The organism is Tropicibacter alexandrii (genome assembly GCF_003667315.2).
Lineage (GTDB): Bacteria > Pseudomonadota > Alphaproteobacteria > Rhodobacterales > Rhodobacteraceae > Tropicibacter > Tropicibacter alexandrii.
Window position 1 is genome coordinate 1 of sequence record NZ_RCTZ02000027.1, and the last position, 55,659, is coordinate 55,659.

Annotated in this window: 54 protein-coding genes and 1 pseudogene (1 of these 55 only partly in view); 33 read left to right on the forward strand and 22 right to left on the reverse strand. The window is 65.1% G+C overall.

What is annotated here, in order from left to right; translation table 11 throughout:
• Nucleotides 1-162, forward strand: a pseudogene (locus D8Z78_RS25130) (aldehyde dehydrogenase (NADP(+))); the annotation flags it as partial.
• A 181-nt stretch (nt 163-343) separates the two neighbouring features.
• On the forward strand, nt 344-1,588 hold the full coding sequence (locus D8Z78_RS21875) for a hypothetical protein (protein WP_128910889.1): 1,245 nt from the start codon (nt 344-346) through the stop codon (nt 1,586-1,588).
• Here the strand turns inward: D8Z78_RS21875 and D8Z78_RS21880 are convergent.
• On the reverse strand, nt 1,585-3,162 hold the full coding sequence (locus D8Z78_RS21880; protein ID WP_164933059.1) for a lipid II flippase MurJ: 1,578 nt from the start codon (nt 3,160-3,162) through the stop codon (nt 1,585-1,587). The two genes, D8Z78_RS21875 and D8Z78_RS21880, sit on opposite strands and share 4 nt — an antisense overlap.
• Before the next feature lie 153 nt (nt 3,163-3,315).
• Between D8Z78_RS21880 and D8Z78_RS21885 the strand changes: the two genes are divergently transcribed.
• The 6 genes from D8Z78_RS21885 to D8Z78_RS21910 all read left to right on the forward strand — a co-directional run bounded on the left by D8Z78_RS21885 (nt 3,316) and on the right by D8Z78_RS21910 (nt 11,210).
• Nucleotides 3,316-4,686 carry a hypothetical protein gene (locus D8Z78_RS21885; protein WP_121630440.1) on the forward strand — a complete coding sequence of 457 codons (1,371 nt, stop codon included), beginning with the start codon at nt 3,316-3,318 and terminating at the stop codon, nt 4,684-4,686.
• Complete coding sequence (locus D8Z78_RS21890; protein ID WP_121630441.1) at nt 4,683-6,305, forward strand: GumC family protein; 1,623 nt, start codon at nt 4,683-4,685, stop codon at nt 6,303-6,305. The genes D8Z78_RS21885 and D8Z78_RS21890 overlap by 4 nt, the downstream gene beginning before the upstream one ends.
• A gap of 3 nt (nt 6,306-6,308) precedes the next feature.
• Complete coding sequence (locus D8Z78_RS21895) at nt 6,309-7,448, forward strand: polysaccharide deacetylase family protein (RefSeq protein WP_121630442.1); 1,140 nt, start codon at nt 6,309-6,311, stop codon at nt 7,446-7,448.
• A complete protein-coding gene (locus D8Z78_RS21900; RefSeq protein ID WP_121630443.1) occupies nt 7,445-8,842 on the forward strand; it encodes an O-antigen ligase family protein in 1,398 nt (465 codons plus the stop codon). Before D8Z78_RS21895 ends, D8Z78_RS21900 begins: the two co-directional genes overlap by 4 nt.
• Before the next feature lie 205 nt (nt 8,843-9,047).
• Complete coding sequence (locus D8Z78_RS21905) at nt 9,048-10,115, forward strand: sugar transferase (RefSeq protein ID WP_164933060.1); 1,068 nt, start codon at nt 9,048-9,050, stop codon at nt 10,113-10,115.
• A 3-nt stretch (nt 10,116-10,118) separates the two neighbouring features.
• The gene (locus D8Z78_RS21910; RefSeq protein ID WP_121630445.1) at nt 10,119-11,210 is read left to right on the forward strand and encodes a glycosyltransferase; all 1,092 of its coding nucleotides are present in this window, start codon (nt 10,119-10,121) and stop codon (nt 11,208-11,210) included.
• On the opposite strand, the gene D8Z78_RS21915 is transcribed toward D8Z78_RS21910, so the two are convergent.
• From D8Z78_RS21915 to D8Z78_RS21930, 4 genes are all read right to left on the reverse strand, one after another.
• Nucleotides 11,202-12,119 carry a sulfotransferase family protein gene (locus D8Z78_RS21915; RefSeq protein WP_121630446.1) on the reverse strand — a complete coding sequence of 306 codons (918 nt, stop codon included), beginning with the start codon at nt 12,117-12,119 and terminating at the stop codon, nt 11,202-11,204. The genes D8Z78_RS21910 and D8Z78_RS21915 overlap by 9 nt on opposite strands.
• 1 nt (nt 12,120) lies before the next feature.
• Nucleotides 12,121-13,263 (reverse strand): glycosyltransferase family 2 protein, encoded by a 1,143-nt coding sequence (locus tag D8Z78_RS21920; RefSeq protein WP_121630447.1) that lies wholly within the window; start codon nt 13,261-13,263, stop codon nt 12,121-12,123.
• On the reverse strand, nt 13,263-14,456 hold the full coding sequence (locus D8Z78_RS21925; RefSeq protein ID WP_164933061.1) for a glycosyltransferase family 4 protein: 1,194 nt from the start codon (nt 14,454-14,456) through the stop codon (nt 13,263-13,265). Before D8Z78_RS21925 ends, D8Z78_RS21920 begins: the two co-directional genes overlap by 1 nt.
• A 165-nt stretch (nt 14,457-14,621) precedes the next feature.
• Nucleotides 14,622-15,251, reverse strand: coding sequence for an OmpA family protein (locus D8Z78_RS21930; RefSeq protein WP_121630449.1), 630 nt, complete (start codon nt 15,249-15,251; stop codon nt 14,622-14,624).
• A gap of 153 nt (nt 15,252-15,404) precedes the next feature.
• Between D8Z78_RS21930 and D8Z78_RS21935 the strand changes: the two genes are divergently transcribed.
• On the forward strand, nt 15,405-16,610 hold the full coding sequence (locus tag D8Z78_RS21935; protein WP_206169724.1) for a trypsin-like serine peptidase: 1,206 nt from the start codon (nt 15,405-15,407) through the stop codon (nt 16,608-16,610).
• On the opposite strand, the gene D8Z78_RS21940 is transcribed toward D8Z78_RS21935, so the two are convergent.
• On the reverse strand, nt 16,607-17,338 hold the full coding sequence (locus D8Z78_RS21940; protein ID WP_121630451.1) for a FadR/GntR family transcriptional regulator: 732 nt from the start codon (nt 17,336-17,338) through the stop codon (nt 16,607-16,609). The genes D8Z78_RS21935 and D8Z78_RS21940 overlap by 4 nt on opposite strands.
• 72 nt (nt 17,339-17,410) lie before the next feature.
• Here D8Z78_RS21940 and D8Z78_RS21945 point away from each other — a divergent pair, with 72 nt between their 5' ends.
• Genes D8Z78_RS21945 through D8Z78_RS21960 form a run of 4 tightly spaced genes read left to right on the forward strand, consistent with a single transcriptional unit; the run spans nt 17,411 to nt 20,913 of the window.
• Nucleotides 17,411-18,139, forward strand: coding sequence for a DUF2182 domain-containing protein (locus D8Z78_RS21945; protein WP_420824335.1), 729 nt, complete (start codon nt 17,411-17,413; stop codon nt 18,137-18,139).
• A 12-nt stretch (nt 18,140-18,151) separates the two neighbouring features.
• Nucleotides 18,152-18,781 (forward strand): DUF1326 domain-containing protein, encoded by a 630-nt coding sequence (locus D8Z78_RS21950; protein ID WP_121630453.1) that lies wholly within the window; start codon nt 18,152-18,154, stop codon nt 18,779-18,781.
• A 31-nt stretch (nt 18,782-18,812) separates the two neighbouring features.
• Nucleotides 18,813-19,916 (forward strand): dimethylsulfoniopropionate demethylase, encoded by a 1,104-nt coding sequence (locus D8Z78_RS21955; RefSeq protein WP_121630454.1) that lies wholly within the window; start codon nt 18,813-18,815, stop codon nt 19,914-19,916.
• 10 nt (nt 19,917-19,926) lie between these two features.
• Entirely contained in the window at nt 19,927-20,913 is a 987-nt protein-coding gene (locus D8Z78_RS21960) for an MDR family oxidoreductase (RefSeq protein WP_121630455.1), read from the forward strand.
• Nucleotides 20,914-21,053: 140 nt separating this feature from the next.
• Here the strand turns inward: D8Z78_RS21960 and D8Z78_RS21965 are convergent, their stop codons facing one another.
• Nucleotides 21,054-25,274, reverse strand: a complete 4,221-nt coding sequence (locus D8Z78_RS21965) for a translocation/assembly module TamB domain-containing protein (protein ID WP_121630456.1) — start codon at nt 25,272-25,274, stop codon at nt 21,054-21,056.
• A complete protein-coding gene (locus tag D8Z78_RS21970) occupies nt 25,274-27,070 on the reverse strand; it encodes an autotransporter assembly complex protein TamA (RefSeq protein WP_121630457.1) in 1,797 nt (598 codons plus the stop codon). The genes D8Z78_RS21965 and D8Z78_RS21970 overlap by 1 nt, the downstream gene beginning before the upstream one ends.
• 115 nt (nt 27,071-27,185) lie before the next feature.
• Here D8Z78_RS21970 and D8Z78_RS21975 point away from each other — a divergent pair, with 115 nt between their 5' ends.
• Nucleotides 27,186-28,268: an NAD(P)/FAD-dependent oxidoreductase gene (locus tag D8Z78_RS21975; protein WP_121630458.1), complete on the forward strand. Its 1,083-nt coding sequence runs from the start codon at nt 27,186-27,188 to the stop codon at nt 28,266-28,268.
• Here D8Z78_RS21975 and D8Z78_RS21980 read toward each other — a convergent pair.
• Entirely contained in the window at nt 28,265-28,780 is a 516-nt protein-coding gene (locus D8Z78_RS21980) for an acyloxyacyl hydrolase (RefSeq protein WP_121630459.1), read from the reverse strand. The genes D8Z78_RS21975 and D8Z78_RS21980 overlap by 4 nt on opposite strands.
• Nucleotides 28,781-28,783: 3 nt before the next feature.
• A complete protein-coding gene (locus tag D8Z78_RS21985; RefSeq protein WP_121630460.1) occupies nt 28,784-29,593 on the reverse strand; it encodes an ABC transporter permease in 810 nt (269 codons plus the stop codon).
• 118 nt (nt 29,594-29,711) lie between these two features.
• Here D8Z78_RS21985 and D8Z78_RS21990 point away from each other — a divergent pair, with 118 nt between their 5' ends.
• Nucleotides 29,712-30,308, forward strand: a complete 597-nt coding sequence (locus tag D8Z78_RS21990) for a GcrA family cell cycle regulator (RefSeq protein ID WP_121630461.1) — start codon at nt 29,712-29,714, stop codon at nt 30,306-30,308.
• A gap of 188 nt (nt 30,309-30,496) precedes the next feature.
• Here D8Z78_RS21990 and D8Z78_RS21995 read toward each other — a convergent pair whose 3' ends face one another.
• Complete coding sequence (locus D8Z78_RS21995; RefSeq protein WP_128910891.1) at nt 30,497-31,588, reverse strand: Kelch repeat-containing protein; 1,092 nt, start codon at nt 31,586-31,588, stop codon at nt 30,497-30,499.
• A gap of 259 nt (nt 31,589-31,847) precedes the next feature.
• Here D8Z78_RS21995 and rimO point away from each other — a divergent pair, with 259 nt between their 5' ends.
• Complete coding sequence (gene rimO / locus D8Z78_RS22000; protein ID WP_420824336.1) at nt 31,848-33,206, forward strand: 30S ribosomal protein S12 methylthiotransferase RimO; 1,359 nt, start codon at nt 31,848-31,850, stop codon at nt 33,204-33,206.
• Nucleotides 33,207-33,386: 180 nt separating this feature from the next.
• On the opposite strand, the gene D8Z78_RS22005 is transcribed toward rimO, so the two are convergent.
• On the reverse strand, nt 33,387-33,845 hold the full coding sequence (locus tag D8Z78_RS22005) for a hypothetical protein (RefSeq protein WP_121630464.1): 459 nt from the start codon (nt 33,843-33,845) through the stop codon (nt 33,387-33,389).
• 230 nt (nt 33,846-34,075) lie between these two features.
• On the opposite strand from D8Z78_RS22005, the gene D8Z78_RS22010 reads away from it, so the two are divergent.
• Both D8Z78_RS22010 and D8Z78_RS22015 read left to right on the forward strand, forming a co-directional pair.
• Nucleotides 34,076-34,654, forward strand: a complete 579-nt coding sequence (locus D8Z78_RS22010) for a thymidine kinase (RefSeq protein WP_121630465.1) — start codon at nt 34,076-34,078, stop codon at nt 34,652-34,654.
• The gene (locus D8Z78_RS22015; RefSeq protein ID WP_121630466.1) at nt 34,655-35,815 is read left to right on the forward strand and encodes a benzoate/H(+) symporter BenE family transporter; all 1,161 of its coding nucleotides are present in this window, start codon (nt 34,655-34,657) and stop codon (nt 35,813-35,815) included.
• Nucleotides 35,816-35,848: 33 nt separating this feature from the next.
• Here D8Z78_RS22015 and D8Z78_RS22020 read toward each other — a convergent pair whose 3' ends face one another.
• Nucleotides 35,849-36,967 carry a beta-ketoacyl-ACP synthase III gene (locus tag D8Z78_RS22020; RefSeq protein ID WP_121630467.1) on the reverse strand — a complete coding sequence of 373 codons (1,119 nt, stop codon included), beginning with the start codon at nt 36,965-36,967 and terminating at the stop codon, nt 35,849-35,851.
• Nucleotides 36,968-37,080: 113 nt separating this feature from the next.
• Between D8Z78_RS22020 and D8Z78_RS24765 the strand changes: the two genes are divergently transcribed.
• Both D8Z78_RS24765 and D8Z78_RS22025 read left to right on the forward strand, forming a co-directional pair.
• On the forward strand, nt 37,081-37,239 hold the full coding sequence (locus D8Z78_RS24765) for a hypothetical protein (RefSeq protein WP_164933063.1): 159 nt from the start codon (nt 37,081-37,083) through the stop codon (nt 37,237-37,239).
• A 48-nt stretch (nt 37,240-37,287) separates the two neighbouring features.
• Nucleotides 37,288-37,533: a hypothetical protein gene (locus tag D8Z78_RS22025; protein WP_121630468.1), complete on the forward strand. Its 246-nt coding sequence runs from the start codon at nt 37,288-37,290 to the stop codon at nt 37,531-37,533.
• Between the two features lie 19 nt (nt 37,534-37,552).
• Here the strand turns inward: D8Z78_RS22025 and D8Z78_RS22030 are convergent, their stop codons facing one another.
• From D8Z78_RS22030 to pcaQ, 4 genes are all read right to left on the reverse strand, one after another.
• A complete protein-coding gene (locus D8Z78_RS22030) occupies nt 37,553-37,891 on the reverse strand; it encodes a tRNA-binding protein (RefSeq protein ID WP_121630469.1) in 339 nt (112 codons plus the stop codon).
• Entirely contained in the window at nt 37,884-38,696 is an 813-nt protein-coding gene (gene proC, locus D8Z78_RS22035) for a pyrroline-5-carboxylate reductase (RefSeq protein WP_121630470.1), read from the reverse strand. Before proC ends, D8Z78_RS22030 begins: the two co-directional genes overlap by 8 nt.
• A gap of 73 nt (nt 38,697-38,769) precedes the next feature.
• Nucleotides 38,770-39,270, reverse strand: a complete 501-nt coding sequence (locus D8Z78_RS22040) for a type III secretion system chaperone family protein (RefSeq protein WP_121630471.1) — start codon at nt 39,268-39,270, stop codon at nt 38,770-38,772.
• A 184-nt stretch (nt 39,271-39,454) separates the two neighbouring features.
• The gene (gene pcaQ, locus D8Z78_RS22045; RefSeq protein ID WP_240672217.1) at nt 39,455-40,363 is read right to left on the reverse strand and encodes a pca operon transcription factor PcaQ; all 909 of its coding nucleotides are present in this window, start codon (nt 40,361-40,363) and stop codon (nt 39,455-39,457) included.
• Between the two features lie 90 nt (nt 40,364-40,453).
• On the opposite strand from pcaQ, the gene pobA reads away from it, so the two are divergent.
• The 5 genes from pobA to D8Z78_RS22070 all read left to right on the forward strand — a co-directional run bounded on the left by pobA (nt 40,454) and on the right by D8Z78_RS22070 (nt 44,395).
• Complete coding sequence (gene pobA / locus D8Z78_RS22050) at nt 40,454-41,623, forward strand: 4-hydroxybenzoate 3-monooxygenase (RefSeq protein ID WP_121630473.1); 1,170 nt, start codon at nt 40,454-40,456, stop codon at nt 41,621-41,623.
• Between the two features lie 10 nt (nt 41,624-41,633).
• Nucleotides 41,634-42,011, forward strand: coding sequence for a 4-carboxymuconolactone decarboxylase (gene pcaC, locus D8Z78_RS22055; protein ID WP_121630474.1), 378 nt, complete (start codon nt 41,634-41,636; stop codon nt 42,009-42,011).
• Between the two features lie 33 nt (nt 42,012-42,044).
• Nucleotides 42,045-42,773 (forward strand): protocatechuate 3,4-dioxygenase subunit beta, encoded by a 729-nt coding sequence (gene pcaH / locus D8Z78_RS22060; protein WP_121630475.1) that lies wholly within the window; start codon nt 42,045-42,047, stop codon nt 42,771-42,773.
• 104 nt (nt 42,774-42,877) lie between these two features.
• The gene (pcaG, locus tag D8Z78_RS22065) at nt 42,878-43,492 is read left to right on the forward strand and encodes a protocatechuate 3,4-dioxygenase subunit alpha (RefSeq protein ID WP_121630500.1); all 615 of its coding nucleotides are present in this window, start codon (nt 42,878-42,880) and stop codon (nt 43,490-43,492) included.
• Nucleotides 43,493-43,564: 72 nt separating this feature from the next.
• Nucleotides 43,565-44,395: a 3-oxoadipate:acetyl-CoA acetyltransferase gene (locus D8Z78_RS22070; protein ID WP_121630476.1), complete on the forward strand. Its 831-nt coding sequence runs from the start codon at nt 43,565-43,567 to the stop codon at nt 44,393-44,395.
• A gap of 38 nt (nt 44,396-44,433) precedes the next feature.
• Here D8Z78_RS22070 and D8Z78_RS22075 read toward each other — a convergent pair whose 3' ends face one another.
• A complete protein-coding gene (locus D8Z78_RS22075; RefSeq protein ID WP_121630477.1) occupies nt 44,434-44,961 on the reverse strand; it encodes a DUF3859 domain-containing protein in 528 nt (175 codons plus the stop codon).
• Between the two features lie 129 nt (nt 44,962-45,090).
• Entirely contained in the window at nt 45,091-46,689 is a 1,599-nt protein-coding gene (locus D8Z78_RS22080; RefSeq protein ID WP_121630478.1) for a phosphoenolpyruvate carboxykinase, read from the reverse strand.
• A gap of 362 nt (nt 46,690-47,051) precedes the next feature.
• Between D8Z78_RS22080 and D8Z78_RS22085 the strand changes: the two genes are divergently transcribed.
• From D8Z78_RS22085 to D8Z78_RS22115, 7 genes are read left to right on the forward strand one after another with little or no spacing between them, the layout of a single operon-like run.
• Entirely contained in the window at nt 47,052-47,753 is a 702-nt protein-coding gene (locus D8Z78_RS22085; RefSeq protein WP_121630479.1) for a response regulator transcription factor, read from the forward strand.
• A 3-nt stretch (nt 47,754-47,756) separates the two neighbouring features.
• Nucleotides 47,757-49,478, forward strand: coding sequence for a sensor histidine kinase (locus D8Z78_RS22090; protein ID WP_206169725.1), 1,722 nt, complete (start codon nt 47,757-47,759; stop codon nt 49,476-49,478).
• Nucleotides 49,479-49,481: 3 nt separating this feature from the next.
• On the forward strand, nt 49,482-49,898 hold the full coding sequence (locus tag D8Z78_RS22095) for an HPr kinase/phosphorylase (RefSeq protein ID WP_240672218.1): 417 nt from the start codon (nt 49,482-49,484) through the stop codon (nt 49,896-49,898).
• Nucleotides 49,898-50,809, forward strand: a complete 912-nt coding sequence (gene rapZ, locus D8Z78_RS22100) for an RNase adapter RapZ (protein WP_121630480.1) — start codon at nt 49,898-49,900, stop codon at nt 50,807-50,809. The genes D8Z78_RS22095 and rapZ overlap by 1 nt, the downstream gene beginning before the upstream one ends.
• On the forward strand, nt 50,810-51,208 hold the full coding sequence (locus D8Z78_RS22105) for a PTS sugar transporter subunit IIA (protein WP_121630481.1): 399 nt from the start codon (nt 50,810-50,812) through the stop codon (nt 51,206-51,208).
• Between the two features lie 40 nt (nt 51,209-51,248).
• Complete coding sequence (locus tag D8Z78_RS22110; RefSeq protein ID WP_121630482.1) at nt 51,249-51,527, forward strand: HPr family phosphocarrier protein; 279 nt, start codon at nt 51,249-51,251, stop codon at nt 51,525-51,527.
• 30 nt (nt 51,528-51,557) lie between these two features.
• Complete coding sequence (locus D8Z78_RS22115; protein ID WP_121630483.1) at nt 51,558-52,439, forward strand: lysophospholipid acyltransferase family protein; 882 nt, start codon at nt 51,558-51,560, stop codon at nt 52,437-52,439.
• Between the two features lie 48 nt (nt 52,440-52,487).
• Here the strand turns inward: D8Z78_RS22115 and D8Z78_RS22120 are convergent, their stop codons facing one another.
• On the reverse strand, nt 52,488-53,363 hold the full coding sequence (locus D8Z78_RS22120) for a 3-hydroxybutyryl-CoA dehydrogenase (RefSeq protein ID WP_121630484.1): 876 nt from the start codon (nt 53,361-53,363) through the stop codon (nt 52,488-52,490).
• Nucleotides 53,364-53,518: 155 nt separating this feature from the next.
• Here D8Z78_RS22120 and D8Z78_RS22125 point away from each other — a divergent pair, with 155 nt between their 5' ends.
• Nucleotides 53,519-54,346: a DUF6473 family protein gene (locus tag D8Z78_RS22125; protein WP_164933064.1), complete on the forward strand. Its 828-nt coding sequence runs from the start codon at nt 53,519-53,521 to the stop codon at nt 54,344-54,346.
• Between the two features lie 81 nt (nt 54,347-54,427).
• Here D8Z78_RS22125 and D8Z78_RS22130 read toward each other — a convergent pair whose 3' ends face one another.
• On the reverse strand, nt 54,428-55,351 hold the full coding sequence (locus D8Z78_RS22130; RefSeq protein ID WP_121630485.1) for an electron transfer flavoprotein subunit alpha/FixB family protein: 924 nt from the start codon (nt 55,349-55,351) through the stop codon (nt 54,428-54,430).
• Nucleotides 55,351-55,659 carry the end of an electron transfer flavoprotein subunit beta/FixA family protein gene (locus D8Z78_RS22135; protein WP_121630486.1) on the reverse strand. It continues 450 nt past the right edge of the window, so the window shows 309 of its 759 coding nt (coding positions 451-759); its start codon lies off the right edge, out of view — the gene reads right to left on this strand; its stop codon occupies nt 55,351-55,353. The genes D8Z78_RS22130 and D8Z78_RS22135 overlap by 1 nt, the downstream gene beginning before the upstream one ends.

Sequence of the window (55,659 nt, forward strand, 5' to 3'; positions counted from 1 at the left end):
ACGGGGGTCGAGGTGGCGGATGCGATGGTGCATGGCGGGCCGTACCCGGCGAGCACGAATTTCGGCGCGACGAGCGTCGGCACGCTTGCGATCCGCCGCTTCCTGCGCCCGGTCTGCTACCAGAACCTCCCCGACGCGCTGCTGCCCGTCGACTGGGCCTGACCCAAAGCGCCACATGGCGCAGGGCGGGGGAAACCTCGCCCCCCTTCAAGGAACCTGTATCACGCAACGTTTTCTCGCACTTTCCCTGCTCGCGGTCGCCGCATTCGAAATCGCCGCGCGAGCCACCCGCTCCGACAGCCTCCAGCATCTTGCCTGGGGGGCGGTCTGCCTCACCATTCTCTTGGCTCTGCGCCGTCTTACCCTGCGCGAGGTCTATCTGATCGCGCTCAGTATCGCGCTGACCGTCGCCGCCTTGCTGCGCTCTGGCGATCCGTGGACCGAGCTGTCCGGAGCACTCGATTCGGCCAGTTTCCTGATGGCCTTCATCCTGCTGCTGGGCCTGCTGAACGCGGCGGCGGCCCGTTCGCCGTCGGTCGCCGTGCTGGGCGAGTACCTGACGCGACAGCCGCCCGGCCGGCGCTACTACGTGCTGAACGTGGGGACGGGCTTTTTGGCCCTGCTGTTCAATATCGGCATCGTCAGCCTGATCGTCCCCCTGATCCAGAAGGGCATCGCGCGTCTCGGCCCCGATGACCCGTTGAACCCGATCCGGGAACGGCGGCAGGTCAGCGCCTTGATGCGCGGCTTCGCTTGGTCGGTGACGTGGTCGCCCACCGCAATCGCGCCGCTGGCCGTGATGGCCGTTCTGCCGGGCGTCGATCGCGCGGCGTGGGTTGGCTACGGCCTTCTGGTGTCGGCCCTTGTGCTGGTGCTTGGCGGCATCGAGGACAAGCTGCGCTGGCGCAGTGCCCGCGCCCCCGGAAAGCGGCCCACGATGGCGCTGCCCGGCGAAGCGGCGCGCAACTTCGGCATCACCGTCCTGTGCTTTTTCGCGCTGGTCGCCGGGTTTGCTTGGCTGAGCGGAGAAACCGTCGTCCTTGGGCTGCTTCTGTCCTGCCCGATCATGGTCGTCGGCTGGGTGATGGCGCAAGCCCCGCGACAGGCTCTCGGGCGATTGCGCACCATCGCGCTCGACGAATTGCCACGTTCGGTCAACGTGGCGATCACGCTGGCCTGTTCCGGGTTCATCGGGCGCATGGCGGCGGGGCAGGTTCCCGCGGCGGACCTTGCCCGTATCCTTGGGCTGGAGACGATGCCCGACTGGTTGCTGCTGGCGATGCTGCCGCCGGCGCTGTCGATCTTCAGCCTGCTGGCGCTGTCGCCGACCATGATGGCGGTGTTCTTCGGATCGCTCTTTGCGGCGCTGCCAAGCCTGCCGGCGGACGTCACGCTGATCGCCTTTTCGATCTCTTGCGGCTGGGCATTGTCGATGACCTTCTCGCCCTTTGCCACGGTGGTGCTGGTGATCGAGCGCGCCTCGGGCATCCCGGGCCGCAGGCTGACATTCGGCTGGAATCTCGGCTTTACCTTGCTGTGTACGGTGCTGCTGTTCCCGGTGTTCTGGGTGCTGACCGGCGGAACCTAGCGGGACAACTTGCGGCGCAGGGCGTCGCCGAGCCAACCCGCTTCGGGCACGCCGACCCGTGCCGCGACCGCGACATAGGCGGCAAAACTCGCGGCGCTGGCACCGACAAGAGCCAGCGCTAGAACGCCGCGCGGCGCATCGCCCAGCAGGCTCACCAGCCCGCCCGCAAGCGCGGCGGCGGCCATGCCCAGACCAAGCACGACCGCGATCCGGCGCAGGTCGGCGGCGGCAAGGCGCAGCCCCTCGATCCGCAGCCAGATCATCCCGAGGGCCAATTTGACCGCCGTGCTGGCAATGGCCGACCAGACCACCGCCAGCAGACCCAGCGACGGCAGCAGCGTCAACGCCACGCCGATCCGGGCGGCCAGGCCGAGGACGATGGACAGCGTGGCAAAGGGGATGTGCCGCGCCGACATGTCCGACAGGACGGCATTTTCGATCACCGCCACCGGGCTGCGCAGCACGGTCGCGATGGCGACAAGCGCCACGACCTGCGCGGTCAAGGCCAGCGCCGCATCGTCGAAGGCCCCGAAATCCAGCAGGACGCGGCACAGCGGCTCGGCCAGTGCGAACAGGTAGAAGCCGAGCGGAGCCAGGAAAAACAGGCCTGACCGCATCGCTGTCGTGACCTCGCGGGCAAAGGCGAGACGGTTCCCTTCGGCTGCGTATTCGGCGAAGTTGGTGTAGTAGACAGCCAGCAGCGAGCGGTTCAGCTCGCTGGCGCCGACATTCGAGATACGCTGCCCGATGGTCAGCACCGCCAGCGCCCCGACCCCGGCCAGCGAGGCGAAATAGGTGTCGAGAGTGGTCTCGATCAACGTGCCGATGGCAAAGATGATGATCGCCACGCCGTGGCCCGCCGACAGGCCGATGCGACGCTTGCCTTCGGGGATCGGCGCGGCTGGCGCTTGCGACAGGGCGCGCTCGGCCAGTCGGAAGAAGATCAGCAGCATCAGGGCGTTGCCGATGACAAAGGCCACTACGGCCCAGCTCAGGTCGACCCCCAGCGGCACCAGCAGCAGCACCGCCACCAGCGCCAGTCGCGGCAGCAGCCGTGCCATTGCGGGCCGCGAGAAGTGCCGCAGGGCCAGCAGGGTCGCGCTTTTGATCGCGGCGATCAGGGTGATCGGGATGGTGATCAGCAGGATCGCGAAATACAGCATTGCGGGGCCGCGCGATTCCGGGGCGAGGCCCGGCGCCAGCGTATCGACGACCGGCCCGGCGGCCAGCGCCAGAACGGTGCAGATCACCGCCGCGACCGCGAATGTGACCCATTCCAGCCGCCGCGACAGTCCGCGCAGCGACGCGGCGCCATCCTTGCGGGCATGGGCGACAAGGCTGGGCACCATCAGCGTCTCGATCAGCACATCCGAGATCGACTGCACCGATCCGATGGTCCGCCGGGCAAAGAAATAGGCGTCGACGATGGCCGATGCACCAAGGAACACCGCCAGAAGGAAGGCCGAAGCGATTCCCAGAACGACACCGATTCCGCGCAAGGCCAGCACGCGCAGCACCGAAATCAGCGAATTTCGTTCCCGAGGAGACATGTAATCGCCCGCCATCTCAGCCATTGTTTTCTTAAGCGACACAATGACTTGTTTACGCTTCGCGCCAGCGCCGGGGCACCGTATAACGCCCCTATTCATCGCGCAATCACCTGATCTGTAAGGGGGCGGAATGCGGCTGTTTTCCCCGCGTCTCAAACGCGGGCAGGTTCATTAACCATGCTTGGGGGGCTGATCCGGGTCTTGGTTCTGTCACTTCTCCCGCTGGCGGCCGCCGGCGGGGTGCTGGAGGATGTCTGGCAGCAGGCGCCCCGCCAGACTGACCGGCTTGGGCTCGCCTTTCCCACGGACGATGCGCAAGCCTACCCGGCCCTCTCGGCGATGGGTATGGGCGTGGTCCGCGTGCCCGCCTCTTGGGGGCGGATCGAGGCGGGTGGCCATGATTTCTCGGGGCTGGACTATCGCATCCGGGCATTGGGCGCGCAGGGGATCGCGCCGTTCATCACCCTCGATTCCAACCATCGCCGCCTTGCCCGTTTCACCGGGCAGGTCCGCAACGGGGAACCAAAAGACCTGAAGCGGTGGCAGGGCTTCGTCCAAGCCGTGGTCGAACGGTATGACGGCGATGGCGAGGCCGATATGCCCGGCCTGATCCGCCCCGCACTGTATGTTCAGACCGCAAACGAATTCCTCGGCCCGAAGAACCGCTCCGGCGGCTGGGCCGGGACGGACGCCGCCTTGGTCGATTTCCTGCGCGCCACCTATGACGCGGTCAAGCGCGCCGATGCGGACATGCCGGTCGTGCTGGGCGGCATCGCGGCCTTCAACATGGACATTGCGCTGCTGGCCGACGGCCTTGCGGATTTCGAGATCCGGCAAGAGTGGTCCGAGACCGCGCGCACGGTGGTCACCCGGGCCGAGCTTGACGCGCCGCGCTGGCGCGCGATGGTGGCGCGGCTGAACACGGTACTGGACGCGGCGCCCTTCGATATTGCCGATGCGCACCTTTACGGCCCGGAAACCCGCGACGCGCTGCGGCTGGCGTGGCTGGCGGAGCGCACCGGCAAGCCCGTGCTGTCCTCGGAATGCGGTGGGCCGACCACCGATTACGGGACGGCCTATAGCGGCCACCGCCACTTTGCCGCGGTGCTGGAGCGTAACCTCGGCGTGCTGGCGGCGGGGGGGCAGGTCTGCCTGTGGTTCGGCCTGAATGACCGGCTGAAGACAAGCTATTCCAACCGCAACACACCGCTCCATCACGCCGACATGTCGGAAAAACCCGGCGTGGTCGGCTACCGTCTGCTGGGTTCGTTGCTGTCCGACGGGGGGCCGGTCGTCCGGCTTGGCCCGCGCCAGTTCGCCATAGACACGCGCGACGGCACGATTTGCGCAGCCTTCGGGCAGCCTGCAAAGGTCCTGCCGACGGACACCTGCCATACCTCACCTTTTGCCGTCTGCATTCTTGACGCAGCGACAAGAACCGCGCAGCTTGCGCCGGTGGCGACCCTTTCGGATACGTGTCCGGACGAGGCTATTGCGCTGACCGGTTCGGGGTTGTCGCCACTATTGAAAAGGAACCGCCAACCATGATTGGCCATTACCGCGAATTGCTTTCCCTGTACCGGTGGCGCATCCTGATCGGGATGCTGGTGGCCGGACTGGCGGCATTTGCCCTGTCGACGCTGATCCTGCAGAAAAGCCCGTCCTACAAGGCAACCGTGGTGATGAACATGCAGCCCTCAGAAGAGGCGCTGTCCTTCAACCGGGAATTCCTCGGGCGGAGCCAGTTCAACCCGGCCACGATCATCGCGCAGACCCATGTGGAACGCTTGCTGTCGCCGCCGATCGCGCAGGCCACGCTGGACAAGCTGGCCGCCGAAACCGGCGAGGTTGCCGCACCGGCGGCTCCCAGCGCCGTCAGCCGATTTCGCCTATGGCTGTGGAAGACCTGGACCCGCTTGAACTATGGCGAATACCGTCCGGTGTCCGATGAGCGCAACGCGCTGAATGCCCTCATCGAGTCGCTTGAGATCGACGTGGTCGAGGGGTCGTACATCCTGCGCCTGACGGTCACACAAGAGGATCCGAACCTCGCCGCGCAGATCGCCAACGTCCATTCGGAATCCTATATCGACATCGCCAGCACCGAGTTTCAGTCCGAAACCTCGCGGGCGGCGGACCTCGTGCGTGAACGCATCGCCCAACGCGAGGCGGACCTGCAGGACCTATTCGACCAACGGGATGCCCTGCGCAGCCAGTATGACATTTCCGACCTGCGCCGGCAGTCGGAGCTTTTGATGCTGACCCTGCGCGAGACTGAATTGCAGTTGAACGACAACCGCATGCAGCGCCGCATCCAAGAGGCGAAGCTGGATGAGTTGGTGGGCCAGAGCGGCAGCCGCGACCGTGGCCCGGCGCGCAACATCGCAGAGGAACTCGACAGTCTCGAACAGCAGATCACCTTCCGCACGGAACAGATCGCTGAGCTGTCCGAACGCCTGTCGGCCCTGTCCAGCCGCGAGGCCGCGTTCGACAACCTCGCCTCGGACCTCGAAGCGGTGCAGGTGGACCTGACCAGCCTGCGCGAGCAGTTGTTGACCTTCGAACTGGGCGAAGAGGTGCGGGCCAATCAGGTGCAGATCGTCTCGCCCGCCTCGGTGCCGGTCTACCCATCCTCGCCCAAGGTCTTCGTCAACACGGTGATGGCGACGATTGCAGGCGGGCTGTTCGTGTTCCTGATCGCCGTGCTTCAGGACATCTTTGGTGCGCGCATCCGCACCACCAACGATCTGGTCAACGTCGCGGGCGAACGCGCGCTGCCGCACGCCGACAGCGTCCTGACCAAGGGCGGGCGCGCTCGCAAGATGAAACGCTTTACCGAGGTGTTCGGCCAGCGGATGAGCGTCGACAAGGCGTGGTCCAGCGGGCAGATCCTCGTGACCGGCTATGTCGATCAGGACGAATTGATGAAGGTCCGCAATTTCCTTGGCGAGGTGGCCAAACGGTCGGTGGCTTGGGGCTTCAACGATCAACCGCTGCGGATCACCGCCGCCGGTCCGATCTATGCGATCAAGGATTGGGACGACCTGCCCGACGGCGCGGTGGTCGTGGTGATGCGCCCCAACGAGCAGGACGACGTGGACGTGTCCACGCTGCTCAGCGTCGGGCGCGAACACCCGCGCCGCCCGCTCTTCATGTTGTGGGATTAGGCCATGGCGCTCGACCGAAAGCATATCCGCTACGCCCGCGTCGTCGCGGGCGTTGTGGTGCTTTCGGGGGCAGTGCTGTTGATCCTGCGCGGTCATTGGGCCGTTGGCGCGGTTCTGGGGGCGGGGACGCTCTGGGCGTTGTCGCGCCGCCGCAGCGTGCCGGTGATCGTCTATCACGCGGTCACGCCCGATGCGTCGTGGCTGCCTTGGGGCGCGAATGTCGCGGTCCGCCCCGAGGTCTTTCGGGCCCAGATGGAAACGCTGGCCCGCACCGGCTGGGAAGTCGTGCCGGATGACCGCCTGTTCGGCGGCCAGCTGGACCCGCGCAAGCGGCAACTGGCGCTGCATTTCGACGATGCCTATCACAATGTCTTCGTGCATGCGCGGCCCTGCCTCGAGCGACTGGGCTTTCCGGCGACGGTGTTCGCCTCGACCGATTTCATCGACCCGTCGCAGGGGGTGCGCGGCGCGGACACCACCCGAGGCTACATGAATGCCGAGGAACTGCGCGCCATGGACGGTGATGGTCTGTTCAAGATCGGATGCCATGGCAAGGATCACGTTCTGGGTCCGGTTCCCGGCCCGATGATGGCGCGCGATCCGGCGACATGGGGCCCTGAAACCGCGCATCTGTGGTACTACATGCCGGGCAACAAGGCGCGCTGGTTCGAACAGGCGCCCCCCGGCATCACCCCGATCCCGGACTCTCAGTCGGTCCTCGTGGCCCGCCTGTTGACGCCGCAGGGGCAGGAAACCGAGGCGCAGCGCAGTGCCCGTGTGCGGGCCGACCTGTCCGCCGCGCGCAGCCTCATGTCCCGTTTGCTTGGGCGCGAGGTCGTCGATTTCTGCTGGCCTTTCGATCGCGTGTCCGACGCGGCGCTGGCCGATGCCCGTGCCGTGGGCTTTGCCCATTTCACTGGCGGGCGGCAGGACAATCCGGGCAATCGCCCGGTCGAGACCGTCTCTCGCACCCATGTCCACGATCATGCCGCGGGCTTTGCGCCGCTTTGGGTCGAACTGCTGGTGTTTCGCGCACGGGTCGAAATCGCGGCGGGCAACCTGTTGTGGTCTCCGATCAGCTGGGCGGCCAGCGCGCGACGCCGCCTGTCCGGCCAGTTTCCGCGCTTCGGGAGACGGATTTGACCGGGGCCTCGCCCTTGGGTCCCGTTGCGCTGGGCCTTTTGGCGGCGCTGGTCACGCTGCTCTCGGCGATGGCCGGAGAGCCGCTGGTCGCCGTGGCCCTGCCAGTCGCGATCGCGCTGGCCGCCGCCGTGGTCATCCGCCCCGAAGCGGGGATGATGGTGCTGATCCTGATGTCCTATCTCGACGGTCTGTCGGACATGATCTTTCGCGCCAGCCCGGTTTCGGGGTTCAAGATATTCACCGCGCTGACCTTCCTGTCGATCATTCTGAACGCGCATCGAATGCAAGGCCATCTGCGCGACGCGGTCCGATCGCCGATCGCGCAGTTGACGTTGGTCTTCCTGATGGTCTGGTCGCTGGCAATCCTGTTCGCCGACAGCCGATCCGTGGCCATCGACTGGGGAGGGCGCCTGTTCACGATCGCGCTCTTGGTCTTTCTCGTCCTGATGACGTTGCGCACCGAGCGGCAGATCACTTGGGCGATCTGGGCGCTGGCGCTGGCCTCGGCGGTGTCGGGGCTGGTGCTGATCCTCGACGTGATGCTGAACACCACGCTGGTCTCGACGACCGAGGCCGCAACGACCGCGCGGACATCGGGCGGGTTCGACCGATCCTCGGGCGCGTCGCAGGCCAATCCGACCACGGCGGCGACCATGCTGCTGACCGGGACGATCATCGCGCTGGTCCATGCGCTTGAAAGCCCGCGTCATCGCAAGTGGTTCATGCTGGCTGCCGGGATCGGCACGCTGGCGGTGATCCTGTCCTTTGCCCGCTCCGCCGCGCTGGTCTACGGCATCGTCGGCTGTGCGCTGGCCGTGCGTCACGGGCGGTCGCGCTATTTCGGTCCGGCCTTCGTGCTGGCGGTCATCGGCTTCGTCGCCATGCTGCCCTTCATCCCGGACCAATACTGGGCGCGATTGGGCACCATGTTCGGCGGTGGCGGAGACTGGACGCTGGGCCGACGCCTGACCTACAACGTGATCGGGATGGAACTGCTGTGGCAGAACCCGATCCTCGGCATCGGGCCGGGCAATTTCTTCGAGGATTTCACCGATCCGGAATACCGCTACCTGCCGGGACGGACGCTGTCGGGGCGGCAGTTGCACAACATGTACCTGTCGGTCGCGGTGGAATACGGGTTGCTTGGTTTCGGCATCTTCGCCGCGCTGATCCTGTCGGCCTTCCGGCTGTGCCGTGCGGTGTCGTCCGCCCCTGCATCGCTCGACATGGCCGCCTTGGCGGTGGCGATGCGCTACGGAATGGCCGCCTACTTCCTGACCTGTCTGTTCCTGCCGAACGAGTACAACAAGTACACGTGGCTTCTGCCCGCCCTGTCCGGAGCCCTGTTCATCGTCAACGCCCGCGTCAAGGACGTGCCCGATTTGCAGGCATGACGCTCTGTTTCCAAAAGCGAAACAAACGCCCCAAATGGGCAAAATTGCTGAAACAAAAGGGTTTAATATTGCCAGCTTGAGTCGGGTTATTCCGCGAAGCCCTTGTCAAATCTGGCGAAATTATGGCAACTTCTGGGCAGTCTTGGGCGAGATAACGATTCTTATGAAACATATTGTTCAATCTTACTCTGCCGAAAATCATTCCGTGTCCCGCTTTGCGACCAATCCGGTGCAAGGTGCCTCTCTGCGCCAACCCGTCGTGCTGTCCTGTTCCTCTGGCTTCCTGCCGCGCAGCGAGCGCCTGCATCGCGCCTACAACCTTGTCATGGGGCTGATCCTGCTGGCGCTGACCATCCAGTTTTTCGTGGTGATCGGCCTTGCGCTGTTGCTGACCCAAGGCCCCGGCATCTTTTATGCCGGTGAACGGCTGGGGCGTGACCGAAAGCCCTTCAAGATCCTCAAGTTCCGCACGCTCGACAGCCGCAAGGCCGCGCTTCTGACCCGCAACCAAGTCCTGCCCGAGGGCAGCAATTTGGAAACGCCGCTGGGCAAATACCTGCGCGCATCGCGTCTGGACGAGCTGCCGCAGATCCTCAACATCATTCGTGGCGACATGAACGTCATCGGACCGCGCCCCGTACGCCCCGCGATGGCCGCCTTGCAGGAGGCGGACAACCCCAACTACGCGGTGCGCTACGCGGTGCGGCCCGGCCTGATCGGCCATACGCAGGCCTATATGTGCCACGGTTCGGCCAAGCGCCTGCGGTCAAAGCTGAACTACATGCTGTGCCGCAGCCACGTGAACTATCGCAACGAGTTGGGCATCATCGTGCGCGTCGGCTTCGAGGTGCTGGTGAAATCGGCGCGGCTTATCGCGTGGCGTGTCATGCCCACGCTGGAACGGCGTCACAACGCCGCCCTCGCGACGAACTGGGCGCTGGAACTGGTTGGCCCCGAGCAACGCGCCCATGACGTGGTGTCGTTCGATGGCAGCCACCTTGTGCTGGCCGAAGGCTATCTGAACGGCGCAGCCACGCTGGTGATTACGACCCGCGATGGTGGCAAGCGCAAGGCTCGGGTCGATGTCACCGCCGAAGGCAACAACACCCATCGCATCGTCCCCGCCAATGACGTCGCGCGTCACTACATCTCGCGCTACCTGCTGGGCGATCCGGTCGTGCCGCCGCGGCCCGTGCGCCGTCAGGCCCGCCTAAGCGATGCGCGGCCCGAACAGGCGGATGGCGTTTACGGCATCAGCGGCCCCGCCGAATAGACTGTGACACAAGACCTGACCGTCGGGTTCTGCCTTGCCCATCTGGACACCGGCGGGGTCGAGCGCAACACCGTGCGCCTGCTGGCGCCCTTGCGGGCGCGGGGCATTCGCACCGTCCTCTTTTTGCAACATCTCAAGGGTGACCTGTTGCGCGCTTTGCCCGAAGGGCAGGCGGTTGTCGATCTGGGTGGCCGGGGCATGCTGGGCACGTCGCGCGCGCTGGCCAAGGCATGGCGGCGGCACCCGGTCGATGTGATATACACCGCCACCAACGCGCTGAACATCGCGGCCCTGCTGGCCGCGCGGCAAAGCCTGCGCGCGCCGCGTATCGTGGTGGGGGAGCATATCCCGCTCGGCCCGTTCCTTGACAGCCGCAAGCGGCCCGGTCAGCGCCGCGCGCTGATGCGGGCGCTCTATGGCCGGGCGGCGGCGGTGGTGGCCCCGACCCAGCCGATCCTCGACGAACATCGTGCGCTTTTGGGCCATCGCTGTCCGCCCTGCCATGTGCTGCCCAACCCGGCGATCGACGCGCTGGCCGCGCCGCGCCCGCAACCTGCGCAAGCTCGGCGCTTCGTGTCGCTGGGGCGGTTGTCGCCGGACAAGGATTTTGCCCTCGCGCTGCGGGCCTTTGCCGTCCATCTGCGCAGTGACCCAGCGGCCCATCTGACCTTGTGGGGGCAAGGGGAGGAACGCGACGCTCTGATGGCATTGGCGCGAGAGTTGCAAATCACCCGCAATCTCTCGATGCCGGGGGTGACGCGGGACGTGCCAAGGGCGCTGGCACAGGCCGACCTGTTCCTGTGCAGTTCGCAGGTCGAGGGTTTCGGCAATGCCATCGTCGAGGCGCAGGCGGCGGGTGTTCCCGTGCTGTCGGTCGATTGTCCGTTTGGACCGCGCCTTCTGTTGCAGGGCGGTCAGGCCGGGCGGCTGATCGACTCCCGCGACCCCGAGACACTGGGCCGGGCCCTGTCGGACTTCGCCGCCGATCCGGACGCCCGGACCCAAGCGGCGGACAAGGCCCGGGACGCCGCCGCGGCCTACACCGTCGAGGCCTCTGCCGAGGCCCACGCCGCGCTGTTTCGCGCCCTAGTCTAGAATGATCCGCGGCGCGCCGGCTTCGGCGCTGCGCGGGTCGAAACCGGTCTGTGCCCATGCCCAATGCGGCCAGTCGATGCCCCGCTTTTCATCCCGCTTCTCGCGCATCCGGCGCAAGACGGCCATGGGCAGCAGCGCGCCCACCCCCGCTGCCACCGCCAGCACCGTCCGCGACACCGGCCCCAGAGCCTTGCGCGCGCCGGAGAAGCTGCTGTTCGCATCGTAGTGGCTGACCATGTCGTCGGGATAAGCGTCGAGCCCGAGGAAATCGATGATCGCCTCGCGCACCATCAGGTCATCGTCGTTGACCAGTTCCTCGTAGCGGACAACCATGGCCTGCGGATTGTTCTCGGCAAAGGCCATCATCTCGCGTTCGGCGTGTTTTGCGGCCAATGCGCCCCGGGCCACGTCGAGCCAGCGCATCGGCGGCCAGCGCAGGCTGCGCTTGAACCCGTACAGGCGCGAGCGCACGAGATCGGGAATGCTGCGCTGCACGATCAGGAACAGCGCATCGGGCGCGGCCTCGGCGATCTCGTGGGCGAAAAAGGTGTGATGCGGCGATTTCTCGACCCAGGCATCGGCGCCGTTGACCTCGGCATAGAGGTCCATCATCGCGAGAAACACCTCTTCGTGGCTGGACTTGGTGTCGGAAAACTCATCCAGCAGTTCCGGCTCCAGTTCGCTGAGCTGGAAGTAGTCCGACTGCCGGAAGGCTTCGAGAAAGCGGTGCCGCGCGGGCAGGTCGTGCCAGTCACCGAAGGCGCGCGCGAAATGCGAGAAGAAGATGCTTTCATGCACGCCGCGATGCTCTTCGGCCTGAATGGCGGCGACATCGGGCAGCGCTGCCAGCATGTTCGCCAGCCAAGTCGTGCCGGAGCGTTGCAGGCCAAGGACAAAAATTCGTTTCATGTCATGCCCTCACAGGTGTCCAGACCGAGCTTTTGCGCCCGCGCAGGTAGGCGACCAGCCCAAGTGCCATTCCGAGGTTTCCCAGCACGAAGAACAGCACCTTCCCCACGCCCGGCAACCGGCGCAGGGGCGGCACGGCCCATGCAAGGGCGGCCAGCACGTAGAACGCGATCTGCCCCAGCCCCAAAACGGTCAGCGCCCAATTCTGACCGATCAGGAACAGATTCGCCACAAACGCCAGCGTGAGGAAGAGCGGCACGAGCCGCCGCAAGCCCTTGTGCGACAACAATTGCCAGCCATAAAGGCCAGTCGCCAACGGGTTCATCAGATGCCGCATCATCATCAAGCCACGCCAGCCCATTTCGGTGGACCGGATACGCCGGGCCATCTCGTCACCGGCGCGTTCGGTGACGGCCTCGCGCGTGGTGGCGCGGGGCTCGAACGCCAGCCGGTAGCCCTGATCCACGACCCGCACCGACATCAGGAAATCATCCGCAACGCCGGGCGGGATCGGCCCGGTCAGCTGTCGGCGAATGGCGTAGATCGACCCTTGGGCCGAGACGGTGCCGCCCAGATCGCTTTCGGCGCGTTTCAGCGCCTGATCGTAGCGCCAATAGGCGCCGTCGGCCTTGGCAATCGCGCCATCCTCATCCTCGTCGATGGTGATCTGGCCACAGACGCCGCCCACCTTCGGGTCGGCGAAATGGCGGCTCAGCGCATCCAGCGTGCTGTGCGACAGCAGGGCGTTGGCATCGGAGAAGACGACGACATCGCCGGTCAGACGCTCCAGCGCCATGTTCAAGGCACCCAGCTTGCCCAGCCGCCCCGGCGTCTCGGTCACCGTCAGGCGCGGGTCGTCGATGCTGCGCGCGATCTCGACCGTGGCATCGTTCGACCCGTCCGAGACGACGGTCACGCGCAGGTCATGGCCAAAACTGTTGCTCAACGCGAAACAGTTTTCGATCTTCGCCTTGATTATCGCCGCTTCGTTATGGGCGGGGATCAGGAAATCGACCTGCATCGGCGCCACGCTGTCCGGCACCGCGCGCCGCCCCTTAAGCCGCCACAGCGCCAAGAGCAGCAGCGGGTAACCCGCGATGACGTAGACGACCAAGGCCAGCGACAGGATCAACACCCAGACCATCACGCCCCCTCCGCCGTGATCCGGTCCAGAAGCGCGGCGGCGTTCTTCTGGATGTCATAGTGTTCGACCACGCGCGTGCGACCACGTGCGGCCATGGCGACCGTTTCGGGCCAATCTTCCAGCGCGTCGCGGATCGCCCCGGCGAGGCTGGCCACATTGCCGGGCTTGCACAGCCGCCCGGTGACGCCGTGCTCGACCAGTTCGGGGATGCCGGACAGGTGGCTGGCAATGACGGGGCGGCCTTCGGACATGGCCTCCATCAGCACGACCGGAATACCCTCGGAGCGCCCGCCCGCGCCCTCTTTCGAGGGCACGACCACCATATGGGCGGAGCGCATCTTTTGCCGGACCTTTGCCGTGGGCTGGGCGCCGTGGAAGGTGGCCCTGATCCCAAGGGCCTCGGCCTGTGCCCGCAGGTCGGGATCAAGCCGCCCGGTCCCGATGACGTCCAGATCGATCGGCCAGTCGCCCACCAGCGGCAAAGCGTTCAGCAGGTCGTCCACGCCCTTTCGGGGCAAGAGCGCGCCGACGAACAGCATCCGGCACGGGCGCGCAGGCGGCGGGACCTCGGTCGCTTCGGGCAGGGTCACCCCGCAGCGCAGAACCTCGATCTTGTCTGCCGGAAAGCCGGGGATCGCTGCAAGGTAGCGGCGGTTGAACTCGGAGATCGCGCGCACGAAGCGTGCCGCGCGCGCCTTTTCCGCAAGCAGCGACCGCGTGAGAAAGATGTCATGCGCATGTGCCGAAAAGCTGAAGGGCAGGTCGGTCAGTTGCGCCACGATCCAGCCCGCAGTGGCCGGATAGCCCGCGAATTCCGCATGCAGATGCCCGGTGCCGTCGCCTGCCGCCTGCCGCGCCAGCGCGCAGGATTTCGGCACGATCGCCAGCGAGGCCGCCAGCCGTTTGGGTTCGCGCCAGAATGCGCCTGTCAGCCGCCCCAGAACCCGGGCAAACCGGCCCGGTCGCCCCAGCGCCCAAGCCAACCCGCACAGGCTGGCGCCGTCCAGCCAGCCAAAGGTGAAACCGCGCTCGACGACCGAACGGGCATGGTCGTGTACCACTTCGCCGTGGCGGAAGGGTTTGAGGTGGAACACCGACACGTCATGTCCGGCCTCCAGGTAATGCAGGGCATTGGCCAGCACGAAGGTTTCGGTCACCTTCGGAAAATCGCTGACAATGATCGTGATCCGCATGATGCCCCTTGCCCCCAGCCGCATGTATTTGTGGCGGCAATATGGCAAGAGTCGACTCTTTTCGCTTTTGCCGCGCTGGCTGTTTCGTCCATCTGGCGAAAGCTGTCCATGTCGTAAAATTGTCCAGTCAGGGGAAACGCGGGATGCTCGGGAAAGGTTTGGTTTTCAGCGGTCCACCAGCACCAGTTGTACGCGCCGATTGGCGGCGCTTTCGGGATAGGCGGGGGTCTTGAGCCGGCTGAAACCCATGCCGCGCGCCTCGATCCGGCCATAGGGCAGGTTCAGCACGTTGCGCACATAAGAGGCCACGGCCCGCGCGCGCCGTTCCGACAGGGCCTGATTGTAGGCGGCCGATCCGACCCCGTCGGTATGGCCAAGGAACAGCAGGGTCGCATCGCCGAAACGCGGGTCGCGCAGCACCTGCGCCAGCTGGGCAAGTTTACCCTGCGCCTCCGGGCTCAGTTGGTCGCTGTCATAGGCGAACAGGATTTCCAGATCGATCGAGGGCAGCGGCTCGGTCTGGGCCTGCTGTGGCTTGTCCTTGACCGCAGAGCGGTCGACGACGCCCAGATTGACCACATCATCCAGACTGATCGCCGCGCCGCCGCCGAATTCCTTGCTGTCGCAGGCGGCGGGATCGACGATGCAATTGCGCATGGCGTCGGCCTCCGTCGCCGGTTCGGCAGCGGGCTCGGGGGCATTCAGGTCAAAGGAATCTAGCGAAATCGTCGCTTGCGCATGGGCTGCGCCGGACAGGGCGACCAGCAGGGCGGCGAAAAGGGCGCGATGGGTCATCGGATATCTCCCGTGCAATTTTCCCCATGCTAGCCCATCCTGCGCGGTCGATCCACTTTCGCAAAGACGGTTTTCTTGGCATCAAGGGGCAGGGATACCCGACTTGCCGCGGGTTTCGCCGTCGCGACAATGCCGCGTGGAAAGGATCGAGTCATGATGCGCCAAATGATCGCCGCCTGTAGTCTGGCGGCCTTGCTGACCGGGCAAGCCCTCGCGCAGGAGGGGCCCGCCGCCTATTGGCCGGATACGGAGGACGAGGTGCAGATCGACGCCTATGCCAACGAGCCGATCAACACCTATTCCCCCTCCGCCGACTTTCGCAAGCTGGGGCGGGCCGTGGGCAAGCTGAACATCCTGACCGATGCGGGCAATGCGCCCTGTACCGCGTGGATCGTCTCGGAACGCTATATCGTCACCAACCATCACTGCGTGCCGGGCGTGCTGGATCACCCCAAGATGAACGCCACGCGCATCGTCTCGGTGGATTTTCTGGCGGGCTTCGTGACACCGGGTCTGGACGAAGAGGCGGAGAGCTTTGCGGTCAACCCGGAACCGGTCGAGACCGACAAGGAGCTCGACTATACCGTGCTGGAGGTGCAGGGAAACCCGTCTGCCAAGTACGGCATGTTGCCGATCACCGATGCGCCGGTCGAGGCCGGGATGCCGTTCTGGATCATCGGCCATCCGCAGGGCAAGTCGCAGCATATCAGCCGCGAGGGCTGTCGTGCCGATGCGGCCACGCCACTGGAGGGCAATCGCCTGCGCCATACCTGCGACACGCTGGGGGGGAACTCGGGCTCGCCCATCATCGACAGTTCAGCGCGGCAGGTGATCGGGTTGCACAACTCTGGCAACAAGCGCGTCGGCATCAATTTTGGCATACCGATGTCGATGATTCTCGAACGGTCGCAGGTGCTGAAGGCGGCGGTGCCCGACGCGGAGGGCGGGGCACAGCCCGCGCCCTACACCTTCTCGCATTTCCCGGAGATGCTGGCCGTCGGTGACGAACTGTCGCTGGTGGCGGACATGCCTGCGACCTGCACGCCGACCTTCCTGAACCTGTCGCCGACGCAACAGGTGGCGCCGCTGCCGCTGGACATCTTTCAGAAGATGGAGATCGGCGCGGGGCAGGTGCGGTATCAGATCTCTGCCGGGGGGCAGTACGGACTGGTCGTCCTTCCCGAGGATGAAAAGGGCACGCATCGCATCGGCTATCTGTGCCCGCAGCGCCCCTTTGCCGACCAGACCGCGCTGAAGGACGCGCTGCGCCGTGTCGTGGGCGAGCTGGACGCGGGCCGGATGTCCGGTGCCCTGTCCTCCGGGGTGGAATACCGGTTCGGCAGCTACACGATTCGCTAGGCGCTTTGACCGCTGCGGGCGGCGTGCCGGCTGAGGATCAGGCCCTCTCCGACGCCGGTCGTGTAGGTTTCCAGCCGGGTCAGGGCGGCCTCGGCGGCGGCGGCGTCGCGGGCTTCGACCGCGTGCAGCAGATCGCCGTGGATGCGCAGGATTTCATCCCGCGACCGGGCCGTGTAGGTGATCATGTTCATCAAAGGTTGCAGCGCCTCGATCGCCCCCGCCAGCTGGTAAGACAGGATCGGATTGGCGGTGGCATCGACAAAGGCCCGGTGAAAGGTCACGTCCGAGGCGCAGAACGCCTCGTCGGAGAGGCCGGGCCGGGCCTGAATCGAAAGCTCGGCGCGCATCCGGTCGAGATGCGCGGCCTCGCGGTTTTGGCAGGCGGTGGCGGCACAGGCCCGTTCCAGCGCGAACCGCGCGTGGCAGGCGGTGGCGAAATCCACCTCGTTCATCGAAATCAGCAGCGTCGACATGGTGGCGTGCTGCGCCTGCGCCTCGGCCCAGTCCAGCCGCGCGACGAAGGCACCACCAAAGGCGCCGCGCTGCGTGCGGATCAGGTTCTGCGCGGCCAGCCGCTTCAACGCCTCGCGGATCGTCGCGCGCGAGGCGCCGTATTGCTCGGCCAGATCGGCCTCGGATGGCAGGCGGTCATCGGCGACAAGCCGCCCCGCGACGATATCCTCGCGCAGGGTGCGGGCAATTTCCGTGGACAGATCGGGTTTGGACATTTTCAATTGTCAGACATTTAATTGTCTGACATTTGTAGCAGGGAAGTGAGTCTCGGGCAAGGGAGAGGACGCGTGCTGGCACGGCGGATCAGGGCGATGCGAGGGCCGCATTGGCTGGCGCTGTTCGGTGCGGTGCTGCTGGCCTGGGCGGCGCTCATCGCCATGGCCGTTCCCGCCGGTGACAGCTATGCCCGCGCGCTGGTCGAGACTCTGTGCGCGCCGTCGGGTGGGTTCTGGTCGACGCTGACCATGTGGGCGCTGATGAGCGGCGCGATGATGGCCCCCACGGCGCTGCCCGCCTTTGCCACCTACGAGGACCTCGGATCGCAGACGGCGACGCGCTTTGGCCACCTCGTCGCGGGTTACCTGCTGATCTGGCTGGGCTTTGCCGTTCTGGCCGCGTTGGGCCAGACCGTCCTGACCCGCGCCGGGCTGCTGGATACGCTGGGCACCAGCCGGGTGCCGCTGTTCAGCGCGGCGCTGCTGGTGGGCGCGGGGCTTTACCAATTCTCGACCCTCAAGGAGGCCTGCCTGTCGCGCTGCCGCGCGCCGCTGACCTTCTTCATGCAGCACTGGGACGAGGGCCCGTTCCGCAACGGGCTGCGACTGGGAATGGACTGCCTCGGCTGCTGCTGGGCGCTGATGGCGCTGGCTTGGGTCGGCGGCGTGATGAATCTGGGCTTCATGGCGTTGGCCATGGTGCTGATGTTGTTGGAGAAGCTGCCGGACCTGGGCCGCAGGATCACCAAGCCGCTGGGCGTGGTGCTGATCGCGTCGGGCGCAATCACGGCATTCATGTAAGGGAGGAACCACATGGCTTTCGACACACCGGGCGAGACCCCTTGGGCGATCAAGGGCGAACTGATCCTGAACTGCAACTGCACGGTCTTCTGCCCCTGCGTCGTCTCGCTGGGCCAGCACCCGCCGACCGAGGGCTATTGTCAGGCTTGGTCCGGCGTGCGGATCGACGAAGGCCATTATGGCGATACCGATCTGTCCGGGCTCAATGTTGGCCTGATGCTGGAAATCCCCGGCCTGATGGCGCGCGGCAACTGGAAAGCGGCGGCCTATATCGACGAGCGCGCCAGCGAAGACGCCTACGAGGCGCTGGTCGCCATCTTCTCGGGCAAGGCGCGGGGCACGACGGGTCTGTTCTCGGTGCTGGTATCGGAATTCCTCGGGGCCGAGCGCGCGCCCGTGGTCTTCGAGACCGAGGGCAATGCCCGCCGCCTGATGGTCGGCAAGAAGATTCAGGGTGAGATCGTGCCCGTACCGGGGGCTGACGGGAACGACATCGTCGTGACCAACACGAAATACTGGATGGGGCCGGACATCACAGTGGCCACGGCGACCAAAGGCCGCGTGCGGGCCTTTGGACGGGTCTGGGACTTCGACGGGCGCTCGGCCGAGATCTGCCAGATCGACTGGCACGGGCCGCGCTGACCACATCAACCCATTGTTCAGGAGAGCCGCGATGGCCCTGATTTCCCCGTCGCGCCGCCTGCGGCGCACCCCCTTTTCCGACGGCGTCGAGGCCGCCGGGGTAAAGGCCTATACCGTCTACAACCACATGCTGCTGCCGACCGTCTTCCGGTCGGTCGAGGAGGATTACCACCACCTCAAGCAGGCGGTGCAGGTCTGGGACGTGGCCTGCGAGCGTCAGGTCGAACTGCGCGGTCCCGATGCCGGGCGGCTTGTGCAACTGCTGACGCCGCGCGACCTGCGGCCGATGCTGCCCGGGCAGTGCTACTACGTCCCCATCGTCGACGAGACCGGGGGCATGCTGAACGACCCGGTGGCGGTGAAACTGGCGGAAGACCGCTGGTGGATTTCCATCGCCGACAGCGACCTGCTCTATTGGATCAAGGGGCTGGCCTATGGCTATCGCCTTGACGTGCTGGTGGACGAACCGGACGTTTCGCCGCTGGCGGTGCAGGGCCCGCGGGCCGATGACCTGATGGCGGCGGTGTTCGGTGACGCGGTGCGCGACATCCGGTTCTTCCGGTTTGCGCATCTCGATTTTCAGGGCCACGACGTGGTGGTCGCCCGGTCGGGTTACTCGAAACAGGGCGGTTTCGAAATATATGTCGAAGGCAGCGACTTGGGTATGCCGCTGTGGAATGCCCTGATGGAGGCGGGAAAGACGATGGATGTGCACGCGGGCTGCCCCAACCTGATCGAGCGCATCGAAAGCGGGCTGTTGTCCTACGGGAACGATATGACCGACGACAACACGCCGCATGAATGCGGGCTGGGCAAGTTCTGCAACACGCAGACGGCCATCGGATGTATCGGACGGGACGCGCTTTTGCGGGTCGCGAAGGAAGGCCCGGTCAAGCAGATCCGGGCCATTGCCATCGACGGCCCGCCGGTGCCGCTATGGGATCGCTGGTGGCCGCTCTTGGCCGGGACGACACCCGTGGGCCGCGTGTCCTCGGCGGCGTGGTCGCCGGATTTCGGAACCAACGTGGCCATCGGCATGGTCCGCATGACCCATTGGGACGACGGCACGGAACTGACGGTGCAGGCCCCCGACGGGTTACGCCATGCCACCGTCAAGGAAACTTTCTGGAACTGAGGAGAACATCATGTTCAAGGCTTTGCTGGTCGAAAAAGACGATGAAGGCAAGACAAGCGCAAGCGTGCAAGAGATCAGTGTCGATCGACTGCCCGACGGCGAGGTTCTGGTGGCGGTCGATTATTCGACCGTGAACTACAAGGACGGGCTGTGCATCGGGCCGGGCGGCGGCTTGGTTCGCAACTACCCGCACGTGCCGGGGATCGACTTTGCCGGAACGGTCGAGGAGTCCTCGGACGACCGCTACAAGCCCGGCGACAAGGTCGTGCTGACCGGCTGGCGCGTCGGTGAAAACCGCTGGGGCGGCTATGCGCAAAAGGCGCGGGTCAAGGCCGATATGCTGGTGCCGCTGCTCGACGGTCTGACGACACGTCAGGCGATGGCTGTCGGCACGGCGGGCTTCACGGCGATGCTGGCGGTCATGGCGCTGGAGGATCAGGGCATCAAGGATGGCCCGGTTCTGGTGACCGGGGCTGCGGGCGGCGTCGGCTCGGTCGCAACCGCGATCCTCGCCAAGCTCGGCCACGAGGTGGCGGCCGTGACGGGTCGCCCGGAACAGGAGGCCTACCTGCGCGACCTCGGCGCCACGCAGATCGTCGCCCGCGACGAGCTGACCGAAGTCACCCGCAAGCCGCTTGAGGCCGAGACCTGGGGCGGATGCGTCGATGCGGTCGCCGGTGCGATGCTGGGCCGCGTGCTGAAACAGATGCACTATGGCGCATCCGTGGCGGCCATCGGTCTGGCTGGCGGTGCCGCGATCGAGGGCGCGCTGATCACGCCCTTCATCCTGCGCGGGGTCAACTTGCTGGGCATCGACAGCGTCATGCAGCCCTATGACAACCGCGTGCGCGCTTGGTCCCGCATCGCGCAGGACCTGCCGATGGACAAGCTCGACGCGATGGTGCAGCCCGCGACCCTGTCCGACCTGCCCGCCTTGGGCAAGGACATCCTGAAAGGGCAGGTCAAGGGGCGCGTCGTCGTCGACGTCAACGCCTGATCCAAAGCCGGGGCGGGGATCGACCCCGCCCTGCCCGCCCCTGCGCCCAGTGGTTTCTTCTGGCCGGAAATACCGCGGGGGGCCGACCCGAAGGGCGGCGGGGGCAGAGCCCCCTCGACGCCGTCAGCCCTGCGCCCGCGTCAGTAATCCCTTTCGAAAAAGATCCCGATCCCGGTATCGCCGTCGCTGCCGACGCGCCCGCGCACGGTCACATTGTCCGTCAGGTCGAGGTTCAGGTTGATCTCGGTATCGCCGCCCGAGGTGACCGTCACGTCCGTATAGACGTTGTCCGAGATATACTTCCCGACACGCGCCTGCGCCTGCCCGTCCGCATCCGTCCCGATATCCAGATCATCGACGCCAAGGCCCGCGCGCAATTCGCCGGTGATGCCCAGACCGCCTTGCCCCGTCAGCGTCCGGATCGCCGCGGCCAGTTGCACGGCCTGCAGCGCCGAGATGCTGGTGACATCCTTGCCGAACAGGAACAGCGACAGCGCCTCTTCCTGCGGCAGCGACGGCGATGACGTCACGGTCAACTCCGGCTCGGAGGCCAGGCCCTCGATCCGCAGGGTGATCGTCGCGTCCTCGACCGTCGTCGACGCCGAGAAGTCGATCACCGGGTCAAAGCTGCCCCGCAGACGCACCGAGCCTTCGGTCAGCGTCAGCCGACGTCCCAGCAGGTCCAGCCGGCCCCGGATCAGGTCGAACTGCCCCTGAGGGATGAGGTCGTCGGTGGTTCCCGTCAGCCGCAGCGATCCTCCCAGTTCCGCATCCAGCCCGCGCCCCCGCACGAAGATGCGGTTCGGCGCGTTCACCACGAGGTCGATGGGATAGCTCGGTGCCGCGCCGCCGGATTGCGCGGGCTGGTCGAGCCCGGCATAGCGCAGGGTCTGCCGCACCGCGGGCGATGCGCCGACATGGGTCAGCCCGTCCAGCGCCGAATACGACGGCCCGATCGTCGGCAGGCGCATTTCGACCGTTTGCACATCCACCGCGCCGCCGATCCGGGCGCCACCCGCAAGCGGTCCCTGCACGGTGACGGTGCCCCCCAGTTGCGCCTCGAAGAGGCTGGCATCGCGCAGGGTCACGTCGATCAGTTGCGCTTCGATCCCGGCAACGAAAGGCGCGCTCAGAGCCACCGGGCCGGTGACGCGCAGTCGTCCGCCGCTGGACGCGTCGCTGGTCAGGGCCAGCGTGGCGCGTCCGCCCGACAGGTCGATTCCGCCGCGAATGTCGTTCAGGGCGATGCCCTGCGCGGGCACCGACAGCCGGGCATTCTCCAGCGTCACACGCCCCGACACGGCGCTCAGCGCGGGCGGACCGTTCACCGACAGGTCGAACCGCGCCACGCCGGTCACCGCTTGCCCGTTCAGATAGGCGTTGGCCAGCGCCAGCGGCGCAGAGCCGTCGAGCGAGAGGTTCAGGCGCGGCCCATCGGCGTTGACCGTGCCGGTCACGCGCGCCGTCAGCCCGCCCGGTCCGGTGCCGCTGGCGTCGATGCGATAGGTCTGGCCGTTCAGTTGCGCGGTGCCGTCGATGGTGGCCGGGCCACTGAAATCGGGCACGATGCGGCCCAGTTGCGGCACCGAGACGCTGTAAGTCAGCCGCCCGGTTCCGCCGCCATAATCCCCCGACACGCGCGCGTCGATGCCGGTTGCGTCCAGCACCACGGACCGGATCTGCAAGTTCCCATCCGCCCCGCGCGCCACATTGGCCGAGAAGCTGGCCGGGCCGGTCAGCAGCGGATCGACCGACGTATTGCCGATCCCGAAGGAGGTGGCAGAGCCCTCGGCCTGCACGTCGAAGCTGCCCGCGTTCAGATCGGCCTGACCGACCGCCTCGACACGGATCGCGCCCGACAGCGGCAGGCCCGCAACCGCGCGCCATGCGGCAAGCCGCCCGACATTGGCGGTGACACGCCCCTGCGCCTGCATGTCCTCCGACACGGTGGCGTTGACAGAGGCGGTGGCGTCGCCGGGCAAGGCGGCCAGCGCCTCGACGGTCCATGTGCCGTCGCTGCGCACAGCCGTGCCGTTGACGCTGCCCGCGCCAGCCAGTTGCGGCGAGACGCGGCCCAGCTCTGGTGCGGTGATATCAAAGCGGATATCGCCCGACTGCGCGTCGAACTGCCCCTGCACCGTGCCGCGCAGGCCGGGGCCATCCAGCCGCAGGGTCCCGACCGCGATCAGCCCGGCGCGGTCGCGCGTGGCGGCGAGGTTGAACTGCGTCGTGCCCTCCAGCAGCGCCTCGGCCTGCGGCACGCCAAAACGCGGGTCGGTGGTCTGCCCCGAGGCGGTCACGTCAAAGCTGCCAAGGGTCAGGTCGGCGGTGCCCTGCGCCGCGACCTGCGCGGACCCGGCAAGGTCGCGGCCCGCCAGTTGCGCATAGGTTTCCAGACGTCCAATGGCGGCGCGGGCGGTGCCCGACAGGGTCAGCCGCTCGCCTGTGCCGATCACGCCCGAGACGCGCGCAGTGGTCTGGCCGGGCAGGCTGGCATCGGCGTCGATGCGCCAGTTGGTGTCGGCTTGGGTGAACTCCGCCTCGATCCGGGCGGGGCCTTGCACGCCATCCAAGGCGCGGCCCAGATCGGTGACGGCGATGGTAACCTGACCGGTGGCGGCGGCGGTTTTCAGATCGACCTGCGCGGTGATCTCGGCATGGTCGGTGCGGATGTCGACGGGGTCGACGCGCAGGCCTGCCTCGTCCCGGGTGACGTCGATGGACAGCCGCCCCGCGCCCGCCAGCAGCGGGTCGAGATGGGCGATGCCGGTGCCGATATCGTCGGTCGTGCCGCGCAGGGCGAGGTCAACGAGCCCGGTCAGCGGCGCAACGCGCCCGGTGACGGCCAGCTCGGCCACGCCGGACAGGTCCAGCCCGGCCAGCGCACCAAAGCGCGACAGGTCGCGCGCGGCCAGCGTGACATCGGGCAGGATGGCCAGTGCCTCGGGGTCGGTCAGGCCATTGACGGTGATGTCACCGGTCAGGCCGTAATCGCTGCCCGACAGGTCCAGTCCGCTCAGCACCAAGGGCGCGCCCTGCGTCCACTCGAAGCCAAACCGGCCCTGCACGTCGCGCCCGACGGCCTGATCCAACGCGTCGGTCGGGAAGTCCATCCCGCGCCCGTCCAGCGCGAGGTCGCCGGTCACCTGTCCGCTGTCGCGGTCGATCCGTCCGGTCCCGTCAAAGCCCAGCGTCTCGGCGGCAAAGCCGTCGCGGGCAACATCCGAGGCGCGGCCCACGATCTGCCACGTATCGCCCTGACTGGCGTCGAATTGCGCGCGCAGGTTCACCCCGGCGACGGTAAGCGCCGGGCCGGGCAGCGGCAATTGCACGGTTTCGCCCGAGACCGGCGTGATGTCGCCTTGCAGGTCCAGCATCTCGGGCCAGCCATCGGCGGCGATGCGGGCCGTGCCCTCCAGCGTCAGGGCGGCGGCGCTGAGCGACAGCCGATCCAGCGCCAGCGCGCCGGAGGCCGCGCGCGATCCGGCCGCCTGAAGGGCGATCTGATCGCCAAGGAAATCGCGGTAGCGCGGGGCAAAGACCGGCGCGACGTCGCCGCTGACATCCAGCGCAAAGCTGTTGCCATCGTCGTCGCTGGTCAGGGTGACGGTGCCTTGCAGCCGGTCCTGCCCGTCTGTGGACAGGTCCACCGTGGCGGTGAAATCCGACAGCGGGTCGTCGCCCTGCGCCTGCAACCGGACCGAGGGCCTGCCGGGCAGGTCCAGCAGCGTCGCGGCGATGCCGTCTTCGGGTTCGTCCAGCAGCAGGTCCAGCCGCAACTGGCGCGAGGCATTGTCGAACGCGGCGTCCAGCGTGATTTCCCCGCCCCGGTCGAGGCGTTGGATATCGAGCGCGGCATTGCCCTCGCCCCCGGACAGCGCGGCATTGCCGGTCAGCGACAGCGCCACCTCCAGACCAAAGACCGGCGCGCCGATCTCGGCCCGGTCGATGCGCAGCTCGGCGAGATTGACCGAGACGGGCAGCTCCGGCAGGGAAAACGTGCCGCTGGCCTCTGGCGCGGGCATCTCGCCCTCGGCGGGCAGGGGCAGACGGGGCAGCGACAGGCGTGCGGCGCTGATCTCGTCGATCTCGATCCGGCCCGCCAGCAGCGCGGCGCGGTTCCATTGCAGGGCCACATCGTCGATGGTCAGCCAGACGCCGTCGGGGTCGGTGACGGTGATGCGGTCGATGGTGGCGCGCGAACTGAGCGCGCCCTGAAAGCCCTGAAGCTGGACGCTGCGGCCCTCGGCGGACAGCGCGTCCTCCAGCAGGCCCTGAATATAGCCCCGGTCCGAGTCCTGCGTCTGGGCGAACAGCGACAGCGGCGTGAGCAGGCAGAGAAGAACGGCAAGCAGACGCATCAGAACGCCTGCCCGATGCCGATGTAAAGCTGCACGCCATCGCCGGTATCGCCGCCGACCGGTCCGGCCACATCGAAGCGGATCGGGCCGACCGGGGTCTTGTAGCGCAGGCCAAGGCCCGCGCCCGCATGCCAGTCGGACCCGCCGCCAAAGCTTTCGCTGCCCACGACACCGTAATCGGCAAAGGCCACGACGCCGATAGTGTCGGTCACACCGATCCGCGCCTCTGCCGAAAGGACGGCCAGCGAACGGCCCCCAAGGCTGACCCCGCCGTAATCGGCGTCAAGGGACTGGTAGGGCTGGCCGCGCACGGTGCCGCCGCCGCCGGAATAGAACAGCATGTCCGGCGGCGCGTTGACCGCGTCGGTGCCGCCATAGCTGCCCAGTTGCAGCCGCCCGGCCAGAACCGCGCGGTCCCCCACGGCGCGATAGGCACGCCCGTCCAGCGCAAAGCGCGCACCGTATTCGCCGCGTGTCTGGTTGTAGAAGGGTTCGAGCTCGGCCATCAGGTAATAGCCGTCCCTGGCGTCCAGCGGATCGTCGCGGGTGTCCCATGTCAGCGCGGCGGGCAGGCTGAACAGCAGCATCTCGCGCGTCTGGTTGGGGGCGTTGGTAAAGCGGTCGGTGATCTCGGCATAGCTGATCGCGACACCCAGATCGCCAGTCAGGGTCGGCGAGAACTCACGCGAGACACCCAGCGTCAGCTCGGCCCGGTCGGTCAGAAAGTCCGGCTCGTCGGCGCGCGACAGGCCTGCCTCGGCGTAGAACATGGTATCTGCGCCATAGACCGCGGGTTTTTCGATCCGCACCGACAGGGAATAGTCGATGCCTTGCCCGGCGCCGCCGATCTGGGCGATCTCGCCGTCGATGCGCAGCCGTTCCGCCCCGCCAAAGAAATTGCGGTGCAGCCAGTAGCCCGACAGGGTCAGACCGTCGAGCGAGGACAGCTCGATCCCGCCGCCGATCCGGCGCGGCTTGCGGTCGACCACGGCGATGTCCATGTCGAGCGTGCCATCGGCGCGCGGCGTCTCGCCCTCGGTGATCTGGACCGAGGCAAAGGTGCCGGTGCGGCGCAGCCGGTTGGCGGCGGTCTCGACCTCGGAGGGCATGAAGACCTCGCCGCGCGGCAATCCGGCGATCTGGCGGATGCGGGCCTCGCGCACGGCGCTTTCACCGCTGACGGTGACCTCGCCAAAGCGCAGGCGCGGGCCGGGGTCGATGGCGACATCCACGTCAAGTTGCGCCGCCTCGTGGCGGGCTGTGATCGACTGGTCGGCGATGCGGGCCTTGGCATGTCCGGTGTCGCGCCAATCGGCAACCGCCCCCTGCGCCGCGTCGCGCACCACGGTGGCCAAGGCAGGCTCGCCGGGGGCGAGCGCCGGTTGCGGCTTGGCCAGCGGCGCGATCCGGGCGGTGCCGAAGGTGAAGCGCGGACCGGGATTGACGATGACCTGCGCGCGCTGAAAGGCGTCGGGCACGCCGAACGGGTCGATCTCGGCGGCTTCGCGCCCGTCCAGCAAGATGCTGATCCGGCCGGAGTAATAGCCGTTGGCATAAAGCGCTTCGAGCAGGGTGGTGTAATCGCTCTGCGCGGCGGCGATCACGTCACGGGCCGTGGTATCCTCGCCCTCGGTCAGGTTGGACAGGGTTGACGCTGCGATCAACGTGTCCTGCAACGGGTCATCGTTGCCGATCGACAGGTCCAGCTTGAAGGTCTCCAGCGCGTCGGCTGCCGGGACAAGGAAGATCGAGGCCAGCGCCGCGCCAGCCCCCAGAATACACCGCTTGACGGACATTTTACCCCCGCTCTTTCACTCGAGTCTAGGGCAAGGGGTGCCCCGCTTCCATGGCGAACTTGAGCTTCGGGCGCGTTTCTGCTGAACCTTTCGTGAGGCAAAACAGGGGGAGCACATGCAGACGGCAGACATTCTGATCATCGGTGGCGGCATGGCGGGGATCAGCGCCGGGGCGATGATGGCGGCAGAGGCAAAGGTGCATGTGTTGGAGGCAGAGCCGATGACCGGCTACCATTCCACTGGGCGCTCGGCGGCGATCTTCATCCGCAATTACGGCAACGCAACCTTGCGGGCGCTGAACGCCCTGTCGGTCGATTTCTTCGAGACGCCAGAGGGCGTGTCGGACAGGTCCCTGTTGACCCCGCGTGGCGAGTTGCTGCTGGCGCGCGAGGACGAGTTGGACGTGCTGCGCGACTATGCCGACGGGGCCGAGGGGCTGGAGCATCTGACGCCATCCGAGGCAGCGGACCTCGTGCCGATCCTGCGGGACGGTGTGTTCGCGGCGGCGATCCTTGAGCGCGACGCGCAGGATATCGACGTGGACCGGATGTTGCAGGGCTATACGCGCCTCTTGAAGGCGCGCGGCGGTGTCGTGACCTGCGGTGCCCGGGTCGAAACCATGCGGCGCGCGGGCGGCGTTTGGGTGGTCGAAACCCCCGCCGGTGCCTTTCAGGCGCCGGTGGTGGTCAACGCGGCGGGGGCTTGGGCCGGGGCAGTGGCCGCGCTTGCCGGGGCGCAGGCGATCCCGGTGACGCCGTGCAGGCGATCGGCGGCGCTGCTGCCTGCACCTGCCGAGGGGGTCATGGACTGGCCGTTGTTCGGATCGGTCTCCGAGACATGGTACGCGAAACCCGATGCCGGGCGGCTGATGGTCAGCCCCGCCGATGCCGACCCGGTGGAACCGCACGACGCATGGCCCGACGACATGGTCCTGGCCGAGGGGCTGGACCGCTACGAACGCTCGGTCACTTTGCCGGTGACACGGGTGGAGCGGTCATGGGCGGGGTTGCGCAGCTTTGCCCCGGACAAGACGCCGGTGGTCGGTTTCGACCGGCAGGCCGAGGGGCTTCTCTGGCTGGCGGGGCAGGGCGGCTATGGCATCCAGACCGCCCCCGCGCTGGCGCAGATCGCCTGCGCGCTGGTCACGGGGCAAGAGGCCGGAGAGGTGGCGCAGGCGCTCAGCCCGACGCGGTTCTAATCCGCCGGAAAGCCGACCTTGATCTGGACGGTTTCCTTGCCCGGATTGTCCTCGAAGATCCCGCCGTTGGAGCGGTGGTCATAGGCCAGCCCCAGCCGCCAGCCCGCCCACGGCTCGATGCCGATCTCCAGACCCGAGCGGAATTCGAGCCAGCCGCCCATGTCGAAACCGCCATTGTCCAGATAGAGCCCCGGCATCAGGTGCAACTCGGCATAGAAAGGCCCCCAGCCACGGGTATAGGTCACGCCGTAGCCGGTCCACAGCTCGCCATCCTCGCCCACGGACAGGCCCATGGCCTGCCCGAACGGGCCAAGATTGCTGCCGAAATCGTAGCGTGTGTAGCTTTCCATCGCCGGGTCGGCGCGGCGGTGGATGACCTCCCCCGCCGAGATATTGACCCGCGCCTGAGCGTCGCTGCGCCCCCAGCAGCCGTCTGCCGTGCCGCAATGCTCCGCGCTCATGTCGGACCACCCCAGCAGGACCAGCAGAACGGCAAAGGTTCCGTCGGCCATGGATCAGGACTTCAACCGGTAGCCGGTGCGGAACATCCACCACGCCACCGCGCAGACGGCCAGCGTTGCCGCCAGCGCAAAGCCAAAGCCGAACAGCGGCGCGCTGTCCGACACGCCCAACATGCCATATCGCACTCCGTCGATCAGGTAGAAGACCGGGTTGACATGGGTGACTTGGTACAGGCCCGGCGGCAGCGCCTCGACCGAGTAGAAGGTGCCCGACAGGAAGGCCAGAGGCGTGATGATGAAATTGGTGATCGCCGCCATCTGGTCGAACTTGTTGGCAAAAACGCCCGCGATGATCCCCAGCGCCGACAGGAACGCCGCGCCGAGGATGACGAAGGCGAGCATGGTGAGCGGGTGCGCGGGGAACAGCCCCATCGTCACCCAGACCGCCAGCGTGATGGCACAGGCCACGACCAGCCCGCGTGCCACGCCGCCCGCCAGATAACCCACCAGCAGTTCTCCGCCGGACAGCGGGGGCATCAGCGTGTCGACGATGTTGCCCTGCACCTTGGAAATCACGATGGACGAGGATGTATTGGCGAATGCGTTCTGGATCACCGTCATCATCAGGATGCCGGGTGCGATGAAATGCGCGAACGGCACCCCCATCACGTCGCCCCGTCGCGGCCCGATCGCGATGGTGAAGATCACCATGAACAGCCCCGCGGTCACCAGTGGCGCCAGCAGGGTTTGTGTCCAGACATTGGCGAACCGCAGGATCTCGCGTTTGGCGAGGGTTTGTACGCCCAGCCAGTTCACCCGTCCAAAGCGGCGGGTTCCGGGGGCAAAGCTTTCGGTCTGCGACATGGGGCCTCCTGATCTTGCGCGACCTTGTAACTTGATCGGTAATGATTAGAATAGGGTGCAAGTCAGATAAAACAGGCGGCCGCGCAACCCGAGGCCGCTTTTTTCCGTGGAGGGACCCATGTCCTGGACCGATGAACGCGTGGAACTGCTGAAGAAGATGTGGGGCGAGGGGCAGTCCGCCAGCCAGATCGCCAAGGAACTGGGCGGCGTGACGCGCAATGCGGTCATCGGCAAGGTGCATCGTCTGGGCCTGTCCAACCGTGCAGGTGCCGCGCCTGCGCCGGAGGCGAAGCCTGCCCCCGCCGCCGCGCCGAAGCCCAAGGCCGAGCCCAAGCCGAAGCCCGCCACAGCCGAGCGTCCCGCGCCCAAGCCCGAGCCCGTGCCGGAACCCAAGCCGGAACCTGTGACCAACAACGTCACGCCCTTGCCCGCGCGCAAGCAGATCATCCCGGCGGGCCAGCCCCTGCCGCCGCAGCCCTCGACCAACGAAATCTCGCCCGAGGCGCTGGCCAAGGTCTCCGAGGTGGAAAAGAAGGCGAAGAAGCTGACCCTGATGGAGCTGACCGAGCGGACCTGCAAATGGCCCGTGGGCGACCCAGCGACCGAGGATTTCTGGTTCTGCGGTCTGCCGACCCAGCAGGGCAAACCCTATTGCGAGGCGCATGTGGGCGTTGCCTTCCAACCCATGAGCTCGCGCCGCGACCGCCGTCGGTAACGGTGCGTTTCAGCAATTCCGGGGCCTCCGCAGTGCGGGGGCCTTTGTTGTTTTGGCAGTGTTTCGTAGTCCCGAATAGCGCCTGTTGTGCAGCTGTGGATGGAACGGCGGGTGTGCGGACGAAGCTGTCCTTGCCTCAAGGTTATCCGAAGTCGGTTTCAGCCAAGAACTCTAAACAGAAGCCTCGGCTACAGATGCATTGATTTGTACGGCACACCTTCAAGAGCGCGATAGGTTTCCAGACCGTGACGTTCCAGCGCCTTCAACAGATCCGAACTGAGTTGCCCCTCTACGGTTACGACAATCTGGTGCATGTCTTCCTCGATCCGGACGATCACGTCGTCCACGAGGATTCTGTGCGAGCGAAGCCCCTTGCTGTCCGGATCAGGTTCAGTCGGGCGATGTGGAATGGGCGGGGCGAACCGAGCATCGAACAACTCAGCGTCGACAATGTGCCCCCGTTCTTCAAACTTGGCTTGATAGCGCGTCGCCAACTTGCTTTCGCGCGTTGAGCGGCTTGAACGAACGACTTGCTCTATGCCCCACAGATCGTTGTACCCTTCGTCTTCACGAACCAGAAGCCACCTCTGAAATGGCTTGGTTTCCAAGGCAGACCATGAGTTCGACACCAGATCGAATTCCCATGTTGTAAGGTTCTCGACGGCTCTCTCAGTGGGCTGATGTGCTACCTGTCCTCCCGAGCAGAGGATCTTCTTGCCTTGAGGGTCCAGCTCAGGTTGGTGTCCGTATAGCCATGGTGGCGCTTCGCCCTGAGTCACCACGCGATGCATGGAAAAATCGGAAAGCCATAGGCGGAAAACAAGTGTTTCGCGGGGGTCACGATCGCCAGGATGTCGCAGTCCGCCAATGATGAGTATCTCATCTTCCAGCAACGTGGCGCTATGGAAGTCCGTTGGAGGGAATATGTCGGTCGGGTAGCCAAGTATTGCAATAGAGCCATCAGGCCCGACGACAACTACATCGTTGTATATGTAGAAGTCCGGGTCATAGTGATCTTCGTGTTCCCCTCCGATGTAAACGACTGTTCCATCGGGGAGTTTCGTTTCAGATCGCCCGAAGCGACTAAAACTCCAACCCGGTGATCTTTTTTCGCCGGATCCCGCTGCTTTGTGAGCCGCGTGTGGCCAAGCTTGTGTCTGAATAAGCCAAGACCATACAGCGTTTGTTTGGTTTTCAGGGTTTGCATTGCCTCTTGTGGGCAATTGCCAGTGACCAAACTGGGCCACCACCTCAGGGGGCGCTTGAAGCTTCTTTGTCATGAATTTGATCGGCTGATCCGATCGCAAGTTGCAATGAACAAGTCATATATACGCGACTCCGTCGCGAAGCCAATCAACTACCCAAAGCGATGCGGACATTCATGCTATGCGCAGCATTCGTCAAAAGGGCTTCAAGCAGGCGATCTCTGTGTCCGTCATTTGGCGTCGTGATGCCTAAATCTTCGATCTGTCGCTGTCGGGGTCGGTATCGCGCGAACGGCTCTTCCCGCGCATCGTGTGAGGCGATATACGCGCGGGCATGCAGAATCCTCCTGATCTTCGCCCCGACCTGTCCCGCGCCCGCATTCAGGACTCCCGCCGTGAGGGCCAGCCGACCATTGGCATGGTCTCGCTTGGCTGCCCCAAGGCGCTGGTGGACAGCGAGCGCATCCTGACGCGCCTGCGGGCCGAAGGGTACGGCATCAGCGCCGACTATGCCGGGGCCGATGCGGTGATCGTGAACACCTGCGGGTTTCTGGACTCGGCCAAGGCGGAAAGCCTCGAGGCCATCGGTGAGGCGCTGGCCGAGAATGGCAAGGTGATCGTCACCGGCTGTCTGGGGGCCGAGCCGGACTATATCACCGGCGTTCACCCAAAGGTTTTGGCCGTCACCGGTCCGCATCAATACGAAGAGGTGCTCGATGCGGTGCATGGCGCGGTGCCGCCTGCGCCCGATCCGTTTATCGACTTGCTGCCCGCCAGCGGTGTCAGCCTGACGCCCCGCCATTACAGCTATCTCAAGATCGCCGAGGGCTGTAACCACAAGTGCAAGTTCTGCATCATCCCCGACATGCGCGGACGTCTTGTCAGCCGCCCGGCCAAGGCCGTGCTGCGCGAGGCGGAAAAGCTGGTGGAAGCCGGGGTGAAGGAACTGCTGGTCATCTCTCAGGACACCTCTGCCTATGGCACCGACTGGAAGGACCGCGAGACGAAATTCCCCTTCCTCGATCTGGCGAAGGATCTGGGGAGCCTCGGCGCTTGGGTGCGGCTGCATTACGTCTACCCCTATCCGCATGTGCGCGAGGTCGTGCCGCTGATGGCCGAGGGCAAGATCCTGCCTTACCTGGACATTCCCTTTCAGCACGCCCACCCCGATACCTTGAGGCGCATGGCGCGCCCCGCTGCCGCCGAGCGCACCTTGGATGAGATCGCCGCGTGGCGCGGGATTTGCCCGGACATCACCCTGCGTTCGACCTTCATCGTCGGCTATCCCGGCGAGACCGAGGATGAATTCCAGACCCTGCTCGACTGGATGGACGAGGCGCAACTGGATCGCGTCGGCTGTTTTCAGTACGAAAACGTCGCCGGGGCGCGGTCGAACGATCTGCCGGATCACGTACCGGAAGAGGTCAAGCAAGAGCGTTGGGACCGCTTCATGGAAAAGGCGCAGGCCATTTCCGAAGCCAAGCTGGCGGCCAAGGTCGGGCAAGTCATGGACGTGATCGTCGATGACGTGGACGAGGACGGCATTGCCACCTGCCGGACCAAGGCCGACGCGCCCGAGATCGACGGCAACCTGTTCATCGACGAGGACGCAGGCGACCTGCAACCGGGCCAGATCGTGCGCGTCGAGGTGGACGAGGCGGGCGAATACGACCTGTGGGGCCGGTTGGCCTGAGGTGGAGGTCCCGGATCTCACGCCCGGGACGGGTGTCACACCATGCCGGGGTCGGGGTCGTTGGTGATCGCTCGCTGCGGGCCTGCAAAGACCGTTTGGCAGCCCATGCCGCAGCCCCCGAAACTGCCCTAGTGCGAAGCGGTCGTCAAGGACGTTGCCCCGGCAGGGCCGTCACGCAGGTCAGTGGCTGCCCTCTTCGAGATGCAGCTTGATGTCGATCAGCACCTTCTGGATGGCCAGTGTTTCGTTCAGCAGGCGCTTGGCCTCGTTGGCGGAAATCACACCATCCTCGATCGATTGGTGATACTCGGCCATCAGCATCGCAAATCGCTGTGACAGCACGATCACGTCGGAATTGACGCCACCTTCGGACCGGGAGTTGCGGCGGTCGTTGTCGAATTGCAGCGTGATGCCCTTCAGTTCGGCCAGCGCAGCGGTGACGTGCGGGTAGCTGGCCGCCTCTTCGAGCGCGGCGACGGCATCGACAGGCATGTAGCGGTCGGCATGTTCGGGATAGTCCGAGTAGTAGCGACCCAGCGTGGCCTTGCTCTTTCCGGTCAGCTTGCAGGCGGCTTCGATGCCCACATCCTTGACCAGCGCCTCGGTGTGCTTCTTCAGGTAACGTCCCACTTTCGACATGTCATTCCTCTTACGCCCCCGGCAGGCAAGCCGCGGGGGGAACCCCAAACCATTCTTCCCATTACAGGATGGGGTCGCACGATGTCATATGAAAACCGTAGCGCGCCGGTTTGCGCGCCGGTGTCAGTTGCCATTTTGCGGCGCAAGACGACAGGCCACGGGGCGGGAGACCCCCTCTGCCCGGTCCGTGGCCTCTTGCGCCCGCCAGAGGCGTGGGGCAAACCGCCCCTATGGCCAAGCTGCATTTCCATTACTCGACCATGAACGCCGGCAAGTCGACCTTGCTGCTGCAAGCCGCGCATAACTACAACGAACGCGGCATGCAGACCTATCTGCTGATCGCGTCCTTCGATGACCGCGCGGGCATAGGCCGCATCGGGTCGCGGATCGGCCTTGCGCGCGAGGCGGATGTGTTTGGCCCCTCCGAGGACCTGTTCCAGAAGATCGCGACGCGGCTGTCCAAGGGGCGTGTGGCCTGCATTTTCCTCGACGAGGCGCAGTTTCTGACCCGCGATCAGGTCTGGCAATTGGCGCGCGTGGTCGATGATTTGAAGGTGCCGATCATGGCCTACGGCCTGCGCGTCGATTTCCGGGGCGAGCTGTTCCCCGGCTCGGCGGCGCTGCTGGCGCTGGCCGACGAAATGCGCGAGGTGCGTACCATCTGCCATTGCGGCAAGAAGGCGACGATGGTCGTGCGCAAGGATGCCGAGGGGCGGGTGTTGACCGAGGGTGACCAGATTCAGGTCGGCGGGAACGAGACCTATGTCAGCCTGTGTCGCCGCCACTGGCGAGAAGCGGTGGGCCAGTAGATGGGTGGCATTCAGGCGCTGGCGACAGGCATCGTCGTCGCAATCGTTGGGTTCTTTTCCTCTTTCCCGATCTTTCTGGCGGGGGCCGAGGCCATGGGGGCAAATGCGGCGCAGGCCTCATCGGCTCTGATGGCCGGGGCCGTGGCGATGGGTGTCGCTGGGATCGCGCTGGCGCTGTGGCACAAGGTGCCCGCGTCTTGCGCGTGGTCCACGCCCGGTGCGGCGCTGCTGGCGGTGTCCACCCCCGCGCCCGAGGGGCTTTCCGGGGCGGTCGGCGCCTTCGTGATCGCCGGGGCATTAACGGTGGTGGCGGGTTTCTGGAAGCCGCTGGTGCGGCTGGCGCAGGCGGTGCCCGGTCCGATCACCCAAGGGATGCTGGCGGGCGTTCTGCTGCCGATCTGTTTCGCACCGATCCGCGCACTGGCGGAGGCGCCGCTGGTCGCCGGGCCGATCCTGCTGGCTTGGTTCGCGGTCAGCCGGGTGTCGCGCCTGTTCGCGGTGCCGGCGGCGGTGGTCGTGACCCTGGGGCTGGTGATCTGGCACAACGGGGCGTTGCCCTTGCCGGAACAGGCGTTGAGCGTCCCGGTCTGGGTCACGCCGACCTTTTCCCTGCAAGCGCTGATCGGCCTCGCGATCCCGCTGTTCATCGTGACCATGGCCACGCAGAACATACCCGGTGTGGCGGTGCTGAAAGCGAACGGCTTCACGCCGCCGCCTGGGCCGATGTTTGCAAGCGTCGGTGCGCTCAGCATCCTGTCCGCGCCGTTCGGGGCGATCCAGACGAACCTTGCCGCGATCACGGCGGCCATGTGCTCGGACGAGCACGCGCACCCGGACAAGGCACAACGCTACTGGGCTGCCGTTTGGGCCGGGCTGTTCTACTGCCTGTTCGGTGTGTTTGCGGCGTTGGTGACGTTTGTCGCTGCTGCCGCGCCGCCCTTGGCGATGGCGAGCCTTGCCGGGGTGGCGCTGTTCAACGTGTTCATCGGATCAGCGACGGGCGCCCTGAAGGACGATGGCACCCGCGAAGCCGCCGCGCTGACCTTTGTCATCACCGCCTCGGGCCTGACCCTGTTCGGGATCGGCGGCGCGGTCTGGGGATTGCTCGTGGGCTGTGCTGTCTATGCGCTGGGCCATTTGAAGCAGGGAAACATCAAGTAGGATGGGTGATCACCCATCCTACCTCAGGCTGTCTCAGGCCCGCTCGACCAAGACGGACCCGACCGAATAGCCCGCGCCAAAGGAACAAATGACGCCCCGGTCCCCCGGCTCCAAATCGCCCGAATACTTGGAAAACGCGATGATGGACCCGGCCGAAGACGTGTTGGCATAATCCTGCAGGATGTTGGGCTGCTCGCCGTCCTCGGGCACACGGCCCAGCACTTTCTTCCCGATGAAATCGTTCATCGTCCTGTTCGCTTGATGCAGCCAGAGCCGCTTCAGGTCCCCCGCCCGCCAGCCCTCATCCCCCATATGGCCAAGGATATGCGCCGAGACCATCGGCAGCACTTCCTTGAAGACCTTGCGCCCGTTCTGCATGAACTGCATATCGCGGCGGTCCTCCATCTGGTCATGGGTGCGGCGGAGAAAGCCGTTATTGTTGCGGATGTTGTTGGAAAACTGCGTGGCGCAACGGGTCGAGATCACGTCGAAGCGCGCGCCCTTGGCGTCCGCGGCGCGTTCCAGCACCACCGCGGTGCAGACATCGCCAAAGATGAAGTGGCAGTCCCGATCGCGCCATTCCAGATGGCCCGAGGTGATTTCGGGGCAGACCACGATGGCCTTGCGGATCGACCCGCTGCGGATCATGTCCGCCGCCGCCTGAATGCCGAAGGTGGCCGACGAGCAGGCGACGTTCATGTCGAAGGCAAAGCCGCCCGCACCCAGCAGGTTCTGGATCTCGATGGCCACGGCGGGGTAGGCGCGTTCCATGTTCGACGCGGCGCAGATCACCAGATCGATCGCGGACGCATCGACCCCGGCCATCGCCAGCGCCTTGCCGCACGCGTCCATCGCGATTTCGGCCATGTAGCCGGGCGCGTCATCCGGCCTGCCGGGCAGGCGCGGATACATGCGCGTCGGGTCGAGAACGCCGTCCTTGTCCAGCACGTAGCGTTGCTCGATTCCCGAAGCGTTCAGGATGAACTCGCTGCTGGAGTGTCCCATCGCCTCGACCTCGCCCGCGGCGATCCGCTCGGCGTTCTCGGCGTTCCAGAGGTCGGCATAGGCGTTGAAGGCCACGACCAACTCATCGTTGGTGATGACCTGCTCGGGTGTAAAGACACCATGTCCGGTGATGGCGGGCTGCGTCATGATCGGTCCTCCTTCACGCCGGGTTACGCAAGGGCGCACGAAATTCAAGGCGTGGCGTTACGGAACCTTTACACGAATCTGGGCTTATAGACAGAAGCTAACCGGGGAATATCATGTTGTTGCGCTTGCCGAAACTGATCCACCTGCCGCGTGCCGAGGACCTGTTGAACAGCCTCCTGCCGGCTTGGCCCGTGATGCGCACGGCGCAGGATCAGGACCCTTGGAACCCGGAAACCCACGAGGATCGTCGGCTGACCACCCCCGAAGACTAGGGGAACGTGGCGGCGGCCCATGCGTTTACCTCTCAGGAGGTAGACATCATGGACCGTCTCAGTTGGTATATCGCGATGATGAGCGCAACCGGTATCGCCGGGGCTGCACTCATCGTCTTCTTCACACTCGATTGGTACACGTGGCAGGCGATCGTCACTGCGGTGGTGATCGGGGCAATCGCAGGTTGGCCAAGCGCCAAGCTGATCTCGCAATACATCAAGCGCAACGATCCGCTGTTCAACCCGCCCAAGCGGGATGGCGTCTTGCCCGATCCGTCCGCACCCGAGGTGTGACCAAGCGGCCCCGGGCGCGTCAGTGCATCCGCCCACCGTCGGGCACCGGCTGATCCGGGGCCAGCAGCACGATGCCGCCATCCGGGTCTGCCAGGCCCAGAACCAGAACTTCGGACATGAATTTGCCGATCTGGCGGGGTGGGAAGTTCACCACCCCCATGACCTGCCGCCCGACCAGCGTTTCGGGCGTGTAATGCGCCGTGACCTGTGCCGAGGTTTTGCGCTCGCCGATCTCGGGGCCGAAGTCGATCCACATCTTGATCGCCGGTTTGCGCGCCTCCGGGTAGGGCTCGGCGCGGATCACGGTGCCGACGCGGATATCGACCTTGAGGAAGTCGTCAAAGGTGATCTCAGCCATTGGCCAGCTCCCGCGATCTGTCCGCTGCCGCCGCCACGGTCGCCTTCATCAGCGCGGGCAAGGCATCCTCGGCCATCAGCACCTCCAGCCCGGCCTGCGTGGTGCCGTTGGGCGAGGTGACGTTGACCCGCAGTTCCGCCGGGTCCTCGTCCGCCTGCATCGCCAGCGCACCGGCGCCCGCGACGGTGGCCTTGGCCAGCGCCATCGCCAGATCGGGGGCCAAGCCCTGCGCCTCGCCCGCCGCGGCCAGACATTCGATCATGTGAAACACATAGGCGGGGCCGGAACCGCTGACCCCGGTCACGGCGTCCATCTGGTCCTCGCCTTCCAGCCGGACCACCTGACCCACGGCGGACAGCAGCGCCTCGGCCTGCGTCAGATGCGTGTCCTTGGTGGAGCCGTTGCCGATGATCGCCGTGATCCCCTGACCCACGGCGGCGGGTGTGTTGGGCATGGCGCGGATGATCGGCGTTTGCGCCCCCAGCATCCGCTCATAGGTCGCAATGCCGATCCCCGCCGCGACCGACAGGAACAGCGTCGTGCCATTGCCCATCGCCTGCAAGGCAGGCAGCGCTTCGGCCATCATCTGGGGTTTCACAGCGATCAGGACGATGGCGGGGTCGGCGGGCAGGTCTTGATTCACATGCACGCCCTGCGCTTGCACCCAATCCGACGGAAACGGGTCCTGCACCCAGACCGATCCGGCAGGCAAGCCCTTGGCCAGCCAACCGGCCAGCATCGCGGACCCCATCTTGCCACATCCCAAAAGCACCAGCCCGCGCCGGGCGATCTCGCTATCCTGCATCACGTTGCCTCCTGTGTTCGTGACAGGGGTAACGAAGGCCGACGATTTTTAGAATGAAAATCGTCACCGCGCCTCAGGCGCGGCCATAGGCCTCGGCAATCGCGATCTTCATCGCCTCCTGTGCGCTCTTGTCCGTCCAGCTCATCAGCTGGAACGCCGGGTAATAGCGCTCGGCGCTCAGCACGGCGGCGGTGATCATCGTGTCGATCTGTTCGGGCGAGGCGATATTGCCGCCCGCCAACACCAGACCGTAGCGATAGACCATCAGCTTGGGTTCCGCCCAATAGCTGAATGCGCCCGCCCAGCATTGATCGTTCACGAGGTTCAGCCCCTCGTAGAGCACCGGCAGCTTGGCCTCCGGCGGCTCCATTTCAAAGGAGCAGATCATCCGCAGGGTTTCATCCCGGTGCGACCAGGCCAGCGTGATCGAATAGGTGCGCCACTGGCCTTCGACCGCCATGGCGATCTGGTCGTCGCCGATCCGGTCGAAATCCCAGTCATTGTGCGACGCGATATGTTCGACGATGTCGATGGGATGCAGGTCGTCGGACAGGTAATGCTCGGATAGGGCCATGCCGCCACCTCATTTTGTTTGTTGCGCTTGGGTCATGGTCGTGCCCAAGCACTTGGTCACCGCTCTAGGGTCTGCGGGATGTTACACGCGCCCTTACAAGATATGGTGCCAGTTGGGTGAGTCGGCTGTAAAGTGAAAATTTGTTGATAACTTCGGAAATCTGTGGGCGATTCGCGAATCGGGCTCAATTTCGGGGCGTGACGTCCTGCAAGGCGCGGGTGAACAGCTGTGCGCTGCGCGAAGGTGCGGCGTCGGGCAGGGTCATCAGCCCCACCGGGCCTGCGGTCAGGCTCAGGTCCAGTGGCAGGGCGAACAAGCGACCATCCGCCAGATCCTGCGCGACCACCCCTTCGGAGATGAACCACAACGCCGTTGCCACCCGCATGTAGTTGCGCCCGAACGCGCCCGAGACGCATTCGATCCGGTCGGCAAAGGCCCCCAGCCCATGCGCGACACACCATCGGTCGATCAGGGGGCGGATCGCGGCGCCCTCGGGCGGGTAGAGCATGGCCCAGCCTTGCAGGTCCTGCGGGGCAATCGCCTGCCCGATCAGCGGATGGCCGGGCGAGGCGACGCAAACCACGCGTTCCTCGTAGAGTTGGGTGAAAGACAGGCCGGTCATCATCTCGGCCGTGCCCATGCGCCCGATCACCATGTCCAGCCGCCCGGCGCGCAGCTCGCCGGTCAGCGCGCCATGCGCCCCGTCGCGCAGGTGCAGGCGGGTGTCGGGGGACAGATCGCGAAAGCGCGCGACGGCCTCGGGCATCAGCCTAGCGGCAACCGAGGGCAGCGACCCCACGCGCAGAACCTCGGCCCCGCCTTGGCGCAACGCCTTCACACCATCGAAGCCGCGCCGTAGCGCCGCAAGGCTTTGGCCTGCGAATTCCAGAAAGACATCGCCCTCGGGGGTCATGCGGATGCCGCTGCGGTCGCGCTCCATCAGGGTCGCGCCAAGGATGTCCTCCAACTCTTTCAGCGTCTTGGACAGGGCGGGCTGCGACAGGTTCAGTTCCGCGCAGGCGGCCTTCAGGCTGCCTTGGCGGGCGATGGCCGATAGCGCCTCCATATGGCGTATCTTGATACGGCGGTCCACTTGGTTTCCTTTTTTGACAAGTATACGCGCCAAATCGCAATTTTACATGCCCAAAAGGTTCAGTCTAAATCCCCGCCAACGGAGGATCATATGAAGACTCAGGTTTGCATCATCGGCGGCGGCCCATCCGGCCTGCTGTTGTCCCAACTTCTGCACCGCAAGGGCATCGACAGCATCGTGCTGGAGCGCAAGACCAAGGACTATGTGCTGGGGCGCATCCGCGCTGGCATCCTTGAGAAAGGCATGCTGCACCTGATGCGCGAGGCTGGCGTGGGCGAGCGGATGGACCGCGAGGGCTTTGTCCACGAGGGCACGGTGATTTCCTACGGGGATGAGCAGTTCACCGTCAATTTCAAGGACACCATCGGTGAGACGGTCATGGTCTACGGCCAGACCGAAGTGACGCGCGACCTCTATGCGGCGCGCGAGGCGGCGGGCGGGCAGATCGTCTTCAACGTGGATCAGGTGGTGATCCATGGCGCCGACAGTGACGCGCCGTTTGTCACCTACGATGTGGACGGCGACCCGCAGCGCATCGATTGCGACTATGTGGCGGGCTGTGACGGGTTTCACGGGGTCAGCCGCCAGACCATCCCGCTGGATGTGCGCAAAGAATACGAAAAGGTTTATCCCTTTGGCTGGCTGGGCATCCTGTCGGAAACCCCGCCCGTGCATGAGGAACTGATCTATGCAAGCTCCGAGCGCGGTTTTGCCCTGTGTTCGATGCGCAATGACAACCTGTCGCGCTACTACATCCAGTGCTCGCTGTCCGATAGTCCCGACGACTGGACGGACGAGGCGTTCTGGGAGGAACTCAAACGCCGCATCCCGTCTGACGCCGCCGACCGTCTGGTGACGGGCCCCAGCATCGAGAAAAGTATCGCGCCGCTGCGGTCTTTCGTGACCGAACCCATGCGCTGGGGGCGGCTGTTCTTGTGTGGCGATGCGGCGCATATCGTGCCGCCGACCGGGGCCAAGGGGCTGAACACCGCGGCAAGCGACATCCACTACCTGTATCACGGGCTGACCCAATTCTATCACGAGGGCGACAGCGCGGGTCTGGATGGCTATTCCGAAAAGGCGCTGGCCCGCATCTGGAAGGCCGAACGCTTCAGCTGGTGGATGACCTCGCTGCTGCACCGCTTCCCGGATCAGTCGGAATTCGACCTGAAGATGCAGCGCGCGGAAATCGAATTCCTGCGCACGAACAAGGCCGCCCAGCAGGCGATGGCCGAGAACTATGTCGGCTTGCCGTATTGAGGAGCGCACCATGACCAACCGTTACGACGCCGGGATGAAGGTCCGCCGCGAGGTTCTGGGCGACGCCCATGTGGACCGCGCCGAGGCCGCCAAGACCAAGCTGGATGAACCCTTTCAGGAGATGATCACCGAAACCGCATGGGGGAGCCTCTGGGCGAATGATCGGATCACGCGCCGGGAACGGTCGATGCTGACGCTGGCGCTGCTGGCGGCCTGCAAGAATTTCGAGGAAATCCCCATGCATTTGCGCGCCGCCACCCGCACCGGGGCCAGCCGCGAAGACATCATGGAGGCGTTTCAGCACGTGGCGGTTTACGCGGGCGTCCCGGCGGCCAATCATGCGATCAAGCTGGCCAAGCAGACCTGGGCCGAACTCGACCAAGCATAACCGGGAACGCGCATTCCTGAGGAGGAGACAACCATGCCGCTCAAAGGCGAATTCTACCAGCGGGACCGCGAATGGCATCCCAAGGCCTATACGCACGATTACAAGACCTCGGTGGCGCGCTCGCCGCGCCAGTCGCTGATCTCGCTCGAAAACACCGTGTCCGAGATCACCGGCCCGCGTTTCGGGCATGGCGATATCGACCCCGGCGACAATGACCTGATCTACAATTACGCGCAGTCGGGCGAAAGCGCGATCGGCGAGCGGATCATCCTGCACGGCCGGGTTCTGGACGAAAACGCGCGCCCGGTGCCGAACACGCTGGTCGAGATCTGGCAGGCCAATGCGGGCGGGCGCTATCGCCACAAGAAGGATACCTATCTCGCCCCCATCGACCCCAACTTTGGCGGCTGCGGGCGCACGATCACCGACGAGAACGGCTATTACTTCTTTCGCACGGTCAAGCCCGGCGCTTATCCGTGGCGCAACTGGGTGAACAGCTGGCGCCCGGCGCATATCCACGTCTCGATCTTTGGCACGGCCTTCGCGCAGCGCCTGATCACGCAATGCTATTTCGAGGGTGACCCGCTGATCCCGCATTGCCCCATCCTGAAGACCGTCCCGATGCAGGAGGGGATCGAGCAATTGACCGCCGCGCTGGACCTGAACGCGACGATCCCGCTGGATACGATCGCCTATAAGTTCGACATCGTGCTGCGTGGACGGCGCTCGACGCTGTTCGAAAACCGTCTCGAAGGGAACTGACATCTGTCCCTTGCGCTGCACGCCCCGGGCCTGACCCGGGGCCTCATGGCCAAGGTGGAGGTCCCGGGTCAAGCCCGGGACGCGTGACAAGAGGAATGCAAGACATGGTACAGAAGCTGGATTATCTCAAGGAAACCCCCTCGCAGACCGCTGGCCCTTACGTCCATATCGGCCTTGCGCCGGGGGCGGCGGGCTTTGACATCTACAAACAGGAGCTGGGCTGGGACATCGCCGGGCCGAACGCGGCTGGCGAACGTATCCGGGTGCAGGGGCTGGTGATCGACGGCATGGGCGCGCCCGTCAAGGACGTGCTTCTGGAGGCGTGGCAGGCCAATGCCTCCGGCGTCTATGCGCATGAGGAAAGCACCGGCGAGGTCGAGGACGGCTTTCGCGGCTGGGGCCGCGTCATCACCGATTTCGACACGGGCGAGTGGGGCTTTGACACGGTCAAGCCGGGTCCCGTGCCGGGCCGCTACGGGTCGACGCAGGCCCCGCATATCAACCTGTGGATCGTGGCGCGTGGCATCAATGTGGGGCTGAACACGCGGCTTTACTTCGAGGACGAAGACAACAGCGCCGATCCGGTGCTGAACGGCATCGAATGGGTCAACCGTCGCAGCACCCTGATCGCCAAACGCACCGAACGGGAGGGCAAGGTGGTCTACCGCTTTGACATCCGCCTTCAGGGCGAGGGCGAGACGGTCTTTTTCGACATCTGAATTCACGTTATTAACCGTGGCCCCCTGCCGACCGGGCGGGGGGCCAAGCTACGTCATCCCCCGAGGAAAGCCATGACCAAACCCTGCATCATCTGCGTCGCCATCACCGGCTCTGTCCCGCGCAAGGCCGACAACCCCGCCGTGCCGATTTCCGTCTCCGAGCAGGTCGAAAGCACGCAGGCCGCGTTCGAGGCGGGGGCCACGATCATGCACGCCCATGTGCGCAACCCGGATGAGACCCCGACCTCGGACCCTGAGCTGTTCGCCCAGCTGGTCGAGGGGATCAAGAAGCACTGCCCCGGCATGATCATCCAGCTGTCCACGGGGGGCCGGTCGGGCGCGGGTAAAACACGTGGCGGCATGCTGCCCTTGTGGCCCGATATGGCCTCCCTGTCGGTGGGATCGAACAACTTCCCGACGCGGGTCTATGAGAACCCGCCCGATCTGGTTGACTGGCTGGCCTCGGAAATGAAGACCTATGAGGTCAAGCCCGAGATCGAGGCGTTCGACCTGTCGCATATCTTCAAGGCCGCCGAGATGAACCGCGACGGGCGCATCCCCGGCAAGCTGTATGTGCAATTCGTCATGGGGGTGAAGAACGCGATGCCTTGTGACCGTGAGGTCTTTGACTACTACATCAAGACGGTGCAGCGCCTTGCGCCGGATGCCGAATGGTGCGCGGCGGGGATCGGGCGTCACCAGATCGAGGTCAATGAATGGTGCATCGCCAGTGGCGGCCACACGCGGACCGGGCTTGAGGACAATGTGCGTCTCGACAAATCCACCCTTGCCCCGTCGAATGCGGCGCTGGTGCAGCGCGCGGTCGACCTGTGCGAGAAATACGAGCGTCCCGTGGCGACGGCGGCGCAGGCGCGTGAGATTCTCGGCTTGCGCGCGGCCTGACCCAGAGGCCCCGGGTCAGGCCCGGGGCTGCCGCGCGCCTAGCCCATCAGTTTCGCGCCGAAGCAGGTCTGTTGCACGGCGGGCACGGTCCCTGCGGGGAAGACGGTAAAGCGCTGCTCCAGCAGCGTCGTGTCGCCAGAGACCAGCTTGAAGACCCACGACCCCTGCACCCGTTCGTAATCGTGTTCGAAGGTGAAGAGGTTGACCATGGTCGCGCCGGCATTGGCCTCGGCCTGCCAGCGTTCGACCGTCACCGCGTTGGGCCCCATGGGCGGATGTTCGACCACGACCCACAGATCGTCCAGCGCATGCCCCGGTTCCAGCGTCGCCCGGATGCCGAAGGACAGGCCGATCTCTGCCGGGACTGCCGTGGTGATCACGTCGATCTCGCGCTGCTGGTCGATGATGTTGAGAATGCCGGACTCGGTTCCGGGGGCCTCGCGTCTGCCCTCCAGCGTGACCTCGCAGATCACGCCATGGCCCTCAAGGACAAGCGGGGCTTCGACAAAGCCGCCTTGGGCAAAGGCGGGCAGGCCGAGAACGAGAAGGGGCAGGCTGCGCAGCATCGTCTCACCTTTGGATCACTGCCCCTGACTAACATGCCGCGTCCCGTGTGACAGGTCAGAAATGCCTGACCTCTGAAACGTGAAAGGCCCCCCGCGATGCGGAGGGCCCTGAACACGGTGCCGAAACGATCAGCCGATGGCGACGGCTTTCACGTCTTCGTCGATGTAGGGCACGTACTGTTCGAAGTTGTCCGCGAACATCTGCACCAGCTTCTGGGCCTGCGCGTCATAGCCGGCCTTGTCGTCCCATGTCTTGCGCGGGTCGAGCAGCAGCTCGGGCACGCCTTCGACATGCACGGGAACCTCGAAGCCGAAATTGGCGTCCTTGCGGAACTCGGCATCGTTGAGCGAGCCGTTCAGCGCGGCGGTCAGCAGGGCGCGGGTGGCCTTGATCGGCATGCGCGAGCCGGTGCCGTAGGCACCACCGGTCCAGCCGGTGTTCACCAGCCAGCAGGTCGCGCCGTGCTTGGCGATCTTGTCGCGCAGCAGGTTGCCATAGGCCTCGGGGCGGCGCGGCATGAAGGGCGCGCCAAAGCAGGTCGAGAAGGTGGGTTCCGGCTCGGTCACGCCGCGCTCGGTCCCGGCGACCTTGGAGGTGAAGCCCGACAGGAAGTGGTACATCGCCTGCGCCGGTGTCAGACGCGCGATCGGGGGCAGCACGCCGAACGCGTCACAGGTCAGCATGATGATGTTCTTGGGGTGGCCACCCAGCGCGGTTTTCGATGCATTCGAGATGTAATGCAGCGGGTAGGCGCAGCGCATGTTCGCGGTCAGGCTGTCATCCTCGAAATCCAGATCAAAGGTTTCCGGGTCGAAGATCATGTTCTCGATCACGGTGCCGAACTTCTCGGTCGTGGCGTAGATTTCCGGCTCGGCTTCGGGGGACAGGCTGATGGTCTTGGCATAGCAGCCGCCCTCGAAGTTGAAGGTGCCGCGATCCGACCAGCCGTGTTCGTCGTCGCCGATCAGCACGCGATCGGGGTCGGCGGACAGGGTGGTCTTGCCGGTGCCCGACAGACCAAAGAAGATGGCGGTGTCGACCGGGTTGCCCTTGGCATGGTTGGCCGAGCAATGCATCGCCATGATGCCCTTGCCGGGCAGGATGTAGTTCAGCAGGGTGAAGATCGATTTCTTGTTCTCACCCGCGTATTCGGTGTTCGCGATCAGGATGCGCTTCTTGTCGAAGTTCATCGCGACGACGGTGTCGGTGCGGCAGCCATGCTTGGCCGGGTCGGCCTTGAAGCTGGGGCAGTTGATGACGGTCCAATCAGCCTCGAAGCTGTCCAGATCCTCGCGGTCCGGACGGCGCAGCATGTGGCGGCAGAAGAGGCCATGCCAAGCCAGCTCGGTCACCATGCGCACGTCGATGGCGTTTTGCGGGTCGGCCCCGCCCACCAGATCCTGCACGTAGTAGTCGCGGCCCTTCATGTGCTCGATCATGTCGGCCTCAAGCGCGTCGAAGCCCTCGGGCGCCATGGGCGCGTTGTTTTCCCACCAGATCGAGTCCTCGACCGAAGGGGTGCGCACGATGAACTTGTCCTTGGGCGACCGGCCGGTGAACTTGCCGGTGGTCACAAGGAACGATCCGCCCTTGCCCAGCGTGCCTTCGCCACGTTTCAGCGCCGCTTCGATCAGAGCGGGCTCCATGAGGTTGTAATAGACATTGCCCAGACCTTCGATCCCTTGATCCTCGAGTCTGAATTGCGGGTTTACCCGTCCGAATGTCATCTGCCTAGCTCCTGTAGCTCGCTCTGAGAAATATTCTTTCGTCGGGCTGATGAGGCCTTCCGAGAAATTTCCTATAGCACGCCGTTTTTCGGCATGAACAGGACGTAAACGCGCAGTTAGCGCTAGCGGGGGCAGGTTTGCGCAAACACCGTTCCGCGTTATCGGTACCAAGGCGAAACCTTGCCGAGACTGTTTCAATGGTTCGGAAACAGGTGAGGCTTTTTAGCCATTCCTTTGCCAAATTCGGCTGCAATGGTGGCAGCACGGTGTCCTGATTCGCAGATTGGGATTGCTGTAAAGCGAAAATTGACTGATAGTGGACGAAAAAACAGGCAGTTCAGAGCAGTATAAGGACAAGCACAATGTCTAAGATCGCCCTTGTGGACGATGACAGGAATATTCTGACATCCGTATCGATGACCCTCGAGGCCGAGGGTTTCGAGGTTGAGACCTATAATGACGGGCAGGCCGCGCTCGACGCCTTCAACAAGAAGATGCCCGATATGGCCGTCTTCGACATCAAGATGCCGCGCATGGACGGCATGGACCTGCTGCAGCGCGTCCGCCAGAAATCCAAGATGCCGGTGATCTTCCTGACCTCCAAGGACGATGAGATCGACGAGGTTCTGGGCCTGCGCATGGGCGCCGACGACTACGTGAAAAAGCCGTTCAGCCAGCGTCTGTTGGTGGAACGCATCCGCGCCCTGCTGCGCCGCCAGGAGGCGGTGGCCGGTGATGTCGTCGGCGACACCGAAGACACCAAGCTGATGACCCGCGGTTCCCTGACGATGGACCCGCTGCGCCACGCGGTGACGTGGAAGGGCAACGACGTGTCGCTGACCGTGACCGAATTCCTGCTGTTGCAGGCGCTTGCGCAGCGTCCCGGCTTCGTCAAGTCGCGCGACCAGTTGATGGACGTGGCCTATGACGATCAGGTCTATGTCGACGACCGTACCATCGACAGCCATATCAAGCGGTTGCGGAAGAAGATGCGCACCGCCGACCCGGAGTTTTCGGCTATCGAAACGCTCTACGGGATCGGCTATCGTTACAACGAAGAGTAACGGATGGCCCTGGCCGAGCGGATAGACATGGACGACGATCAAATCGATCGCCGCGATTCCGATGTTGTCTTGGGCGATGACTGGATCGCCCCGGACAGCACGGTCGAAAAGGAGCTGCGCGACAGTCGCGCGCGGCGCGGCCTTTTCACGCTCAATCGCTCGCCTCTGACCCGCAAGATCATCACCTTCAACCTGATCGCCTTGAACGTGCTGGCGGCGGGTATCCTCTGGCTGAACTCGTCGCGCGACACGCTCGCGATCCAGCGGGTCAATGCCCTGCAAGCCGAGGTCGAGCTGATTGCCGACGCGCTCGAGGCGCAGATGCCCGCCGACGCTGCCCTAGAGTTGGGTACGACCGACGGGCTCGATGTCGGCCGGATCGTCGCCGGGCTGGAACTGCGGCGCGGCACGCAGGTTCTGATATATGACAGCGCCAATTTCCTCGTCGGCGAGGCGACGGGAACGATGGCGCCGATGCTCCGGACGGAGAACGAGGATCGCGGGTCGACCCTGATCTCGGATTTCCTGAACACCGTCTGGTCCTCTGTGTCGGGGCTTTTTTCGTATTTCGACGCCGAACCCGACCTCGTGCTCGAGGACAAGCTGCGCCGGATGATCGAGGCCGGCGATCCGACCCTGACGCGGGTCGAGCAGGGTACCGGCACGCAGGGTGAAACCCTGTTCCACGCATTTTCCCCGGTCAGGGCTGGCGACCTCATCCTTGGTACGGTGGCGCTGGTGTCCCCGGCTGCGGAAATCGACGCTGCCGTCAGCGCCGAGCGCGAACGCGTCTTGCAGATGTTCGTGATCGCCACGCTGGTGTCGATCGGGCTCAGCCTCGTTCTGGCCTCGACCATCGCCAACCCGATTTCCGATCTGGCCGACGCGGCGGAGATCGGGCGGGACCGCAACCGCAAGCACAAGACAACGGGCCGCATCCGCATCCCGGACCTGACCGCGCGACCCGATGAGATCGGACGCCTCTCTGGTGCGTTGCGCGGCATGGTCAGCGCGCTTTATGACCGGATCGACAGCAACGAACAGTTTGCCGCCGATGTCGCGCACGAGATCAAGAACCCGCTTGCCAGCCTGCGCTCTGCCGTGGGGTCGCTGCGAATGGTCAAGAAAGAGGAGCACCGGACCAAGCTGCTGGACGTGATCGACCATGACGTGCGGCGCCTCGACCGCCTCGTCAGCGACATCTCGAACGCGTCGCGGCTCGACAGCGAACTGGTCAAGGAAGAAGAGCAGGAATTCGACCTGCTCAAGATGATCGGCAACATCACCGAATTCCTCAGCGAGGACGCCCGCAAGAAGGGGGTCGAGTTCATCACCGATCTGCCGAAACGCCCCATCCAGATCAACGGGTTGGAGGCGCGGCTGGCGCAGGTTTTCGTCAACCTGATCACCAATGCCATCTCGTTCTGCGAGGATGGCGACGCGATCCGCGTCTGGGCACGCCGCCGCGACAACCGTGTCCTCGTGGTGGTCGAGGATACCGGCCCCGGCATCCCGGAAGAGGCGCTGCAAAAGATCTTCAAACGTTTCTACACCTCGCGTCCGCAATCGGATTTCGGCAACAATTCCGGTCTTGGGTTGGCGATTTCCAAGCAGATCGTCGAGGCCCATGGCGGCGTCATCTGGGCCGAGAACATCCGTCCGACCGAGGCCGACGTCACCAGCGAACCGCTGGGTGCCCGCTTCGTTGTCGGCCTGCCGATCTGAGCCGTGCCGATCCTCCATGCCAGCTGCGTCGCCATCGGCGAGCGCGCCCTGCTGATTCGTGGCCCTTCGGGCAGCGGCAAGTCGTCTCTGGCGCTGGAAATGATGGCGCGTGGCGCGACCTTGGTCGCCGATGATCAAGTCGTGCTGACGGTCGATCAGGGCGGCCTGATCGCCGATGCTCCGACCGCGACCCGTGGCCTGATCGAAGCGCGGGGCATCGGGCTGTTGACCGCCATGACGACGGGCCCGACGCCTGTCGCGGCCTTGGTGGATCTCGCCCGGCAGGAACAGGACCGATTGCCGCAGGCACGCAGCATCCAGCTGTACGGGGTCACGCTGCCCTTGCTTCACAATTGCGCGTCCCCCTATTTTGCGGCAGGTCTCGTACAATATCTGAAGGGGGATCGAAGAGAAGTGTGATGACCCCTGAACGTCTGCCCAGCCAACGGATCGTCCTTGTCACCGGCCCCTCGGGCGCCGGGCGGTCAACGGCGATCAACGCGCTCGAGGATTTCGGCTTCGAGGCGATCGACAACATCCCGCTGTCGCTGATCCCCCGGCTGGTCGAGGGTGACTTGCTGCCGCGCCCGCTGGCGCTGGGGCTGGATGTCCGCAATCGCGATTTCAGCGCCGAAGGGGTGATCGAACTGCGGGACCTGTTGGCCGAACGCGACGGTCTGACCGCCGAATTGCTGTATCTCGACGCCGCACCCGAAGTCCTTGGCCGCCGCTATTCCGAGACGCGCAGGCGGCACCCACTGGCCCCGCATGACACGCCGGGCGAAGGGATCGCGCGTGAACTCGCCCTGCTGGACAACGCCCGCGCCCGGGCGGATATCGTCATCGACACGTCGAACCTGACCGTACACGATCTGCGCTCGGAGATGGAGGGATGGTTTGGGCAGACGACCGGGCAGGGCGTTGCGATCTCGGTCCAGAGCTTTTCCTACAAGCGTGGCCTGCCGCAGGGGCTGGACATGGCCTTTGACTGCCGCTTCCTGCGCAACCCCCATTGGGAGCCGGAGCTGCGCCCGCATACCGGGCTGGATTCCGACGTGGCGGCCTACGTGGCCGGTGATCCGCGCCATGACGCCTTTCACGAAAAGGTCGTCGATCTCATCTTGTTGTTGCTGCCAGCCGTCGTCGAAGAGGGCAAGGCGCATTTTTCCATCGGGTTCGGCTGTACCGGTGGCAAACATCGTTCGGTCACCCTTGCGGAAAGCGTCACGGCTGCTCTTGCGCAAGAGGGCTGGCGAGTGTCAACTAGGCATCGCGAGCTCGAACGGCGCGGGGTTCCCGCGGCGCGTGCGGATTTTGGAAAGGATCGCTGAGTGATCGGTATCGTGATCGTGGCACATGGGGGCCTGGCAAAGGAATATCTTGCCGCGGTCGAACATGTGGTGGGGCAACAGCCCGGCATGATCGCCATCGCGATCGAGGCGGATTGTGACCGGGTCCTGAAAGAGGCCGAGATCTGCGATGCGGCGGACCAGGTCGATCAGGGGCAGGGGGTCGTGGTCGTGACCGACATGTTCGGCGGCTCTCCGTCCAACCTGTCGTTGAACGCCTGTCGTCCCGATGACCGTCGCATTCTGTACGGTGCCAACCTGCCGATGCTGATCAAGCTTGCCAAGAGCCGCAACAAGACGGTGCCCGACGCGGTGCGTTCGGCGCTGGAGGCCGGGCGGAAATACATTGACAGTCAGAACGTTCCGGCCGATGCGTCCTGACGCTGGCCCCTTGCCTGACTGAAGAAACCAGGAACCCCCCATGTCCGACACCATCACCCGCACGTTGAAGATCGTGAACGAAAAGGGCTTGCACGCCCGCGCGTCGGCAAAACTGGTCGAGGTGGTCGAGGGCTTCGACGCCTGGGCCGAGGTGTCACGCGACGGCATGTCGGCCGGGGGGGACAGCATCATGGGGCTTTTGATGTTGGCAGCGGCCAAGGGAACCTCTATTGAGGTTCAGACTTCCGGCCCCGATGCCGAGGCGCTGGCCGATGCCATCGAGGCCTTGGTGGCGGACCGCTTCGGGGAGGACTGCTGATCCGGGGCGATCCCGGTGGGAGAGAGACACATGGTGGAGAGCAGCCAGGCGACGGTAGAGCGGACGGCGGCAACGCCGGCGCGGCCTGATGCACCCTATGACAAGCGCAGGGTCTCTTATGCCAACACCTTTCCCAACCCGTGGAAGGCCAACACCATCCGGGTGATGGAATGGCTGACCGGCAAGATCCCGTTGCTGCGCATGGTCCGCCGGTTCGAGCGCATGGGCCCCGCCGAGGGGCAGGCCTTCTGGAGCCAAGCGCTGGACATAATGGGGATCGAACTGACGACCCCGCCCGAGCAGATCGCCAACATCCCGCGCAAAGGCCCGGTGATCATCGTCGCAAACCACCCGCACGGGCTGGTCGATGGCATGGTTCTGGCCGAGCTGATCGGCCGCGTGCGGCAGGATTACAAGATCCTGACCCGCTCGCTGCTGACCGGGGTCAGCGAAGTCGAACAGTTCATGATCCCGGTGCCGTTTCCGCATGAACCCGACGCGCGCGAGCAGGGGCTCGAGATGCGGGCGAAGGCGATGGATCACCTCAAACAGGGCGGCGTGATCGTGCTGTTCCCCTCGGGCGTTGTGGCGCATTCGAAAACGTTCTGGGGGCCAGCGATCGAGGCGGGGTGGAACCCGTTCACCGCCAAGATGATCCAGCGGTCCGGGGCGACCGTGGTGCCGATCTACTTTCCCGGCCAGAACAGCCGCGCCTACCAGATCGCCAACAAGCTGTCGCCGACCATGCGTCAGGGCCTGTTGATCCACGAGGTCGTGCATGCCTGCAACCGCGCGCAGAAGCCGGTCGTCGGAAGCCCGATCTCGCCAGACCAGATCAAGTCGTTTCAGGGCGGTCCGCGTGACCTCGTGGCTTGGCTGCGCGACACGGTCCTGTCCTTGCGCGAGGGCTGAGCCCGGCGCATCTTGCCGTAGACCGGGGCCGAGCCCCGGCCCCCGCGATCAGCGTGTAGGCACCGGCTCATCCCCCCGGTAATCGTAGAAACCGCGCCCGGACTTGCGCCCCAGCCAGCCCGCCTCGACATATTTCGTCAGCAGCGGGCAGGGGCGGTATTTCGTATCCGCCAAGCCGTCATGCAGGACGTTCATGATCGCGAGGCAGGTGTCCAGCCCGATGAAATCCGCCAGTTCCAGCGGCCCCATCGGATGGTTCGCCCCCAGCTTCAGCGCCATATCGATGGAGCGGACGTTGCCCACACCCTCGTACAGCGTATAGCAGGCCTCGTTGATCATCGGGATCAGCACGCGGTTGACGATGAAGGCCGGGAAATCCTCGGCGCTGGCCGCGGTCTTGCCGAGTTTTTCGACCACGCCCAGACAGGCGTCATAGGTCTCCTTGTCGGTGGCGATGCCCCGGATCAGTTCGACCAACTGCATCAGCGGCACCGGGTTCATGAAATGGAACCCCATGAAGCGTTCGGGCCGGTCGGTGCGCGACGCAAGCCGCGTGATCGAGATCGACGAGGTGTTCGAGGTCAGGATGGTCTCGGGTTTCAGATCCGGTAGAAGTGTCTCGAAAATCTTGTGCTTGACGTCTTCACGCTCGGTCGCGGCCTCGATCACCAGATCGGTCTGGGCGACGTCCTTGAGCGACAGCGTCGTCACGATGCGCGCCATGGCACCGTCGCGATCCTCGGCGGCGATCTTCTCGCGGCTGACCTGACGATCAAGGTTCTTGCCGATCAGCGCCACGGCCTTGTCCAGCGCGTCTTGGCTGATGTCGTTGAGACGCACCTCGTAGCCCGCCAAAGCCATGACGTGGGCGATGCCATTGCCCATCTGCCCCGCGCCCACGACGCCCACCGATTTGATTTCCATGCGCGAAAGCCCTCTTGGTTGCGTGCCAACCATAGGCCTGCCCGCGACCCCGCCGCAAGGGCAGGCCGGGACAGTTCTAGACGGTTTTTACCATTAGCGAAATGGCAAGAGGTTTCGGTGATTCTCGGGATCGGGTGAAGAAAAAGGTGGGAACAATGTCGGTACACGGCGCGGGGCAAACGGCCCTGGAATACTATCCGTGCCGCTACGGTGCGTCACGCGTGCTGTTCAGGGGGCCAAAACGGGATCTCGATAAACCGTATATCGCCTTCGTTGGCGGAACAGAAACCTATGGTCGTTTCATACAGCAGCCCTTTCCGGCGCTGGTCGAACGACGGCTGGGGCTGCCCTGCGCCAATTTCGGCGTGGTCAATGCGGGGGTCGACCTGTACCTCAATGATCCGGTGGTCATGGGGCTGGTCGTTGGCGCACATGTGAAGGTGGTTCAGGTGATGGGCGCCCAGAACATGTCGAATCGCTATTACTCGGTCCATCCGCGGCGCAACGACCGCTTTCTCAAGGCGTCCGAGCGGCTTGAGACACTGTATCCAGAGGTCGATTTTACCGAATTCCATTTCGTGCGCCACATGCTGGGTCGCCTGCACGATCTATCGGATGACCGGTTTTCGGTCGTCGTGGACGAACTTCGCCAAGCATGGATTGCGCGGATGAAGAACGTGCTGACGCAGATCCGGGGGCGCGTGGTGCTGCTGTGGTTCGCCGATCAGCCGATCCCGTCGGAAATCTCGGCCCCGAATGCGCATGACCCGCTCTTCGTGACGCGCGAGATGATCGAGACGCTGCGCCCGAGGGTTTCGACGGTGATCGAGGCTGTCCCGGGGGCGGACACCTTGAAAGAGGGCACCAGTGGCATGGTTTTTTCGGATTTCGATGCCTGCGCCGCCGAGGAGCTGATGGGCCCCGCCGCGCATGGCTTTGTCGCGGACACGCTGTGCGAGCACCTCAACGGAATGCTGGGCTGAACCTTCGCGCTCGTCCAAAGAAAAAGGCTCGCCTTTTGGCGAGCCTTTCCCGGTTTCGACCCAAGTCAGATGACCCGGCGTTCAGAGCTTTTCGGTCAGTTCCGGAACGGCAGAGAACAGGTCCGCGACGAGGCCATAATCGGCAACCTGGAAAATCGGCGCCTCTTCGTCCTTGTTGATCGCGACGATCACCTTGCTGTCCTTCATGCCGGCAAGGTGCTGGATCGCACCGGAGATGCCGACCGCAACGTACAGGTCCGGCGCCACGACCTTGCCGGTCTGGCCAACCTGCCAGTCGTTCGGCGCAAAGCCCGAATCGACCGCCGCGCGGGACGCGCCAACAGCCGCGCCCAGCTTGTCCGCCAGCGCCTCGATGATCTTGAAGTCCTCTTCCGAACCCACGCCGCGCCCGCCGGACACGACGATGCCAGCCGAGGTCAGCTCGGGGCGGTCGGAGGCCGCAACCTTGTCTTCGACCCAGGACGACAGGTCCGAGGAGGCGCCGCCGATGGTCTCGATCGCTGCCGAGCCACCGGTGCCCGCCGCGTCGAAGGTCGAGGTCCGGAAGGAGATGACCTTCTTGCCGTCCGAGGATTTCACCGTTTGCACGGCGTTGCCCGCGTAGATCGGGCGCTCGAACGTGTCGGCGTCGACCACGGCGGTGACATCGGTCAGAACCATCACGTCCAGCAGGGCCGCCACGCGGGGCAGCACGTTCTTCGCATCGGTCGTCGCGGGCGCGACGATGTGCGAATAGTCACCGGCCAGACCCACGATCAGGTCGGCGGTCGCCTCGGCGAGACGGTGCGACAGGCCCGCATCCTCGGCAACCAGCACCTTGGCCACGCCTTCGATGGTGGCGGCTTCCTTGGCGGCGTCAGAGGCAGAGCCCCCGGCGCACAGCACGGTCACGTCGCCCAAGGCCTTGGCCGCGGTCACGGCCTTGGCCGTCGCGTCCATCGACAGGGCGCCATCATTCACTTCTGCAAGGAGAAGAACAGCCATCACACAGCCCCCGCTTCTTTCAGTTTCGCAATCAGCTCGTCGACCGAACCCACCTTGATGCCGGCGGCGCGTTCCGCCGGTTCCGAGGTCTTGACCACTTCGAGGCGCGGGGTGACGTCGACGCCGTAATCGGCGGCGGTTTTTTCATCCAGCGGCTTCTTCTTGGCCTTCATGATGTTGGGCAGCGACGCATAGCGCGGCTCGTTCAGGCGCAGGTCGACGGTCACGACGGCGGGCATCTTGACCGAAATGGTCTGCAGACCGCCATCGACTTCACGGGTGACCTTGGCGCTGTCGCCGTCGATCTC

Excerpts from the sequence above, each read along its gene's own strand:
- D8Z78_RS22030 (WP_121630469.1), bottom strand. The coding sequence starts at position 37,891 with ATGGCTGAGATCACCTTTGACGACTTCCTCAAGGTCGATATCCGCGTC.
- D8Z78_RS21965 (WP_121630456.1), bottom strand. The coding sequence starts at position 25,274 with ATGCGTCTGCTTGCCGTTCTTCTCTGCCTGCTCACGCCGCTGTCGCTG.
- pobA (WP_121630473.1), top strand. The coding sequence starts at position 40,454 with ATGAAGACTCAGGTTTGCATCATCGGCGGCGGCCCATCCGGCCTGCTG.
- D8Z78_RS24765 (WP_164933063.1), top strand. The coding sequence starts at position 37,081 with ATGTTGTTGCGCTTGCCGAAACTGATCCACCTGCCGCGTGCCGAGGAC.
- pcaG (WP_121630500.1), top strand. The coding sequence starts at position 42,878 with ATGGTACAGAAGCTGGATTATCTCAAGGAAACCCCCTCGCAGACCGCT.
- D8Z78_RS22040 (WP_121630471.1), bottom strand. The coding sequence starts at position 39,270 with ATGGCCCTATCCGAGCATTACCTGTCCGACGACCTGCATCCCATCGAC.
- D8Z78_RS21915 (WP_121630446.1), bottom strand. The coding sequence starts at position 12,119 with ATGAAACGAATTTTTGTCCTTGGCCTGCAACGCTCCGGCACGACTTGG.
- rapZ (WP_121630480.1), top strand. The coding sequence starts at position 49,898 with ATGACCCCTGAACGTCTGCCCAGCCAACGGATCGTCCTTGTCACCGGC.
- D8Z78_RS21920 (WP_121630447.1), bottom strand. The coding sequence starts at position 13,263 with ATGGTCTGGGTGTTGATCCTGTCGCTGGCCTTGGTCGTCTACGTCATC.
- D8Z78_RS21925 (WP_164933061.1), bottom strand. The coding sequence starts at position 14,456 with ATGCGGATCACGATCATTGTCAGCGATTTTCCGAAGGTGACCGAAACC.
- D8Z78_RS21935 (WP_206169724.1), top strand. The coding sequence starts at position 15,405 with ATGATGCGCCAAATGATCGCCGCCTGTAGTCTGGCGGCCTTGCTGACC.
- D8Z78_RS21940 (WP_121630451.1), bottom strand. The coding sequence starts at position 17,338 with ATGTCCAAACCCGATCTGTCCACGGAAATTGCCCGCACCCTGCGCGAG.
- D8Z78_RS21975 (WP_121630458.1), top strand. The coding sequence starts at position 27,186 with ATGCAGACGGCAGACATTCTGATCATCGGTGGCGGCATGGCGGGGATC.
- D8Z78_RS22090 (WP_206169725.1), top strand. The coding sequence starts at position 47,757 with ATGGCCCTGGCCGAGCGGATAGACATGGACGACGATCAAATCGATCGC.
- D8Z78_RS22010 (WP_121630465.1), top strand. The coding sequence starts at position 34,076 with ATGGCCAAGCTGCATTTCCATTACTCGACCATGAACGCCGGCAAGTCG.
- pcaH (WP_121630475.1), top strand. The coding sequence starts at position 42,045 with ATGCCGCTCAAAGGCGAATTCTACCAGCGGGACCGCGAATGGCATCCC.
- D8Z78_RS22125 (WP_164933064.1), top strand. The coding sequence starts at position 53,519 with ATGTCGGTACACGGCGCGGGGCAAACGGCCCTGGAATACTATCCGTGC.
- D8Z78_RS21980 (WP_121630459.1), bottom strand. The coding sequence starts at position 28,780 with ATGGCCGACGGAACCTTTGCCGTTCTGCTGGTCCTGCTGGGGTGGTCC.
- D8Z78_RS21930 (WP_121630449.1), bottom strand. The coding sequence starts at position 15,251 with ATGACCCATCGCGCCCTTTTCGCCGCCCTGCTGGTCGCCCTGTCCGGC.
- D8Z78_RS21895 (WP_121630442.1), top strand. The coding sequence starts at position 6,309 with ATGGCGCTCGACCGAAAGCATATCCGCTACGCCCGCGTCGTCGCGGGC.
- D8Z78_RS21970 (WP_121630457.1), bottom strand. The coding sequence starts at position 27,070 with ATGTCCGTCAAGCGGTGTATTCTGGGGGCTGGCGCGGCGCTGGCCTCG.
- D8Z78_RS22075 (WP_121630477.1), bottom strand. The coding sequence starts at position 44,961 with ATGCTGCGCAGCCTGCCCCTTCTCGTTCTCGGCCTGCCCGCCTTTGCC.
- D8Z78_RS22015 (WP_121630466.1), top strand. The coding sequence starts at position 34,655 with ATGGGTGGCATTCAGGCGCTGGCGACAGGCATCGTCGTCGCAATCGTT.
- D8Z78_RS21890 (WP_121630441.1), top strand. The coding sequence starts at position 4,683 with ATGATTGGCCATTACCGCGAATTGCTTTCCCTGTACCGGTGGCGCATC.
- D8Z78_RS21960 (WP_121630455.1), top strand. The coding sequence starts at position 19,927 with ATGTTCAAGGCTTTGCTGGTCGAAAAAGACGATGAAGGCAAGACAAGC.
- D8Z78_RS22025 (WP_121630468.1), top strand. The coding sequence starts at position 37,288 with ATGGACCGTCTCAGTTGGTATATCGCGATGATGAGCGCAACCGGTATC.
- D8Z78_RS21990 (WP_121630461.1), top strand. The coding sequence starts at position 29,712 with ATGTCCTGGACCGATGAACGCGTGGAACTGCTGAAGAAGATGTGGGGC.
- pcaC (WP_121630474.1), top strand. The coding sequence starts at position 41,634 with ATGACCAACCGTTACGACGCCGGGATGAAGGTCCGCCGCGAGGTTCTG.
- D8Z78_RS22070 (WP_121630476.1), top strand. The coding sequence starts at position 43,565 with ATGACCAAACCCTGCATCATCTGCGTCGCCATCACCGGCTCTGTCCCG.
- D8Z78_RS22020 (WP_121630467.1), bottom strand. The coding sequence starts at position 36,967 with ATGACGCAGCCCGCCATCACCGGACATGGTGTCTTTACACCCGAGCAG.
- D8Z78_RS21995 (WP_128910891.1), bottom strand. The coding sequence starts at position 31,588 with ATGACAAAGAAGCTTCAAGCGCCCCCTGAGGTGGTGGCCCAGTTTGGT.
- D8Z78_RS21885 (WP_121630440.1), top strand. The coding sequence starts at position 3,316 with ATGCTTGGGGGGCTGATCCGGGTCTTGGTTCTGTCACTTCTCCCGCTG.
- D8Z78_RS22005 (WP_121630464.1), bottom strand. The coding sequence starts at position 33,845 with ATGTCGAAAGTGGGACGTTACCTGAAGAAGCACACCGAGGCGCTGGTC.
- D8Z78_RS22115 (WP_121630483.1), top strand. The coding sequence starts at position 51,558 with ATGGTGGAGAGCAGCCAGGCGACGGTAGAGCGGACGGCGGCAACGCCG.
- D8Z78_RS22110 (WP_121630482.1), top strand. The coding sequence starts at position 51,249 with ATGTCCGACACCATCACCCGCACGTTGAAGATCGTGAACGAAAAGGGC.
- D8Z78_RS21955 (WP_121630454.1), top strand. The coding sequence starts at position 18,813 with ATGGCCCTGATTTCCCCGTCGCGCCGCCTGCGGCGCACCCCCTTTTCC.
- D8Z78_RS22085 (WP_121630479.1), top strand. The coding sequence starts at position 47,052 with ATGTCTAAGATCGCCCTTGTGGACGATGACAGGAATATTCTGACATCC.
- D8Z78_RS22130 (WP_121630485.1), bottom strand. The coding sequence starts at position 55,351 with ATGGCTGTTCTTCTCCTTGCAGAAGTGAATGATGGCGCCCTGTCGATG.
- proC (WP_121630470.1), bottom strand. The coding sequence starts at position 38,696 with ATGCAGGATAGCGAGATCGCCCGGCGCGGGCTGGTGCTTTTGGGATGT.
- rimO (WP_420824336.1), top strand. The coding sequence starts at position 31,848 with ATGCAGAATCCTCCTGATCTTCGCCCCGACCTGTCCCGCGCCCGCATT.
- D8Z78_RS22120 (WP_121630484.1), bottom strand. The coding sequence starts at position 53,363 with ATGGAAATCAAATCGGTGGGCGTCGTGGGCGCGGGGCAGATGGGCAAT.
- D8Z78_RS21950 (WP_121630453.1), top strand. The coding sequence starts at position 18,152 with ATGGCTTTCGACACACCGGGCGAGACCCCTTGGGCGATCAAGGGCGAA.
- D8Z78_RS22080 (WP_121630478.1), bottom strand. The coding sequence starts at position 46,689 with ATGACATTCGGACGGGTAAACCCGCAATTCAGACTCGAGGATCAAGGG.
- D8Z78_RS21880 (WP_164933059.1), bottom strand. The coding sequence starts at position 3,162 with ATGGCTGAGATGGCGGGCGATTACATGTCTCCTCGGGAACGAAATTCG.
- D8Z78_RS21985 (WP_121630460.1), bottom strand. The coding sequence starts at position 29,593 with ATGTCGCAGACCGAAAGCTTTGCCCCCGGAACCCGCCGCTTTGGACGG.